Annotated in this window: 50 protein-coding genes (2 of these 50 cut by a window edge); 42 read left to right on the top strand and 8 right to left on the bottom strand. The window is 37.5% G+C overall.

Features of this window, described 5'->3' with window-relative positions; translation table 11 throughout:
* On the bottom strand, window positions 1–1,723 hold the 5' portion of the coding sequence (rne, locus tag H5092_RS07580; protein WP_182733245.1) for a ribonuclease E. The gene continues 1,457 nt to the left of window position 1, outside the view; the window shows 1,723 of its 3,180 coding nt (coding positions 1–1,723); the start codon lies at window positions 1,721–1,723; the stop codon falls past the left edge of the window.
* Window positions 1,724–2,495: 772 nt separating this feature from the next.
* On the opposite strand from rne, the gene rluC reads away from it, so the two are divergent.
* Together rluC and H5092_RS07570 are read left to right on the top strand one after the other, a co-directional pair.
* Window positions 2,496–3,455: a 23S rRNA pseudouridine(955/2504/2580) synthase RluC gene (gene rluC / locus H5092_RS07575; protein ID WP_024596136.1), complete on the top strand. Its 960-nt coding sequence runs from the start codon at window positions 2,496–2,498 to the stop codon at window positions 3,453–3,455.
* Window positions 3,452–4,114, top strand: coding sequence for an HAD-IA family hydrolase (locus H5092_RS07570; RefSeq protein WP_182733244.1), 663 nt, complete (start codon window positions 3,452–3,454; stop codon window positions 4,112–4,114). The genes rluC and H5092_RS07570 overlap by 4 nt, the downstream gene beginning before the upstream one ends.
* A gap of 9 nt (window positions 4,115–4,123) precedes the next feature.
* Here the strand turns inward: H5092_RS07570 and H5092_RS07565 are convergent, their stop codons facing one another.
* Complete coding sequence (locus tag H5092_RS07565; protein ID WP_182733243.1) at window positions 4,124–4,723, bottom strand: nucleoside triphosphate pyrophosphatase; 600 nt, start codon at window positions 4,721–4,723, stop codon at window positions 4,124–4,126.
* Window positions 4,724–4,854: 131 nt separating this feature from the next.
* Here H5092_RS07565 and yceD point away from each other — a divergent pair, with 131 nt between their 5' ends.
* The 14 genes from yceD to H5092_RS07495 all read left to right on the top strand — a co-directional run bounded on the left by yceD (window position 4,855) and on the right by H5092_RS07495 (window position 16,791).
* A complete protein-coding gene (gene yceD / locus H5092_RS07560; RefSeq protein ID WP_007375269.1) occupies window positions 4,855–5,379 on the top strand; it encodes a 23S rRNA accumulation protein YceD in 525 nt (174 codons plus the stop codon).
* A gap of 9 nt (window positions 5,380–5,388) precedes the next feature.
* The gene (gene rpmF, locus H5092_RS07555) at window positions 5,389–5,559 is read left to right on the top strand and encodes a 50S ribosomal protein L32 (protein WP_002962381.1); all 171 of its coding nucleotides are present in this window, start codon (window positions 5,389–5,391) and stop codon (window positions 5,557–5,559) included.
* Between the two features lie 12 nt (window positions 5,560–5,571).
* Entirely contained in the window at window positions 5,572–6,612 is a 1,041-nt protein-coding gene (plsX, locus tag H5092_RS07550) for a phosphate acyltransferase PlsX (protein WP_002962380.1), read from the top strand.
* A gap of 52 nt (window positions 6,613–6,664) precedes the next feature.
* Complete coding sequence (fabD, locus tag H5092_RS07545) at window positions 6,665–7,591, top strand: ACP S-malonyltransferase (protein ID WP_039490050.1); 927 nt, start codon at window positions 6,665–6,667, stop codon at window positions 7,589–7,591.
* 11 nt (window positions 7,592–7,602) lie between these two features.
* On the top strand, window positions 7,603–8,349 hold the full coding sequence (gene fabG / locus H5092_RS07540; RefSeq protein WP_002962378.1) for a 3-oxoacyl-ACP reductase FabG: 747 nt from the start codon (window positions 7,603–7,605) through the stop codon (window positions 8,347–8,349).
* 250 nt (window positions 8,350–8,599) lie between these two features.
* Complete coding sequence (acpP, locus tag H5092_RS07535; protein WP_002962377.1) at window positions 8,600–8,836, top strand: acyl carrier protein; 237 nt, start codon at window positions 8,600–8,602, stop codon at window positions 8,834–8,836.
* Between the two features lie 215 nt (window positions 8,837–9,051).
* Window positions 9,052–10,290 (top strand): beta-ketoacyl-ACP synthase II, encoded by a 1,239-nt coding sequence (gene fabF / locus H5092_RS07530; protein ID WP_002962376.1) that lies wholly within the window; start codon window positions 9,052–9,054, stop codon window positions 10,288–10,290.
* A gap of 59 nt (window positions 10,291–10,349) precedes the next feature.
* On the top strand, window positions 10,350–11,165 hold the full coding sequence (pabC, locus tag H5092_RS07525; protein WP_182733242.1) for an aminodeoxychorismate lyase: 816 nt from the start codon (window positions 10,350–10,352) through the stop codon (window positions 11,163–11,165).
* Window positions 11,159–12,145: an endolytic transglycosylase MltG gene (mltG, locus tag H5092_RS07520; RefSeq protein ID WP_182711383.1), complete on the top strand. Its 987-nt coding sequence runs from the start codon at window positions 11,159–11,161 to the stop codon at window positions 12,143–12,145. Before pabC ends, mltG begins: the two co-directional genes overlap by 7 nt.
* A 6-nt stretch (window positions 12,146–12,151) precedes the next feature.
* Complete coding sequence (gene tmk / locus H5092_RS07515; RefSeq protein ID WP_007585737.1) at window positions 12,152–12,778, top strand: dTMP kinase; 627 nt, start codon at window positions 12,152–12,154, stop codon at window positions 12,776–12,778.
* A gap of 1 nt (window position 12,779) precedes the next feature.
* Window positions 12,780–13,694 carry a DNA polymerase III subunit delta' gene (locus tag H5092_RS07510; RefSeq protein ID WP_182733241.1) on the top strand — a complete coding sequence of 305 codons (915 nt, stop codon included), beginning with the start codon at window positions 12,780–12,782 and terminating at the stop codon, window positions 13,692–13,694.
* 11 nt (window positions 13,695–13,705) lie between these two features.
* Window positions 13,706–14,032, top strand: a complete 327-nt coding sequence (locus tag H5092_RS07505) for a PilZ domain-containing protein (protein ID WP_002962367.1) — start codon at window positions 13,706–13,708, stop codon at window positions 14,030–14,032.
* Window positions 14,033–14,147: 115 nt separating this feature from the next.
* Window positions 14,148–14,927: a TatD family hydrolase gene (locus tag H5092_RS07500; protein WP_024594691.1), complete on the top strand. Its 780-nt coding sequence runs from the start codon at window positions 14,148–14,150 to the stop codon at window positions 14,925–14,927.
* Between the two features lie 4 nt (window positions 14,928–14,931).
* Window positions 14,932–16,791 carry an alkaline phosphatase D family protein gene (locus H5092_RS07495; protein WP_182733240.1) on the top strand — a complete coding sequence of 620 codons (1,860 nt, stop codon included), beginning with the start codon at window positions 14,932–14,934 and terminating at the stop codon, window positions 16,789–16,791.
* Between the two features lie 788 nt (window positions 16,792–17,579).
* Here the strand turns inward: H5092_RS07495 and H5092_RS07490 are convergent.
* The 5 genes from H5092_RS07490 to H5092_RS07470 all read right to left on the bottom strand — a co-directional run bounded on the left by H5092_RS07490 (window position 17,580) and on the right by H5092_RS07470 (window position 24,196).
* Window positions 17,580–17,951: a GxxExxY protein gene (locus H5092_RS07490; protein ID WP_182715280.1), complete on the bottom strand. Its 372-nt coding sequence runs from the start codon at window positions 17,949–17,951 to the stop codon at window positions 17,580–17,582.
* A 1,598-nt stretch (window positions 17,952–19,549) separates the two neighbouring features.
* Complete coding sequence (locus tag H5092_RS07485; protein ID WP_182733239.1) at window positions 19,550–20,866, bottom strand: O-antigen ligase; 1,317 nt, start codon at window positions 20,864–20,866, stop codon at window positions 19,550–19,552.
* Between the two features lie 63 nt (window positions 20,867–20,929).
* Entirely contained in the window at window positions 20,930–21,481 is a 552-nt protein-coding gene (locus tag H5092_RS07480; RefSeq protein WP_182733238.1) for a hypothetical protein, read from the bottom strand.
* 23 nt (window positions 21,482–21,504) lie between these two features.
* The gene (locus H5092_RS07475; RefSeq protein WP_182733237.1) at window positions 21,505–23,514 is read right to left on the bottom strand and encodes an EAL domain-containing protein; all 2,010 of its coding nucleotides are present in this window, start codon (window positions 23,512–23,514) and stop codon (window positions 21,505–21,507) included.
* Window positions 23,498–24,196 (bottom strand): transglutaminase-like cysteine peptidase, encoded by a 699-nt coding sequence (locus H5092_RS07470; protein WP_154903339.1) that lies wholly within the window; start codon window positions 24,194–24,196, stop codon window positions 23,498–23,500. The genes H5092_RS07475 and H5092_RS07470 overlap by 17 nt, the downstream gene beginning before the upstream one ends.
* 293 nt (window positions 24,197–24,489) lie before the next feature.
* Between H5092_RS07470 and galU the strand changes: the two genes are divergently transcribed.
* The 19 genes from galU to H5092_RS07375 all read left to right on the top strand — a co-directional run bounded on the left by galU (window position 24,490) and on the right by H5092_RS07375 (window position 44,451).
* Window positions 24,490–25,380, top strand: a complete 891-nt coding sequence (gene galU, locus H5092_RS07465; RefSeq protein WP_182733236.1) for a UTP--glucose-1-phosphate uridylyltransferase GalU — start codon at window positions 24,490–24,492, stop codon at window positions 25,378–25,380.
* 118 nt (window positions 25,381–25,498) lie between these two features.
* The gene (locus tag H5092_RS07460; protein ID WP_182733235.1) at window positions 25,499–26,503 is read left to right on the top strand and encodes an NAD-dependent epimerase; all 1,005 of its coding nucleotides are present in this window, start codon (window positions 25,499–25,501) and stop codon (window positions 26,501–26,503) included.
* A gap of 2 nt (window positions 26,504–26,505) precedes the next feature.
* Window positions 26,506–27,420, top strand: coding sequence for a glycosyltransferase family 2 protein (locus H5092_RS07455; protein WP_182733234.1), 915 nt, complete (start codon window positions 26,506–26,508; stop codon window positions 27,418–27,420).
* Entirely contained in the window at window positions 27,413–28,870 is a 1,458-nt protein-coding gene (locus H5092_RS07450; protein ID WP_182733233.1) for an oligosaccharide flippase family protein, read from the top strand. The genes H5092_RS07455 and H5092_RS07450 overlap by 8 nt, the downstream gene beginning before the upstream one ends.
* A gap of 161 nt (window positions 28,871–29,031) precedes the next feature.
* Window positions 29,032–30,063, top strand: a complete 1,032-nt coding sequence (locus tag H5092_RS07445) for an acyltransferase (RefSeq protein WP_182733275.1) — start codon at window positions 29,032–29,034, stop codon at window positions 30,061–30,063.
* Window positions 30,060–31,211 (top strand): glycosyltransferase family 4 protein, encoded by a 1,152-nt coding sequence (locus H5092_RS07440; protein WP_182733232.1) that lies wholly within the window; start codon window positions 30,060–30,062, stop codon window positions 31,209–31,211. Before H5092_RS07445 ends, H5092_RS07440 begins: the two co-directional genes overlap by 4 nt.
* On the top strand, window positions 31,212–32,321 hold the full coding sequence (locus tag H5092_RS07435; protein ID WP_182733231.1) for a glycosyltransferase family 4 protein: 1,110 nt from the start codon (window positions 31,212–31,214) through the stop codon (window positions 32,319–32,321).
* Window position 32,322: 1 nt separating this feature from the next.
* Entirely contained in the window at window positions 32,323–33,261 is a 939-nt protein-coding gene (locus tag H5092_RS07430) for a glycosyltransferase family 2 protein (RefSeq protein ID WP_182733230.1), read from the top strand.
* Window positions 33,261–33,830 (top strand): serine acetyltransferase, encoded by a 570-nt coding sequence (locus H5092_RS07425; protein WP_182733229.1) that lies wholly within the window; start codon window positions 33,261–33,263, stop codon window positions 33,828–33,830. Before H5092_RS07430 ends, H5092_RS07425 begins: the two co-directional genes overlap by 1 nt.
* Before the next feature lie 2 nt (window positions 33,831–33,832).
* On the top strand, window positions 33,833–34,870 hold the full coding sequence (locus H5092_RS07420) for a glycosyltransferase (protein ID WP_182733228.1): 1,038 nt from the start codon (window positions 33,833–33,835) through the stop codon (window positions 34,868–34,870).
* Window positions 34,870–36,036, top strand: a complete 1,167-nt coding sequence (locus H5092_RS07415) for an O-antigen ligase (protein ID WP_182733227.1) — start codon at window positions 34,870–34,872, stop codon at window positions 36,034–36,036. Before H5092_RS07420 ends, H5092_RS07415 begins: the two co-directional genes overlap by 1 nt.
* The gene (locus tag H5092_RS07410; RefSeq protein ID WP_182733226.1) at window positions 36,029–36,997 is read left to right on the top strand and encodes an acyltransferase; all 969 of its coding nucleotides are present in this window, start codon (window positions 36,029–36,031) and stop codon (window positions 36,995–36,997) included. The genes H5092_RS07415 and H5092_RS07410 overlap by 8 nt, the downstream gene beginning before the upstream one ends.
* Before the next feature lie 55 nt (window positions 36,998–37,052).
* Window positions 37,053–37,439: a 3-phosphoshikimate 1-carboxyvinyltransferase gene (locus H5092_RS07405; RefSeq protein WP_182733225.1), complete on the top strand. Its 387-nt coding sequence runs from the start codon at window positions 37,053–37,055 to the stop codon at window positions 37,437–37,439.
* 193 nt (window positions 37,440–37,632) lie between these two features.
* Window positions 37,633–39,036: an undecaprenyl-phosphate glucose phosphotransferase gene (locus tag H5092_RS07400; RefSeq protein WP_182733224.1), complete on the top strand. Its 1,404-nt coding sequence runs from the start codon at window positions 37,633–37,635 to the stop codon at window positions 39,034–39,036.
* Window positions 39,020–40,240: an outer membrane beta-barrel protein gene (locus tag H5092_RS07395; protein WP_182733223.1), complete on the top strand. Its 1,221-nt coding sequence runs from the start codon at window positions 39,020–39,022 to the stop codon at window positions 40,238–40,240. The genes H5092_RS07400 and H5092_RS07395 overlap by 17 nt, the downstream gene beginning before the upstream one ends.
* Window positions 40,240–40,764 carry a polysaccharide biosynthesis/export family protein gene (locus H5092_RS07390; protein ID WP_182733222.1) on the top strand — a complete coding sequence of 175 codons (525 nt, stop codon included), beginning with the start codon at window positions 40,240–40,242 and terminating at the stop codon, window positions 40,762–40,764. Before H5092_RS07395 ends, H5092_RS07390 begins: the two co-directional genes overlap by 1 nt.
* Window positions 40,765–40,785: 21 nt before the next feature.
* Complete coding sequence (locus tag H5092_RS07385; protein WP_154903309.1) at window positions 40,786–42,990, top strand: polysaccharide biosynthesis tyrosine autokinase; 2,205 nt, start codon at window positions 40,786–40,788, stop codon at window positions 42,988–42,990.
* 14 nt (window positions 42,991–43,004) lie between these two features.
* The gene (locus H5092_RS07380; RefSeq protein WP_154903307.1) at window positions 43,005–43,733 is read left to right on the top strand and encodes a tyrosine-protein phosphatase; all 729 of its coding nucleotides are present in this window, start codon (window positions 43,005–43,007) and stop codon (window positions 43,731–43,733) included.
* Window positions 43,726–44,451 carry a VpsP family polysaccharide biosynthesis protein gene (locus H5092_RS07375; RefSeq protein ID WP_182733221.1) on the top strand — a complete coding sequence of 242 codons (726 nt, stop codon included), beginning with the start codon at window positions 43,726–43,728 and terminating at the stop codon, window positions 44,449–44,451. Before H5092_RS07380 ends, H5092_RS07375 begins: the two co-directional genes overlap by 8 nt.
* Window positions 44,452–44,662: 211 nt before the next feature.
* Here the strand turns inward: H5092_RS07375 and rsmF are convergent, their stop codons facing one another.
* Window positions 44,663–46,114, bottom strand: coding sequence for a 16S rRNA (cytosine(1407)-C(5))-methyltransferase RsmF (gene rsmF / locus H5092_RS07370; protein ID WP_182733220.1), 1,452 nt, complete (start codon window positions 46,112–46,114; stop codon window positions 44,663–44,665).
* A gap of 265 nt (window positions 46,115–46,379) precedes the next feature.
* Between rsmF and H5092_RS07365 the strand changes: the two genes are divergently transcribed.
* The 7 genes from H5092_RS07365 to H5092_RS07335 form a co-directional block, all read left to right on the top strand.
* The gene (locus H5092_RS07365; RefSeq protein WP_002962362.1) at window positions 46,380–47,072 is read left to right on the top strand and encodes a GntR family transcriptional regulator; all 693 of its coding nucleotides are present in this window, start codon (window positions 46,380–46,382) and stop codon (window positions 47,070–47,072) included.
* A gap of 111 nt (window positions 47,073–47,183) precedes the next feature.
* Entirely contained in the window at window positions 47,184–48,062 is an 879-nt protein-coding gene (prpB, locus tag H5092_RS07360) for a methylisocitrate lyase (RefSeq protein WP_138488929.1), read from the top strand.
* A 305-nt stretch (window positions 48,063–48,367) separates the two neighbouring features.
* Window positions 48,368–49,492, top strand: coding sequence for a 2-methylcitrate synthase (prpC, locus tag H5092_RS07355; protein WP_182733219.1), 1,125 nt, complete (start codon window positions 48,368–48,370; stop codon window positions 49,490–49,492).
* Between the two features lie 130 nt (window positions 49,493–49,622).
* Entirely contained in the window at window positions 49,623–52,232 is a 2,610-nt protein-coding gene (gene acnD, locus H5092_RS07350; protein WP_182733218.1) for a Fe/S-dependent 2-methylisocitrate dehydratase AcnD, read from the top strand.
* Window positions 52,233–52,243: 11 nt separating this feature from the next.
* A complete protein-coding gene (gene prpF / locus H5092_RS07345; protein WP_182733217.1) occupies window positions 52,244–53,410 on the top strand; it encodes a 2-methylaconitate cis-trans isomerase PrpF in 1,167 nt (388 codons plus the stop codon).
* Window positions 53,411–53,911: 501 nt separating this feature from the next.
* A complete protein-coding gene (locus tag H5092_RS07340; RefSeq protein ID WP_182715306.1) occupies window positions 53,912–56,947 on the top strand; it encodes a hypothetical protein in 3,036 nt (1,011 codons plus the stop codon).
* 62 nt (window positions 56,948–57,009) lie between these two features.
* A protein-coding gene (locus tag H5092_RS07335) for a hypothetical protein (protein WP_182733216.1) crosses the window boundary here: on the top strand, window positions 57,010–57,671 show its 5' portion. Its footprint extends 430 nt past the window's final position; 662 of the gene's 1,092 nt are visible here — the first part of the coding sequence; the start codon lies at window positions 57,010–57,012; its stop codon lies beyond the right edge, outside the window.

Raw genomic sequence — 57,671 nt, 5'->3', positions numbered from 1 at the left:
CAGATTCACTTGCAAATAACGACTTAAACCAATTACCAATAGCAGCTAGTAAGCCACCTTCAGTTTTAGTTTGTGCTACCGCAGCAGGCTCTACGGCTTTAGCTGGCGCTGCTTGTGGAGCAGGAGTAGAAGGCATTACCACGCCTTTTAGCATCGGCTCTTCACGGACTGGCGTACTTGGAGATTTTGACATCTCGAATACTTCAGGCTCCGGTGCAACAACTTGTCCGTAACTTACAGTTTCAAGTGTTTCGTCTTTACGTAAGCGCATAACTTCATAATGTGGTGTTTCCATATGTTGATTTGGAATGATCACTACGTCACATTTATGATGTTTTTCAATGCGATGAACACTACGACGTTGCTCATTTAATAAATAAGCGGCAACAGCAACAGGCACTTGTGCATTTACTTGTGCTGTATTGTCTTTAATTGCTTCTTCTTCAATTAAGCGAAGAATTGAAAGTGCTATTGATTCGTTTGAACGAATAGTACCTTGGCCACTACAACGTGGACATGGGCCTTGGCTTGCTTCACCTAATGAAGGACGCAAACGCTGGCGCGACATTTCAAGTAAACCAAAGCGTGAGATTTTACCAATTTGAACGCGAGCACGGTCTGGGCGCGCTGCATCTTTTAAACGATTCTCTACTTCACGTTGATGGCGTGGAGGAGTCATATCAATAAAGTCGATTACAATTAAACCACCTAGGTCACGAAGACGTAATTGACGTGCAATTTCATCGGCCGCTTCTAAGTTTGTATTAAGTGCTGTCTCTTCAATATCGCCGCCTTTAGTTGCCTTAGACGAGTTGATATCTATAGATGTCAGTGCTTCAGTAGGGTCAATTACGATTGAACCACCAGAAGGAAGACGTACTTCACGCTGGAATGCAGACTCAATTTGGCTTTCAATTTGATAATGTGTAAATAAAGGCGTGTCACCTTGATAAAGCTTAACACGGCTCATAAAGTCAGGACGAAAACGCTCAATGTGCGCTTTAGCTTCTTCAAAAACACGTGGTTTATCAATTAAAATTTCGCCAATGTCACGACGTAAATAGTCGCGTATTGCGCGGAAAATCACGTTGCTTTCTTGGTGAATCAAAAACGGTGCTTTAGCACTATCGGCTGCTTGTTTAATTGCATCCCAATGTACTAATAGTGCTTTTAAATCGTAGTTAAGTTCTTCAAATGACTTGCCAACACCCGCTGTACGAACAATTAAGCCCATGCCTTTAGGTAGTTCTAAACGGCCTAAAGCTTCTTTAAGTTCAGTACGCTCATCACCTTCAATACGACGAGAAATACCGCCAGCACGAGGGTTATTAGGCATAAGAACTAAATAGCTACCAGCAACGCTGATAAAAGTAGTTAACGCTGCGCCTTTTTGGCCGCGTTCTTCTTTATCAACTTGTACTATTACTTCTTGACCTTCTTTTATTACGTCGCGAATGTTAGGGCGACCATGAAAAGTGTAACCTGCAGGGAAGTAAGTACGTGCAATTTCTTTTAAAGGAAGGAAACCATGGCGGTCAGCACCGTAATCAACAAATGCTGCTTCAAGAGATGGTTCAATGCGAGTGATTTTGCCTTTATAAATATTGGCTTTTTTCTGTTCGTGACCTGGGCTTTCGATATCTAAATCATAAAGGCGCTGGCCATCAACCAGTGCTACGCGCATTTCTTCTTGCTGCGTTGCATTGATTAGCATACGTTTCATATTGTTACTCTACTTATTTATGTCGCTGACATGACGATGTTTTTCTCGCCTGTTCAGTTGTCCCTATTTTTAGAATGTGCAGCCTCACGACTGGGTCTTTAACGGAACGGCTCTGTATCTCGTATGCAGTATTTTAAATGCTGGCAAACAATAGCGATTATTACCGCTATTAAATTCTTAATGGTGCTAAAACTGTCGGCTTTTCAGCTACGTTTACAAGTTTTACCCAGAAGTCGGCCTGTCATATTAATCTTACTAAATATCATTCATATTAGGCGCGTAGGGCTCATTAAGTTGGTGAGCAATACATACTGATGTATCGCTAATATCCGTTTTAAGAGCAAAAATCGCTGCCGATGTTAATGAACGCTTATTTATTAGATTTTTTTAATTCTAAATAAGCTGCTGTACGGTACTACAATAATTGAGCTAGTGCTGAACGACGTTTTTTACGTCGTCACTATCAGACAAATTATCTGTTCATTGCTTTCTCTAGCACATTAAAAATCGCTTCATGTTCAAACTTAACCAGCAATATATTACGCGCATTGCCGTTAATTGATCGCACGTGTTAACTGAGGAGGCATAAAAGCTTTGGAAAACTTAACTCGGATCTGTATGATCGGCTACCCAGAATGTGCATCACGAATGTTTTAATGTGTTAAAAAGCACCGTTGTTATTTGCAAATACTAAATATTTGCGCTGCTGATTATCCCACTATTATTACAGTGTTAGCAACTAAATTATTTTACTTAAATTAGTGATTAGGCAATGTCAGAAAAAAACGACTTACAAGTAACTTATGTCACGATCAATGAAGACCATTTAGGTCAGCGTATTGATAACTTTCTTATTACCCATTTAAAAGGGGTGCCTAAAAGCGCTATTTATAAACTTTTGCGCAAAGGTGAGGTACGCGTTAATAAAAAGCGTATTAAGCCTGTATATAAACTACAGCTTGACGATGTACTGCGTATTGCACCTATCAGAGTTGCTGAGCGTGAAGAGTTTGTACCATCAAAATTAGACAAAGTAACTCGCCTAGAAAACGATATTTTATTTGAAGATAAATACCTTATCGTCATAAATAAACCTTCAGGTATGGCTGTTCATGGTGGCAGTGGTTTAAGTTATGGTTTAATTGAAGCGCTGCGCGCGCTTCGCCCAGAAGAGCGCAATCTTGAGCTAGTTCACAGGCTTGACCGTGATACATCGGGCTGTTTACTTATTGCAAAGCGCCGTTCGGTGTTAACAGCATTGCATGAACAGCTTCGTGAAAAAACCATGGAAAAAAATTACTGGGCACTTGTAGAAGGGCAGTGGGACTCTAAAACTAAAAACGTTACCGAAGGGCTGCGTAAAAATACACTTAAATCGGGTGAACGCGTAGTACGTGTAGATAACACTGAGGGGAAGCCTTCGCATACGCGTTTTAAAGTACTTGAACGTTTTAACGATTGCTCACTTGTACAAGCATCTCCTGTTACAGGACGTACGCACCAAATTCGTGTTCATACGCAATGTAAAGGTCATCCTATCGCGTGCGATGATAAATACGGTGACCAGGGATTTGATGAATCTATGCGTAAAGTTGGGTTAAACCGTTTATTCTTACATGCACACGATTTAAGTTTTTATCATCCTAAAAACGAAACAACGATGCGTATTGAAGCGCCCCTTGATAAAACGCTTAAAAATACATTACTAAAATTACGAGACGCAAAACAGTGATTGCAGTGACGCCGATTAAAAAATATAAGCTCGTCATTTTTGATTGGGATGGCACCGTTATGGATTCAGTAACTAAAATAGTTAACTGTATTCGTAGTAGTGCTGAGTCACTTAATTTAGTGTCACCAAGTGATTTAGCAATTAAAAATATTATTGGTATGTCGCTTGAAAAAGCAATTGATGTTTTATTTCCCGATAATGTCGCGCAGCATCAAGCGCTAATTAAAGGGTATAAACACCAATATAGTGTTGATACCACGCCAACTCCTGTATTTGATAATGTTGTCAGCGTTTTAGGTGCCTTAAAAGAGCAAGGCATTGTTTTAGCGGTTGCAACAGGTAAAGGTCGAGATGGATTAGAGCGTTTGCTTGATCAAAGCCAACTTAGACATTTTTTTAGTGCAACACGTACAAGCGACGACGCACTGTCTAAGCCCTCTCCAAATATGCTGTATCAATTACTTGAAGAACTTGGCATAAGTGCTCAAGACGCTGTAATGATTGGTGATACCCAAATAGACATGACAATGGCAAAAGCTGCAGGCATGGATAGAATTGGCGTAACAATGGGTGTACATAACGCACAGCAGCTAAATAAGCTTAGCCCTGTTGCAACAGTAGATAATTATCTGCAATTGCAACAGGTTTTGCTTGGCTAATTTATTTAATTAGAACTTGTTTTGAGCGGTAAGCACATCAATACCAAACTCAGCCAGTAATTGGCTGAGTTTAATTAATGGTAATCCAATTAAGCTATTAGGATCGTCTCCGCTTAGTTTTTCAAATAAACAGATACCCAACCCTTCACTTTTAAAGCTGCCAGCACAGTTATAAGGCTGCTCTGCGTCGCAATAAGCACTAATTTGTGCATCACTTAGGGTTTTAAACGTCACATTAAAAGGTTCTACGCAGGTTTTTTTTGTTCCAGTTACAATATCGTAAACACAAAGCCCAGTTAAAAATGTTACAGTATTACCGCTAAATAAATTTAGTTGTTTTAGAGCATTTTGTTTATTGTGCGGTTTACCTAAAATTTGATTATTAAACACAGCGACTTGGTCTGATCCAATTGCTATCCCTTTTTTAAAGTGTTTATTAGCTGCTGAGGCTTTTAACTCACTTAAACGCTTAACCAGTTCAGTAGGTGTTTCGCATTCAAGTGCTGATTCGTCAACGTCGGGTGAAAACGTATCAAAGGGTAAATTAAATTTTTGTAATAAAGACTGCCTAAAAGGCGAGCTTGACGCTAAAATGAGTGGAAGCTTCATGGACTGTTTTCCTACGATAATTCAGATTGAGTTAGGATAAATCAGATCCGAGAGTAAAACACGTTAAAAACCAAGTAAAAATGGTTTTTTACTTTGACTAACAAACTAACTATCTATATGATGCAGCCCCTATGCAAAAGGTGAAAATTCCCATCACTCTTCATCCAGGCAAAGCAGCGCAGCACCGTTTAAAGTATGACGGAATTGTACCGCTTGAAAAACTTACTCGTTTAGAGAAAGTTGTGCAGGAAGAAGTAGGTGAAATAGCGGTAAAAATACATTGCAAAAACGATGATCAAGGTTTCGCTGTGATTAGAGGCAATTTGTCCACACATGTTACTGTCATTTGTCAACGTTGTAATGGTGATTTAGGGTTGGATTTGGTTCAAGACTTTGCATATTCACCAGTAGGTGAAGATACAGAGTTAGATATTTTTCCTGAAGACTACGACGAAGTAGCACTTGATGAAAATGGTGAAGTTAACGTTTTTGATTTAATTGAAGACGAACTAATTTTAGCAATTCCATTAGTGGCTACCCACAACGAAGCTTCATGCAGTTATTCAGCAAAGCCTGCCAGCTTTGGTGTATTAAAGGCGGAAGATGATAAACCTAATCCATTTGATATTTTGAAACAACTTAAGAAAGATTCTTAGGAGAAGACTATGGCTGTACAAAAAAGCAAAAAGTCTCGTGCAAGACGCGGCATGCGCCGTTCACACGATGCGATCAGTGGTCCAACTTTAACTGTAGATCAAACATCTGGTGAGACTCATCGTCGTCACCATGTGACTGCAGATGGTTACTACAAAGGCGTTCAAGTAATTTCTAAATAAGAGATTACTTATATGCTGAAAGATCTAACCATAGCGTTAGATATGATGGGGGGCGATTACGGCCCCCGTTCATCTATTCCTGCTGCCGTTCATGCGGTGAACGCTCATGCCAATTTAAGTCTCATTTTATGTGGCAATGAAGACGTTATATCTAAAGAACTCGAATCCCTCGATTCTTTATCTCATCCAAGACTCATAATTCGTCACTGTAGTGAAATAGTCACTAACGCCTGCGAACCTGCAATTGCTGTACGTTCAAAAAAAGATTCATCTATGCGTGTTGCCCTTGATTTAGTTAAATCGGGCGAAGCACAAGCGTGTGTTAGCTCAGGTAATACCGGCGCTTTATTTTTTATGGCTCACTACGTATTAAAAATGCTGCCAGGTGTTAAACGTGCCGCACTCATTTCATCTGTTCCTACAGAAAGCCAAAACCCAGTATATTTACTCGACTTAGGTGCTAATGTGCATTGCGATGCGCAAATGCTCTATCAGTTTGGCATTATGGGCTCTGTAGTTGCTGGTCAAGCACTTGGCTGCGATAACCCTCGCGTTAGCTTATTAAATATTGGCGCTGAGGACATTAAAGGCCACGACGACATTAAACAAGCTGCACAATTGATGCAGCAAAGCCCACATATTAATTACATTGGTTATAGCGAAGGAAGTGATATTTTTTCTGGCAAAGCTGATGTTATTGTATGCGAAGGGTTTGTGGGTAACGTGGCGCTTAAAACATGCGAAGGCATTGCCAAGCTTATTATGAATAAGTTTACAGCTGCGCTCGAAAAGCACCTTTTGTATAAATGTATGGCGTTTATATTGCGTCCAATAATAAAAAAACTCTATAAAAGGGTGAACCCCGACCAGTATAACGGTGCTTCTCTGGTAGGATTGCGCGGTATTGTCGTTAAAAGTCATGGAAATGCGTCAGCTAAAGCATTTCAAGCAGCAATTGATGAAGCGGTAAAAGAGGTTGAACGTCAACTTCCTGATAAAATAGCCGCTATTTTCGAAAAAACACATTCTAAAGACACGGCGGTTAATCAATAATTGATGTGCCGTGTATTTCATTATTTATTTGTTTAATTAAAAAGAGCAAAGTATGGCACAAAAAATTGCACTTCTATTCCCAGGTCAAGGCTCGCAAAGCGTTGGTATGTTACAAGAGCTACTAGAGAGTTCTGACATTGTTAAAGCAACATTTGCAGAAGCATCAGATGCACTGGGTTACGACTTAGCAGAGCTAGTTCTTAATGGCCCAGAAGAAAAATTAAATCAAACTCATCGTACACAACCTGCATTATTAACTGCAAGTGTTGCTATTTACCGTGATTGGCTTGCAGCAAACCCAGATGCAGACGTTGTTATGGCGGGGCACAGCTTAGGTGAATATTCAGCACTAGTATGTAGCGACGTACTAAGCTTGAGTGAAGCTGTTAAGCTTGTTGAAAACCGTGGTTTATACATGCAAGAAGCTGTACCTGCAGGCGTAGGTTCAATGGCTGCGATTATTGGCTTAGGCGATGAAGAAATAAAAGCGGCATGTGCTGCCTCAGCGCAAGGTGAGGTTGTATCTCCAGTTAACTACAATTCTCCTGGTCAAGTTGTTATTGCAGGGCATAAAGCGGCAGTAGATAGAGCATCACAAGCATGTAAAGATGCTGGTGCTAAACGCGCATTACCACTTTCGGTTAGCGTACCTTCACATTGTGAACTAATGAAGCCAGCTGCTGATAAGCTAGCGGTAGACTTGGCCGCTTTAACATTTAATACACCTAAGTGTGATGTAATTAATAACGTTGATGTAAAAGCTGAATCGACCGCTGATGCAATTAAAGATGCACTAGTACGTCAACTATACAGCCCAGTTCGCTGGACAGAAACAGTACAAGCCTTGGTTGCACAAGATGTAACGCAAAGCTACGAATTTGGTCCTGGTAAAGTATTAACAGGGCTTGCGAAACGAATTGATAAAGCAATGGTTTGTGGCTCAGTAAACGATGCCGCTTCAATCGCTGCAGCTAAATAAGAGTATATAAAATGTCTAATTTATTTTCTTTAGAGGGCAAAATTGTCCTAATTACTGGCGCTAGCCGTGGTATTGGTAAAGCAATTGCAACAACATTAGTTGCGCAAGGTGCAAAAGTTGCAGGCACTGCTACAAGCGAGTCAGGCGCTGCTAAAATCAGCGAGTACTTAGGTGACAATGGTAAAGGTTATGCATTAAACGTAACTGATCCTGCATCTATTGAAGCGACACTTGCCGCAATAAAAGCAGATTTTGGCGATATTGACGTACTTGTAAACAACGCAGGTATCACACGTGACAACCTATTAATGCGTATGAAAGAGACTGAGTGGGACGATATAATCGACACTAACTTAAGCTCGATTTTCCGTTTATCTAAAGCGGTACTTCGTCCAATGATGAAGAAAAAGAAAGGTCGTATTATCAATATTGGCTCAGTAGTGGGCACTATGGGTAATGCAGGGCAAGCAAATTATGCAGCGGCTAAAGCAGGCGTAATTGGTTTTTCTAAGTCACTTGCACGCGAAGTGGCATCACGTGGTATTACAGTAAACGTAGTAGCACCTGGTTTTATTCAAACTGATATGACTGATGATTTAACTGACGAGCAAAAAGCAGCAACACTTGCAAATGTTCCAGCAGGGCGTTTAGGCCAACCAGACGAAATTGCAGCTGCGGTATGTTATTTAGCATCTGACGCTGCTGCGTACGTATCAGGTGAAACTTTGCATGTAAATGGCGCGATGTACATGGTTTAATAACCATTGTACCCACATTGTTACCTAATAAAGTTAAGTAAGTTACCTCAAAAACATTGAATTATTTGTGAACTTGCTTTAAACATACTTGAAATCGCTGCGAAAATAAGCGATAAAAGACAAAACACACACTCAGAGGTTTGACCAGACAATTATTTATGGTCAAATCATTGAATCAGAGAATTATGCCGCGTAAACTACGCGGCAATCTGAAAATAACGCATCGGCGTTTTTAATAAAGGAAAGAAGAATGAGCGATATCCAAGAACGCGTAAAGAAAATTATCATTGAACAACTAGGTGTTAAAGAAGAAGAAGTTAAAAATGAATCTTCTTTCGTAGATGACCTAGGTGCAGATTCTCTTGATACTGTTGAACTAGTAATGGCTCTTGAAGAAGAGTTTGATACTGAGATCCCAGATGAAGAAGCTGAGAAGATCACTACAGTACAAACTGCTATCGATTACGTAACAGCACACGCTGAGTAATTAATCGCACGTTAAAGGCAGCATCCGCTGCCTTTAATTTTTTATATCCAAACCACCTCAAAGTTCGTGATTCAAAACTTAAGCCTCAATGCTCAATTTTAGCTAAAAATTAATTTTGATTGTGTTATGCGTTTTTAATCTATTTTGGGACTAGCACTTTGAGGTAGCTTGGGTATGATCATCCCCTTGTAAATATCCCTTATTGGAGGCAAACCGTGGCTAAACGTCGAGTCGTCGTAACTGGCTTAGGAATGTTGACGCCGCTAGGTAATGATGTTCAATCAACCTGGCAAGGCTTATTAGATGGCAAAAGTGGCATTCAAACAATAACCCACTTTGATACATCAAAATTTGGTACTAAATTCGCTGGTTTAATAAATGACTTTGATGCAACTGCATACATGTCAGCGAAAGATACTAAAAAAATGGACTTGTTTATTCAGTACGGCATTGCAGCGGGTGTTCAAGCCTTTAAAGATTCAGGCCTTGAAATTACTGAGCAAAACGCAACACGTATAGGTGTAGCTGTAGGCTCTGGTATTGGTGGCTTAACGCTTATCGAAGAAAACCACATTAAGCTATTAAATAGTGGTCCGCGCAAGTTATCGCCATTTTATGTGCCGTCTACCATTATTAATATGATCTCAGGTCACTTATCAATGATGCATGGACTTCGTGGTCCAAATATTTCAATTGTAACTGCCTGTACTACTGGTTTGCATAATATTGGCCATGCCGCGCGCATGATTGCCTACGGTGATGCAGATGCAATGGTTGCTGGCGGTGCAGAAAAAGCCTGTACCCCAATTGGTATGGGTGGCTTTAATGCTGCACGTGCACTTTCAACCCGCAATGACGATCCACAAGCGGCTTCTCGCCCTTGGGATAAAGACCGCGATGGCTTTGTGCTTTCTGATGGTGCAGGTGTTGTTGTAGTTGAAGAGTACGAACATGCTAAAGCGCGTGGCGCTAAAATTTATGCTGAGCTTGTAGGCTTTGGTATGAGCGGCGATGCGTACCACATGACATCACCACCAGAAGATGGAGCGGGTGCTGCCCTTGCAATGCAAAACGCACTAAATGATGCGCAAGTAAACGCTGAGCAAATTGGTTACATTAACGCACACGGTACATCTACAAATGCAGGCGATAAAGCAGAAACTGCCGCTGTTAAGTCTATTTTTGGTAATGCAGCTAAAGATGTAATGGTAGGCTCGTCTAAATCGATGATGGGTCACTTGTTAGGTGCTGCAGGCTCGGTTGAATCGATTATTTCGATTTTATCACTGACAGATCAAAAAGTGTCGCCAACTATCAACCTTGATAACCCAGACGAAGGGTGTGACTTAGATTATATTGCTCACACTGCACGTGATGCAAAGTTAGACTTTGCACTGTGTAACTCGTTCGGTTTTGGTGGTACTAATGGCTCGTTGCTATTTAAAAAGGTATAATCTTTTTTAACAACGAATCAAATTATAAGAGCTCAGTTGTTTAACTGGGCTTTTTTTATATGCCAAATAAAATGCAAACAATAATAGCAGTAGATCAAAACAGCACTTTAAGCACGCGTGACAGAGGCTTAAATTACGGTGACGGCTTTTTTACAACGGCTAAAGTTGTTAATGGGCAAGTACAGTATTGGGCTCATCATAAAGCGCGTTTGATTGAATGCGCACAGCGCCTAGGTTTTCCTGAGCTAGATTTTAATAGCCTTGAAAATCAAATTGCTTTGCATATAAAAGCTGCACCACTCAACGTGCTTAAAATACTTGTAACGCGAGGCGAAGGCGGGCGTGGTTATGGGCTGCCAAGTGAGTGTAATATTACTATTTTATTGAGCATATTAGATTACCCTAGTAATTACGAAGCGCTTGTTAAAAAGGGTGTAAATCTAGAAATAAGCCCAATCAAATTAGCAGCACAGCCTTATTTAGCGGGTCTTAAAACACTAAACCGGCTTGAGCAAGTACTAGTTAAAAAAGCAATGCAAACGCAAAACTGCGACGATGTGTTAGTGCTTGATTATAATAATAATGTAATTGAAGCTTCAGCAGCTAATATTTTTGCGATTAAAAATAAGCGTTTGTTTACGCCATTGCTTGATGAGTGCGGAATTAAGGGCGTTTATCTACAATCGTTATGTGATAAATTGCCTGTTGAATTTAAACGCGTGAAAGTAGAAGACTTAACCCAAGCAGACGCCGTATTTGTGTGTAATAGCTTAATGGGAGCAGTACCTGTAAAACGTATTGAGCAACAGGTATTTAATACAGACGACAGCCACGCATTACTAACTAAATTATTAGCCAAGGAGGCTGAGTGTTAAAAGTTATTTTATCGGTACTTTTTTTAGCTGTTATAACCACTGCTGTTGGTTACCAGCAATTACAAGCAACAATAAATAGCTCGTTAAAGGTAGCACAAAACACACAATTTGAAGTTAAGCATGGCACTGGCTTTAATAAGTTATGCCAACAATGGCAAGCTAAAAACTGGGTAGAAAGTTGTTGGCGTTATCAGGTAATTGCCAAATTAGATCCCACACTTACCGACTTAAAAGCGGGGCTTTACGAGCTAACAGCCGATAGCGTTATTAACAACGTAAAAAAAATTAACCAAGGTCAGCAAATTAGTTTTAGTTTTACCATAATTGAAGGGCAAAACTTACGTGAAGTACTAAGTGCTATTAAAAAAGCTGATAATTTACAAAACGATTTAAAAATTGACGAACTAAGTACTCAAATACTGGGTAATGACACGCACTTAGAAGGCTGGTTATTCCCCGACACTTACCATTATCATAATAACGATACTGCAAGCAGTGTATTAAAACGTGCAGCACAAAAAATGCAGCAAACATTAGATGATGCTTGGCAGCAGCGCGCCGCTAATTTACCCTATAAAACAGCATACGAAGCACTAATAATGGCTTCAATCATTGAAAAAGAAACAGGCCTTGCCAGCGAGCGTCCGTTAATTGCATCAGCGTTTGTTAACCGATTAAACACCAATATGCGCCTACAAACCGATCCTACCGTAATATACGGGCTAGGCGCTGACTTTGATGGTGATATTAAACGTAAAGATTTGCGCGATTATACGCCTTACAATACGTATCGTATTAATGGCTTACCGCCAACACCGATTGCTATGCCATCTAAAGCCGCTATTTTAGCTGCAGTTAATCCGCCGCAAAGTGAATACGTTTACTTTGTATCAAAAGGCGATGGTAGCCACCAATTTTCAACCACGTTAAAGCAGCATAACGCGGCAGTTAAAACGTATATATTAAATAAAAAGAATTAAGTTTTTATGAAATCAAAATTTATAGTAATAGAAGGGCTAGAAGGCGCGGGTAAATCAACCGCTATTTCGTTATGCCAAGACTTTTTAAACAAACAAAAAATAGACTTTATTAATGTCCGCGAACCTGGCGGCACGCCACTGGCTGAATCGCTTCGTACGCTTGTAAAAGCAGAGCATGAAGAAGAAATCGCCTTTGAAACCGAGTTGCTTATTATGTACGCAGCACGCTCGCAGCTAATGCACAATGTTATTACTCCAGCGCTTGATAAAGGCCAATGGGTACTTGCCGATCGTCATGATTTATCGTCACAGGCGTATCAAGGTGGTGGGCGTGGTATTAGCTCAAATACATTAGCTTCGCTTTCTTCAATGGTATTAAAGGGCTTAAAGCCTGATTTAACTATTTACCTTGATATTGACCCAGTGATAGGCCTTGAACGTGCAAAAGGACGTGGCGAGCTAGACCGAATTGAACAAGAAGCCATTGAGTTTTTTCAGCGTACACGTATGCGTTATGTTGAACTTGCTAACGACGACAACACCATTAAAACGGTCGATGCAAACCAAAGTATTGATAAAGTACATCGCGATATTACCAATGTACTGCATTCATTTTTTGAAGGCCTAAAATAATATGCCATTGCCTTGGCTACATGATACTCAAGCACGTTTAGCGAAAAGTTATCGCGCAGAGCGTTTTCATCATGCGCAATTATTTTGTGGGCCTGTTGGCGTAGGTAAGTTTGAGTTAAGTGATGAGCTTGGGAATGCTTTGCTATGCCAAAATATAGCTACGCAGGTAGCTGCGCAAAACAGTATGCTAAAACCTTGCGGACAGTGTAAAAGTTGTTTACTTAACCAGGCTGGCACTCACCCCGACAAGCGTTTAACGCAAGTTGATGGGCAAAGTATTGGTGTAGATGATATTCGTGGTATTAGTGATTTTATGAATCACTCTGCAGCGCAAAATGGCAATAAAGTCGCGATAATCGAAAATTGCGAAAAAATGACCACAGCAGCAGCTAACGCATTATTAAAAACACTTGAAGAGCCAACTAATAGCCGCTTTTTAATATTAACCACAAGCCAACCAGAACAGCTCCCTGCAACTATTTTAAGTCGATGCGCTAAAAGTGACGTAAAAATAACTAATACAGCACTTGCTCAGCAATGGCTAGAGACATTAGATATTCCTAACTATAGTTGGTTAGCACTTTTTTATAACCAACCGCTGCAAGTAAAGCATTGGCAACAGCAAGACCAGCTAAAAAATATTGATACACTGTATAAGTTTGCAACTGAGTTTAAACAAAGTCATAATTTTAAAGCGTTAGTCGATATAATAAATAAACAGCCTGAACTTGTTCGTATATTTACTTTGTTTTTAAGCGTGCAACTAAAGCAGCAATTACTGCAAGGCATGAGTTTTGACGCTTATCAAAGTGCGCAAAATGCATTAGGCGAGTTTTTACAAAATAACACACAAGTACTTGGCCTTAATTTACCGCTTGCTGTATCACGATTAGCATACACATTGCGAAATTCTTAAAAGGATTAATCATGCAAGAACTACTAGTAGACATAGACGATTTAGACGAGTTATACCGCTGTTATATGCCTTACTTAAAAAAAGGTGGCTTATTTGTACGTACTAATATGCGTTACGAAGCAGGGCATTCATTAGCGCTTAGAGTCACTTTGCCCGATGCCTTAGAAGATGACGTAGTGACAGGTAAAGTGTCGTGGATCACGCCACAAGGTGCACAAAGCTCTAATCCTCCAGGTATTGGTATTAGTTTTTTAGATGATAAAACAAACCTAAACGCTAAAATCGAAAAGCTGCTTGGGACTATGTTAAACTCAGGCGATCAAACATATACCATGTAGTTATAGGGTCGTTTTTTCATTGAGATTAACGCCGCCCTATATTGGGTTCTTTTAATTGTTAACATAATAAATTAAACGAACAAATTTAAACCCTGAACATAATACAGGCCTTATAGTGATTGTAGATTCTCATTGCCATTTAGACCGTCTTGATTTTGATAAACTAGACTTAAACCTTGACCAAGTTCTTGATAAAGCGCGTGCAAAGCAAATAGAGCACTTTTTATGTGTAAGCGTAACGCTTGATCAGTTTCCAAGCATGCTTGATAAAATTAAGCATTACGACGATGTTTCAGCCTCATGTGGTGTACATCCACTTGATCAAAAAGACGCCCTTAATAAACAGCAACTAATCGACTTAGCTTCACACGACAAAGTCGTTGCTATTGGTGAAACGGGTCTTGATTACTACTATTCAAAAGATACCCACGCAGTGCAGCAAGCAAGCTTTGTTGGGCATATTGAAGTGGCTAACGAATTACAAAAGCCGTTAATTATTCATACTCGTGATGCCCGCAGCGATACCATTAATTTAATGCGTGAGCACAAGGCCGAAAACTGCGGTGGTGTATTACATTGCTTTACCGAAGATTGGGATATGGCAAAAAAAGCCATAGATATGGGTTTTTATATTTCTATTTCGGGCATTGTTACCTTTAAAAATGCTATTGAGCTAAAAGAAGTAGTAAAGCAAATACCGCTAGATAGATTACTAATAGAAACCGACTCGCCTTATTTAGCACCGGTACCGTATCGTGGGCAAACAAATCAGCCAGCGTACGTAGAAGATGTTGCTTATTACATTAGCGAACTTAAAGGCATTAGCTTTAATGAACTTGCTAAAGCGACTACCGAAAACTTTTATTCTTTATTTAAATTAGCAGCTAAAGGCTAAATACATGATTACTCACACGGCAAACCTTCCTATTTTACTAATGGGGCCAATGGTGCGCCGTGCAGAGCAAACTGGAGTTTGTATTCAGTTTGCTACCTCCAAGCCTGCAAACTGTCAAATAAACTTATTAAATGTTGAGTGTTATAGCGATCAACATACTGTTTCTTTGGGCGAACATTTATACCTGCATTTCGTTATTATAAAGCCAATAGACAACAAACTCCCTCTAGATAGCTTATTAAGCTATGAGCTTGTAATTGACGACACAGCAATCGATTTATCGCCTTGGTGCTATAGCAATCAAACAACGCCTGCATTTGTAATCCCCGATAAACTGAGTGATATTTTGCATGGCTCATGCCGTAATGCACATCACCCAGCAAAAGACAGCTTAGTGTCTGCAAGTCACTGGCAAAATACTCAGCGCGGTAATAATAATCAAGGCGCACAATTGCTATTACTGAGCGGTGACCAAGTTTATGCCGATGACGTAGCAGGCCCCATGTTATTAGCTATTCATCAGTTAATTAAAGCGTTAGGTATCTATAAAGAGCAACCACTTGCCATTGAGCTACCGGATGATATAAATGAGCAACTTTATAATCGCCATTTGTTTTTACCAAAAACGCCTTGGCAAAAACGCTCAAAGTTAGGTGTTGGTTACTGGCTAAAAAAAGACGAACCTCACTTTTCAAGTGTAAAAGCCTACAATCACCTTATCCATTTTGAAGAATACATTGCACTTTATTTATTAAATTTTAGTGCTGCTGCTTGGCAATGCGTTGATATACAAAACACAACGTATTCAGGTCAAAACAAGCAAAACAAAACTATTTTTGACGCTGAAAAAACAGCACTGATTGATTATGCAAAAGGCTTAAGTGAAGTAGAGCGATTGTTTGCCAATGTATCTACATTAATGATGTTTGACGATCATGATGTAACTGATGATTGGAACCTCACCGCTGGGTGGGAGCAAGCTATAAATGAAAATCCAAGTAGTAAACGAATCATTAATAACGGCTTAATTAGTTATTGGCTTTTTCAAGGAATGGGGAACGATGCACTAAATAAAACAGGCGAGTTACTAACACCTTTTAAGCAAAGCCGTACTGCTAATAATTTATGGCAGTTTAAAGCATTTGATAAACCACTAAACGATTTTAGTTTTTGGCATTATGAGTTAACTACAACCCCAAAAGTAGTGGTGCTAGATACACGTACGCACCGTTGGCGAAATGAGCAAAACTTTAATGAGCCTTCAGGCCTACTTGATTGGGAGCGTTTAACAGAGCTTGAAGAAAGCCTATTAAGCCACGATCAGGTTATTATTGTATCGCCAGCCCCTGTATTTGGTGTTAAATCAATAGAAGCCATTCAAGCCATGTTTAACATATGTGGCCAACCGCTCATGGTTGACGTAGAAAACTGGATGGCGCACGAAGGATCAGCCAAAAAGCTACTCGATACCTTTAGACGAACCGACACCCCAAACGAAACGCTTATTTTATCGGGAGACGTACATTACTCCTTTTGTTTTTCGGTACAAAAGCGTTTTGGCGATCACCCCAATCGAATTTGGCAACTTACCGCCAGTGGTATTAAAAACGAGTTCCCGCGTAAGTTAATAAACATACTCGATAAGCTCGACTCAATTTTATACGGCCCAAAAAGCCCATTGAACTTTTTTACCAAACGCTGGCACATGGAAGTAGATAAACACCAAACCATTGGTGAAGGGCAAAAATACTTAGTAAGCGACTCCGCTATTAGTTTAATAACACTAGAGCAAGGGAATTTAGCCCGATATCAACTTATACACGGTGAAGGGCATTTAACTGAGTTCGATTTAGAAGAACAGTAATTCTTAATCAATAATTAAATAAATTAAAGATCTATTTGCACAAAGAGAAACGAAAGAGGAGTAAATGAGAAAACATAATGCCAATCAGGATATATTATCGGTTTTATTTCTTCTCTAAAAGCGCAGCGTCTCTTAGCCTCTTAGTGAATAAATTACTTATACGGAGTAAGGTTGTTAAGAAAGCAACGCTTAATTTATTTAATCTATTTACCAATAAATCAATTAAAGATCTATTTGCACAAAGAGAAGCGAAAGAGAAGTAAATGAGAAAACAGAATACCAATCAGAATACAGTTTCTGCTTTATTACTACCTCTAAAAGCGTAGCGCCTCTTAACCTCTTAGGAAAAAATCACTAATTACATGCGCTGCTGTTACAGTAAAAACCAGCTAAAGATCTATTTGCACAAAGAGAAATGAAAGAGAAGTAAATGAGAAAACAGAATGCCAATCAGGATATAGTTTCTGCTTTATTACTTCCTCTAAAAGCGTAGCGCCTCTTAACCTCTTAGTGAAAAAATCACTAATTACAGGCGCTGCTGTTACAAAGCAATGCTTAAAATTATTCAATTTATTTATAAAAATCAGCTAAAGATCTATTTGCACAAAGAGAAGCGAAAGAGGAGTAAATGAGAAAAAATAATGCTATTCAGGATATGTTTTCGGTTTTATTTTCTTCTCTAAAAGCGCAGCGCCGCATAACTTCTTTGTGAATAAATCGCTTAAAAATTTAATGTACAGTTACTTATAGCCCTTTGGATAACGACTTAAAACCTAAGTAAATAATTTTTATGAATTAAAGCGCTTTATGCCATCGACTAGCTTTAGAACATTGAAGTTTATTAGTAAACCAGTACTTATTTCTGCAAGTTTCATATAAGTTATTAATTGTGCAGAGTGAATTGGAAGAAGCTTATCAACCGCCTTCAGTTCAATTATTAATTTATTAGGTAATAAAATATCTAACCGGTAACCTGTATGTATATATTGATCTTTATAATATATCGGCAGCTCAACTTGGTTTTTAGCAGATAAGCCAATTTTACTTAATTCATATATTAAGCAAGTTTCGTAACTTGATTCTAATAACCCTGGGCCTAAATTCCTGTGTACTTCTATAGCGCAACCTATTACTGTTTTTGTTAATGTATCAGTATCCATAGGTATCCTTTTGCTTAATTTACAAGCATTTAATCAACTAAGAAAGAGTTCTAAAATAAGACTTAAGTGTAGTACAAATAAAATAATAAAATTGAATACTTGTAGGCTATATGAAGCTATTTACTAAGTTGTCACTCGTTTGTTGAGCTATTTACTAATAAAATCAATTAAAGAACTATTTGCACAAAGAGAAGCGAAAGAGGAGTAAATGAGAAGACACAATACCAATCAGAATACAGTTTCGGTGTTTATTTCCTTCTCTAAAAGCGCAGCGCCTCTTAACCTCTTAGTGAAAAAATCACTTATAACGGGTACGATTGTTACGAAAGCCACGCTTAAATTATTTAGTCTATTCACCAATAAATCAATTAAAGAACTATTTGCACAAAGAGAAACGAAAGAGGAGTAAATGAGAAAACACAATACCAATCAGGATATAGTTTCTGCTTTATTACTTCCTCTAAAAGCGTAGCGCCTCTTAACCTCTTTGTGAAAAAATCACTTATAACGGGTACGATTGTTACGAAAGCCATGCTTAAATTATTTAGTCTATTCACCAATAAATCAATTAAAGATCTATTTTCACAAAGAGAAGCGAAAGAGGAGTAAATGAGGAAACAGAATACCAATCAGAATACAGTTTCGGTGTTTATTTCCTTCTTTAAAAGCGCAGCGCCTCTTAACCTCTTAGTGAAAAAGTCACTAATTACATGCGCTGCTGTTACAGTAAAAACCAGCTAAAGATCTATTTGCACAAAGAGAAGCGAAAGAGGAGTAAATGAGAAAGCAGAATGCTATTCAGAGTATAGTTTCTGCTTTATTACTTCCTCTAAAAGCGTAGCGCCTCTTAGCCTCTTTGTGAAAAAATCACTTATAACAGGTACGATTGTTACGAAAGCCACGCTTAAATTATTTAATCTATTCACCAATAAATCAATTAAAGATCTATTTTCACAAAGAGAAACAAAAGAGGAGTAAATGAGAAAACAGAATGCCAATCAGGATATAGTTTCGGTTTTATTACTTCCTCTAAAAGCGTAGCGCCTCTTAACCTCTTTGTGAAAAAATCACTTATAACAGGTACGATTGTTACGAAAGCCACGCTTAAATTATTTAATCCATTCACCAATAAATCAATTAAAAATCTATTTGCACAAAGAGAAACGAAAGAGGTGTAAAGGAGAAGACATAATGTTAATCAAAACTGTGTTTTATGTTCATTCCCTTCTCTAAAAGCGCAGCGCCTCATAACCTCTTAGTGAATAAATTACTTATAACGGAGTAAGGTTGTTAAGAAAGCAGCGCTTAATTTATTTAAAAATAAGCTAAAGATCTATTTTCACAAAGAGAAGCTAAAGAGGAGTAAATGAGAAGGCATAATACCAATAAAAAACGTGTTTGGTGTTTGTTTTCTTCTCTAAAAGCGCAGCGCCTCATAACCTCTTAGTGCATAAATTACTAATTACAGGCTTTGCTTGTCACGCCAAAAAGCGGAGTTTTTCAAGTTAACCGTGAATTGTTGGCGTAGACGCTGAGCTTGCTCGCGTGAGAAGCCCAGCTTGTAATCACTCTATATTGGTAATTACTTGGCTTTGTATTTAACTATGCTCTTTTCGGCTTCGTTTAGACGCAGGTAACTTACTACTCAATATTGCCAAGCATAAAATAGTCATAAACAACATCGAGTTTGCTCCAGCTTGCAAAGAGTAATCTACCAACGAATGCAGCAACATATCTATAATTGCAATGGCACAACCAAAGGCAACACCCTGAAACAGCGCTGTTTTACGCTTTTGCATAGTCGCTATACATAACCATAAACAATAAAGTATAAGTGAGCCCAGTGCGGCTGTAGTGGGTATACCCAGCTCTACTGCAAACTGTATGTAATCGCTATGGGCATTATCGTAGTAACCAGAATACGGCTCAGACTGATACGCAGGAAACGCAGTATAAAATGTCCCACCACCAGAGCCCAACAAAGGCTTATCTAAAATGAGTGGTATTGAATCACGTACAACTTCGTCGCGGGTTTCTGATGAAATACTGGTTTCGCTAATACGCTGTTTAACTTTTTCTACATCAAATATAGCGCCAATAATAATTAAATCTATTATAAAAAAACTAACTATAAGTAGTTTAAACGCTTTAGGTTTTTGCCTGTAAATAAAAAACGCGAGTAAGCTAACAACCATTAATGCAATAAAAAATGCAGAGTTACCCATACGGCTTCGGGTTAAAATTAACGCAACAATAATAATAATTAACGAAATACGTAAAATTATTTTTGAGCTTAAAAGTATCTCAGTCCACGCACGAAGCGTTTGTTTTAATGTTTGTTTATAATCGCTAGTAGAGCGCTTTAATTCGCTAACTAAAACACCAATACCCAAACATAAACATAAAGCTAAAAAGTTAGCCAAAAAATTAGAGTAAGTAAACGTACCAATAGCACGGTCGGTATGCTTATAACCAAATAGTGGGCTAATAATATCGGGCGACAAATTTAAATAAGTGGCATACAAAGCTTGAAAAACGCCTGCACTTATAATTGCATATATTAAATTTTTAATACGCTTTTCAGTATTACAATAAATAAATAATAGCCAACAAAATAAAACCATAAAACTTGTTTTAATAAGCATTTGTTTAGTTTGAAAAGGGTCAAGGCTAATGCTAAATATTTGTATAAAGCAAATTAAAACAACAACACCAAGAGCAACAAATAAAGGCCAGGAGTATAAAGGAGGGTAGAGGGGCTGCTTATTGTTTATAGCGCTATTAATTAAATGAATTAAAAAAGTAACACCAATCAACAAACCTATTGCCAAAATAGCCCAAGGGCGATAGCTACCTAAAGGAATAGGCAGCAAAAAAAGTATTGCACATAGCAAAATAAATATAAAACGGTTCAATTTAAACTCATAAAGTAAAAACGCAGCCAAAGGCTGCGTTTGTATTATATTTGAGAAGAGTGCTTAGTTACCAACTTCTGATATACCAGCATCACCACCAGTACCACCAGTACCTTGAGGTACAGTAGTTGTTGGTAAAACAACAACAGGAGGAGCTGCAGTTGGGATATCATCAGTAGGACCCGCAGCAGTAGCTTCAGATGCAACTGTGGCATCTATACCAGCAGTAATTGCAGCAATAGTTACCGCATCACTATCAGAACCAGCAGTTACTAAGGCTGCTAAAAAGTCAGAAATTAACGCATTATCGGCACCTAAAGAAGCAACAACTGCGTTAATTAATATATCAAGTTGTTCAGCGCTACACGAACCGTTTGCAATAGGAGAATCGAGGTCAATAGGACCCATATTTTGGCAAAATTGCTCAATAGCAGCAACTAACTCATTTTGTAGTTCCTCAGACGAAATATCATCCGGAGCATTATTTAAAATATTAAGTAAATTAGTAAGGCTGTCAGATTGTACTACAACATCAGAATCTGCTTGTGAGTAAACAGGTGAAACGGTAAAAGCCATTGCACCTATTAATAAACTCTTTAAAAAAATCGATTTCATCTTGTGTCCCTTTAAGTGAGTATCTAATTACAGAATTTTAGCGTGTCTGCGCAAAAAGTAAACTCTTTATTAACGTTATCACGGTTCTTGCCTGTAAGTACTTTAGAAGGCTCCATAATTAAATTACCTTGTACACCATCACAGCCTAAATTTTCAAGCATTTTTAATGTTTCGGGCTTTTCAATTAAGCATGCCAACACTTTAATACCAAAACCATGACAAATATTATTAACGGTTTGAATAAAAAACTGGCTTTGAGAATTATCTAACAAGTCTTGAATATAACTGCCATCAATTTTTACATATTCAATATCAAGGCCTTGTAAATACCTAAACGACGTTAAGCTCGTTCCAAAGTGTTCTATACACACATTAATACCAATATCTTTAATTGCATCTATATGTTTTGAGGCTATGTGTACATTATAAAGTAAACTAATTTCATGTAACTCAAATATAAGATTAGTTTTAATAACAGGTTTAGTGTGGGCATAAAGGGTAAGCCATTGTATAAAATCAGCAGAATATAAAGACGCCTTACTTACGTTTAAAGCAAATACGTCATCAGGGTATTGTTCTTTAACGTTTACAAAGTTACGAATTATTTTTTTGTCTAACTCTTCGGTTAAATTAAGCTTTTCGGCCATAGCAAATAAATGGCCATTATTTACCTTTTCACCTTCATGGGTAAAGTGGGCAAAGGCCTCAAAGTAACACTGCTTGTTTTGAGAGTTAGCCCGTTTAACCGGCTGCACCGAAAAGCTAACCTCACCAGAGTCAATAATCGATTGAATAAGTGTACGCCATTGATTAACACTAAATAGCGTATCTTTATCTATTTTGTTAGTGTCTATTGTATCGCCAATAGTACTACCTGTATCTAAAGCTGATAATACACTACCAATAGACGAGCCTTTATTAACTTCCAATATTGCAAAATTAGCAAACCCATTAACGTGTAAGCTATTTTTTTGTTTACTAAAAGCATCGGTAATTTCTAAACGGGTTCTGTTTAAAAACTGCGTATCGTAAGGAATCAGCGCAATAAAAGTACTACCGTTTAACCTAAATATTTTAGAGTTAGTAAGGTTACCAATAATTTTAGTAAGAATAACACTTACATCTTTTACGTGGGCGTCACCATCTTGATAGCTAACACTTTGGTTTATATTTGTAAGTGAAGGTAGAGTAATCATCATTGCGGTAAGTGGAGCATCAGTGGTTATTGTGTCTACAACCGAGCTAAAGTGATTTTCAAACAACTTTCGATTACCTAAACCAGTTAAAGAATCAATATAAACTTCTTCAGTTAAGGCTTGTGTTTGTTTAGTTAAAGAATCAAAAGTACTTTGTAAGTTAATAACCATATTGTTTATAGCTTTAGTTACAGTGCGTAGCTCTCGTGCAATAGGTATTTCTTCGTTTAATGTAAAGCGTTTACGAGTAACAAGGTGAGCTTGATGCTCAACTGCTTTTAAAGGCTTAAATACTTCACGTAATATTAAAAAGGCAACTGCAAGCGAGGCAATTAGTATTAAAAAAGAACCATAAAAACTGCGTTTTGTATGCTCCCACAACGTTACATAAGACTGTCCAGTATGGCTTGTAACCTCAAGTATACCCGCCATAATCCAACCATTATTTAGTTCCGACTGCATAGTGGGTGCTTTTAAACTACTTAAAGCAATAAACCAATTAGGCACAGACTCAACACGCTTAGGATTTTCCAGATCAAATACAACTTGGCTTTGTGAATTTGTAAATTTAATTTCTTTGTAGTAACCAGAATCAAAAATAGCGGTAGCCATTGTTTCTGCTATTACTAGGTTTTCTGGCTCTAAATAAGGCGAAATAGAAAGCCCTAAGCTAGTAGCAGTGTCTTGGGCATGGCTTCCCATTTGGGTTTGTAAGTAATCGCGGGTGGTTTCAACATCTGTAACTACCCTAACCACAAATGAAACAACCGAAATAACGATTATTAAACCGTAAACTTGGGTTTTAAGACTCAATCCATTTTTAAAAAGTCGAGACATAACTGGTAGTTCCTTTAATGTTACTTTTAATAGGAGCAAGCTCACCTTGTTCAATTCGCTCTAGCATAGTATTCCAAGCCGACACACCACGGCTATTTTTTACCTTATTGCCTAACCCTTTCGATTTTGCTAACCAAAGCCCTTGACCATTAAAACTGTAAATAGGCGTTAAATCTGGGCGTTTATTAGCAGGCAGCAGTTTAGTATTAAAGTTACCTAAAACAAAGGGAATTCTGTTTGGATCTTCTATATATATAAGTACCATGTGGGGCTGGTTTACTGTGCGCTGTCGGACATACATTAAACGAATTTTATCCTCAGGAACACCTAGCGCTATTAACGTAAAGTATTTAGCAATAACGTAGTCTTCGCAATCGCCCATACCAACACCTAAACTCTCTAGTGGGGTAGCCCAGTAATCTTTTTGCTGCCAAAGATCTTCATCGCTTTTGTATTTAATGTTTTTATTAAAAAAATCGTTAACAAGGTGAATTTTTTTCCATTCGCTTTCATCAGCCGAGTCATCAATAAAGTTAAGCCAATCTTTAATTCGTTTATGACCTTCGTTGCCATACTGTTGCTGTGCACGGGTAATAATATCGCTATTACGCAAATACAAAAGCATATCTTGTGCGCATACAAAAAACGAGACAATAAATAAAATGCAAAGCCCTAAGCGCACAAATGTTCCTTAAGTTGGTAATCCCTAATAAACGACATTAATCAGTATAGTATTATTACTTTTAAAAAGGTAGATCATCATAAAGAATGAGATGCCCCAATATGACTCAACCCGACCAGTTTGGTGCAACATAAAGTTAACAAAAAAACAACCTAAAAGGATGTTTTATTTATTGAGTCAAATAGTATGGCGTGTATAATAATCCTAACACAAGGTATGTGAAGCACGTTATATGGAAGTAAACTTTAGTTTCTTCTTTATATATTTACAAAATAATAATGAAAGGAATTAAAGTGAAAGTTTTAAAAGCCGTATTACCTGTAGCTGGCCTTGGAACACGTATGTTACCAGCCACAAAAGCCATTCCAAAAGAAATGCTGCCTCTAGTAGACAAACCACTTATTCAATACGTAGTTAATGAAGCCGTACAAGCAGGTATTAAAGAAATAATACTTGTTACTCACGCTTCAAAAAACTCAATCGAAAACCATTTTGATACTAGCTTTGAGCTAGAAGCCACACTAGAAGCACGTGTAAAGCGTAGCCTGCTAGAAGAAGTGCGCTCAATAGTACCAAAAGACGTAACTGTAATTTCGGTTCGTCAATCTGCTCCACTTGGTTTAGGCCATGCTGTTTTAGCGGCGCGCCCAATAGTAGGCAACAACCCATTTGCAGTAATGTTACCAGACGTAATTATTGATAAATATAAATCAAATCCTAAAACCGATAATTTAAGCCAAATGATCGACCGTTTCGACAAAACAGGCCACAACCAAGTAATGGTAGAGCCAGTACCAAAAGAGCAAGTACACCAATATGGTGTGGTTGACCTAGCCGGTATAAAAATTAACGCGGGCGAAAACGCAACAATTAAAAACATGGTAGAAAAACCAGATACCGATGAAGCGCCAAGCAACCTAGCTATTACAGGCCGTTATGTTGTATCGCCTACTATTTGGGATTTACTAGAGTACACCCCACCAGGTGCAGGTGGCGAAATACAACTTACCGATGCCTTATTACAATTACGCCACTTAGAAACACTTGAAGCGTACCATCTAAAAGGCCAGTCACACGATTGTGGTTCTAAATTAGGCTATATGCTTGCCAACGTAGAATATGCAATGCAATCAAGCCATATGGGTGAAGAGTTTACCAAAGCAGTTAAAAAACTAGTTTCGTAACTTATTTGTATAAACCATAACCAAATTTAATTTGTATTTAACGGTAGTATTTAAAAGCCAAAATAGCAGTGCCTGAAATTAAATAAATAAATAAAGAAAATTTAAAGGATTCTTACAAATGAAATATCTTGTAACTGGTGCCGCAGGGTTTATCGGTAACTTTGTAGCTGAACGCTTATGTAACGATGGCCACGAAGTAGTAGGGCTAGATAACCTAAACGACTATTACGATCCGGCATTAAAACATGCAAGACTTGAGCGTATTAAACACCTTACTCAATTTCGTTTTGTAAAAATGGATTTAGCAGACAGAGACGGCATAGCAAACTTATTTAAAGATGAAAAGTTTGACCGCGTAATACACCTAGCAGCGCAAGCTGGTGTGCGTTACTCGATAGAAAATCCAATGGCATACATTGACTCTAATTTAGTGGGCACAGCTACTATATTAGAAGGGTGTCGCCACAATAAAGTACAGCATTTAGTATATGCATCATCAAGCTCTGTTTATGGTATGAACGAAAAAATGCCATTTTCGACAGACGATGCGGTAGATCACCCAGTATCACTGTATGCAGCAACTAAAAAATCAAATGAGTTGATGGCGCATAGCTATAGCCACCTATACGACCTGCCAACAACAGGGCTGCGCTTTTTTACAGTGTATGGCCCTTGGGGTCGCCCAGATATGGCCCCTTACTTATTTACTGATGCAATATTAAATAATCGTGAAATTAAAGTATTTAATAACGGAAAAATGAAACGCGACTTTACCTACATAGACGATATTGTAGAGGGCATTATTCGCATTCAAGACGTAGTTCCAAAAAGAGACCAGTCAAATAGCAATACCTCGCCAGAGTCCAGTAAAGCACCATACCGTGTATTCAATATTGGTAATAACGAACCTATCGCACTTATGACTTTTATTGAGTCAATTGAAAAAGCAGCAGGTAAAGTAGCCGACAAAAATTATATGCCAATGCAAGCAGGAGATGTTCCAGCAACTTTTGCAGATATAGATAGCCTACAAAAAGAAGTTGGCTTTAAACCTAATACAAACATTGAATATGGTATGCAGCAGTTTGTTGATTGGTATAAAGAATATAGTAAGAAGGGTTAACTGTGAACTTAACAATAGGTATAACTTGCTGGAATGCTGAAGACACAATATCACGAGCACTCGATAGTGTTTGCAGTTTAACTGATATTGATTTCGAATATGAGGTAATTATTGTTGATGATGCATCAAGTGACGATACAGCTAAACTGGTGGAGCAATATATTACAAATAACAATCTGAGTAATTTTTCGTTTTTTAAATTACCAGTAAATAAAGGTGTAGCTGGTGCTCGAAATGAAATTCTAAAAAATGCAAATGGCGAGTATCTAGCTTTTCTAGATGATGATGATGAATGGTTACCTTCAAGATACTATGAGCAGAAAAAAACCTTATTAATTGCAGAGCAAAAATATGAATTTGTTCTATGTTATGGGGGAAGAATACAGAAACACTTCGACGGTTCTGTCGAGCACAAAAATCCTTTAGGATATCCTGAAATAGTTGGAGGTAAAATATTAAAAAACTTTTTTATTTCAGGGGATAAATTTAATAACAGTAGTTTGAATCCAGCTGGAACGTGTGTTTTATTTTCACGATTATCTACACTTCATAGGCTAAGTGGCTTTGACGAGTCATTTCGTAGAATGGAGGATGTAGATTTAGTTATCCGTCACTCAGATGCTGGCGGTGTTTGTGTCGGCACTGATGTCGAAGTTATCAAACAAAACCTAACATTGTCGGAAGATAAAGGTTTCGACAAAGAAATTTTCTATCATAAAAAACTTATACAAAAACATATTTCAGCATTTAGTATCCGATACATATACTCAATAATAAAAATGCATAAATCTGTAGCTTATAAAAGTGGAAAAGTTATTCAGTCAAAAGTATATCTGTTTTTTTCTTTCTTTCTCTCAATAGAAAATTGCAAATATAATTTAAAAAAAATGTTATTAAAATTTACAAATAATGAATAAAACGATAAATAGTAGTAAATGGGCTTTTTTAAATAGTAGCTCACAGCAAATAATAGGTTTTTTATTTTTTGGTGGCATGACATATTTACTATCTCCAGAATTCTTTGGTGTATACGCTATAGGCCTGATTTTTTCTGAGATACTTTGTCAATTAGTTCGCTTAGGACTATCAGCTAATTTAATTAATAGAAAGAAGAATGTAAGTGTTGCATTAAATAATGCTTTTTATAGTACATTATTAATCGGTATTTTAGTAAGTGTTGCATTTTACTACTCAGCCTGTCTTCTTACATCCTACTTTGAAATATCTAAATATCTGCTAGTTATTCAAATAATGTCTATCATACCTTTAATTTTTTCATTAGGTAGCGTTCCTGATGCTCAATTGCAAAGAAAATTTTTGTATAAAAAAATCGCTTTTGCCACATTTTTAGCAAGTTTAGTATCTTGTTTGATTGCAGTGGTTGTTGCATTTACAGAGCTTTCGGAGCTTGCTTTTGCATTTCAAAAAGTTATCTACGAGTTTATTATGTTAATCATTATTTGGAATTCAATTAAATGGCGACCAAGTTTTTTGATTAATACCTCTATTTTAAAAGAGCAACTTAGAGTCGGTATTCCATTACTGGTTGCAGGGTTGACTAACGTAGCAGTAAATAAATTAAAAGATATATTTATTGCATCTGTACTAGGTCCAGCTGCGTTAGGCCTCTATAGGCTTGCAATTAAGTTACAAGATTTTGTTGTTAAACTAACATTAGGCCCAATTACAGCTATTGCTATTCCTAGCTTAGCTAGAGTAAAAAAGAGCGAGTTTAAAGGAACTTTATCTTCATTTATTAAATGGATGGCTATTTTGTCATTTCCTATTTTTGGTGGCTTGGCAATAACTTCTACTGATTTGTTGAGTGTTTTATTTAAAGATGAATGGAAAGATTCTGCTTTGGCTTTGCAAATGTTATGCATACTAGGTGCTTTATCAATTTATATTCATATGTTTAAGCCTATTTTTAGTGTTTTAGAGAGAGGGGGGATTCTTGTAAAATTAAGGGTAATGCACTTTTTCATACTGTTCGCATTACTATATACCACATCTAAGTACGGGGTTTTTTATATCGTACTTTCAGAAATAATTGTAACCATAATTTTAACTTCTTTAGGTTTACTTTTATTATCAAAGGCATTAAATGAAAATTACTTTAGTTTAATTCTAAGTATGAGAACAGCAGTTGTGTCTGTTAGCTTAATGCTATTTTCTTTATTTTTGGTTGATCTTTTCGTGGGTAATTATTTAACGTACAACCCATTTATATCATTGGTTTTATTTTCATTATTCGGTTTGTTTACATATGCTCTATCAATGAAATTTCTCTTTCATGAAGACTATGTTGTAATTCTAGACTATATTAGGGCCAGTAAATTGGTGCTAATGTTGAAGAAGCAGTTTTAATAGATTGGAGAATAGCTTTATTCTATAATTTCATTTATAAATTATTAATAATGTACTGATTTTAAATGCTAATAATTGTTAGCAAATTCGCTAGTTATTTTATATAGCCGGATTTAAAACTGTTCGAAATAGATTTCTAGGGGAAGTTTACGAAATTATTAATACTTCAATTTCTAAGAGGCTGGGCCTCAATAATCGTAGTTATTTACCATGGACATGGTGTAGTTATTAAACGGCATGTTGAGCTAGGTGCAGAACATTATTTTTGGTTAGCAGAAAATCAATTTGTAAAATTAGGTGCAATAGGAGTAGATGTTTTTTTTATATTGTCTGGCTTTATTATTTTTTATACAACAACAAATACAAATGATATAGGTTTATATCTTAAAAAAAGAATTATCAGAATATATCCTATTTGGTTTGTCGCTATATTTTTTATGAGTGTATTAGCTTTATTGCCTGGATCTTCTGCTGTGTTTGACGGGCTGCATGTGTTTTATTCATTATTATTGATTCCACATGTCTACGAAGGGGCGATTGTTCCTTTTCTGAAAGTTGGTTGGACTTTAAACTATGAAATTATATTTTATATGTTATTTGCTCCCACATTATTGCTTGCTGCGTCAAAAAGGTTAGAAGTAATTACTGTTTTTATAATGATACTTTCTATATTTGCACATTTAACTGATTTAAATTTAGCTATTATAACCTTATTAAAAAATCCAGTCTTATTTGAGTTTGTAATAGGTGGTTGGCTTGCGAAGCTATACTTGTCGGGTTATAGGATATCGAAAACTATTATGCTTGTAGTGGTTATATTTGGGTGTTTATGGTTATTTATGTACTTTACAACCCCCTGTTTATGGGGGTACACGTCTTTAATATCAAGAGCACCTATAGCATTATCTGTTTTTATTGTTGCAGTACTTTATACACCAATAAAAGATATGAAAATTCATAAGTCATTTGTTTACTTAGGTGATGCTTCTTACTCAATATATTTATTTCATATGTTTCCTATTATGATTATAAGTGGCATTTTGGGGCGAAATTTAATCCCTCAAATACAACATATACCAATAGTAATTACTTGGTTTGGTATTAATTTAATTAGTGTGCTATTTGGCTGTTTTATTTATAATATTATCGAAAAAAACATCAACATTAGATTAAGGGAATATATATCTAAATGAAAATTTTAATGCTTACATGCCAATACATGCCGGATGTATTTGGTGGTGCTGAAAAGCAATGCGGGCGAGTCTCTAAAGGAATTCAAACTGAAGGTGTTAGTGTACATATATTAACATCACGCCAAAAGTTTAAAGGTAAAGCAAATGAGGTGATGAACGATGTGCCTGTAACGCGTTTATATTCGCCAATAGCACCTGACTTACTTGGTCGCTGGTTGCCATTTTCGGTATATTGGTTAATGCGTGTATTAATTTGGGGTATGTTTAATAATAAAAGCTTTGATGTAATACATTGTCATCAAGGTAAATTTGGTGCCTTTGTAGGGTGTTGCTTGGCACGTATATTTAAAAAGCCAATATTAATTAAGGTAGGTAACTCTAACCAGTTCATGGATTTCAAAGCATTAAAAGCTAAAAAAGTAATTGGGCCAATAATGGCTAATTTTGTATTAAAAACTGAGCCTACTGTAGTCGCGATATCTGGCGTGATCGCACTAAACTGTAAAGAGTTTGGCTTTAAAAATATTATTAATATACCTAACAGTATTGATAAAAGCTTAATTAATACTGATAGCCCAGTTTTAAATGATAAAAATGATTCTGTAATAAATCTTTTTTATCATGGCAGATTAGAGCAAATTAAAAAAGTAGATGTATTAATGGAGACGTTTGCATTGCTTATTAAAAAGCATGATCAAGTGCATTTTCATTTAATAGGTAGTGGTAGTGTACTACCTGCAGCAAAAAAATATATTGAAGCAAATAACCTGCAACACAAAATAACATTTTATGGTGAGGTTGACGACCCGGTAAACTTTATTAAGCAATTTGATATTTTTGTTAATGCCTCTGAGGCTGAAGGATTTTCGAACTCATTACTTGAGGCTTTATTAGCTGGAAAGGTATTAGTGTCTACACCTGTAAGTGGGGCTAGTGATGCTATTTTCACAGATAAAAACGGTTATATTGCTACAGGTTTTAGTGCAGTTGAAATTGCTAAAAGCACAGAAGATGGCATTGCATTACATTATAAAAATAATGGCGAAGTGCAAGCTTTTTCTGAGCAGTTGATTACATCTAACTTTACAGTAGATGTAATAGCAAAAGAATACGTAAAGCTTTATAAAAAATTACTTGGAGCTTCATAGATGAAGGTTTTAATAGGGATGACGCGTTCGGATACTATTGTATCTGGTTCATTTAAACATATTTGCCAAATTGGCGAAAAGTTTAGAGACGAAGGTGCAGAGGTTGTATATGCACTAGGTGGCGACGGTGATGCGATAACTAAATTGCGAGCAGCTGGTTTTAAAGTGCATGCTTTAACTAATTTAAAAAGAGACTTAAGCCCGCTAAGCGATATTTGGTCATTGTTAAAATTAATATGGCTTATTATATCGGAAAATCCGCAAGTTTGTTCTTGGCATACGGCTAAAATAGGTGCGCTTGGGCGTATAGCTACAATGCTTACTTTTAAGCGCTCTTATTATGTACCTCATGGTGTGCCTTTTGTTAATACACCCGAAAATAAAGGCTTTAAAAAATATGAGCGACTTGAAAAGTTGCTATCATATTTACCTTCAAAAATTATAGGCGTTTGCGAGTTTGATAAAAACGAGTATTTACGAATAGGCGTGCCCGACAAAAAGTTGTTAGTGATACGTAACGGTATGCTTGGTAAATTTAACGATACGTGGGAGCTAACCGACAAGCCCGTTAATTTTATTACCGCAGCTCGTTTTGAAGATCAAAAAGACTACACTACGCTCGCTCAAGCGTGTAGCTCTTTATTAAGCCAAGGTAAACCCTTTACTTTAAGTATATACGGCGATGGCCAGTACGAAGCTAAAGTAAAGCAGTTGTTTGCTCACTTTCCCGAAGGGGTAATAAAGTTTTGTGGTGTGGTTGATAACTTTGCCGAAAAACTAACTCAAGCTGATGTATTTATACTCTCTAGCTTTTGGGAAGGCTTACCACGAAGTATTATTGAAGCAATGGCTTGTAAAAAAGCGGTAATTGCTTCTGATGTTGGTGGCTGCTCTGAGCTAATAATTGAAGGCGAATCTGGCTATTTAATCCCTATTCGTGATGCATCTACAATGGCTATTGCTATGAGTGAATACATTAATAATAAGGCTAAAACAGTGTCACATGGTGATGCTGCTTATGAACTGTATAAACAAAAATACTCGCTACCTGTAATGCTGGAAAGCTACGCAAAAGAATATGGTGTAATGAAAAGTGGTGTAACCAATTAATATGCCTATTAAATTATCACTTATATGCCCTGTTTATAAAGTGGCTGAATTTATACCTGATTTAATGAAAAGCTTGCTGCAAGGTGTTAATAGCGAGCAGGTAGAAGTTATTTTTGTTGACGACTGCTGCCCTGAAAATTCAATAAGCCTGTGCGAAAGTTTTATTTTAGAGCATAAATCAGTCATAAAATTTAATTCAACAATAATTAAGCAACCGATTAATAAAGGCCAAGCTGCTGCTCGCAATGCCGCTTTGCTCATTGCAAAAGGTGAGTACATTGGTTTTATAGATTCTGACGATGCAATTGCCTCCAATTATTGGGACGTACTCTCATCTTATGTAGCAGATGGAGCAAAGGATATAATTGAATTCGCTTTTGAAGAGTTTAGCTCTGCTTTACCGTTAAGTGCTAGTAATGCAGTTATTGAGAGTGAATCCACGAATACAGCGTTATTTGATACCGGCTTTTTTGTTTGGACACGGTTATATAAAAAAGAAATGCTCAAAGGTCTTAAATTTCCTGAGGATGTAATTTATGAAGATATTTATTACAATATTTATGCATTTTCTATGGCTGAATCAATTTTGAGGCTTTCTAATACTCTTGTTTATTATCGAAAAAGATCAGGTTCTACTACAAGTAGTAGAACATCATCGTACTCTAATTTATTACTTAATATGACGAACGCAGTTAAAGCAACATTAAATAGCTTTGATGATAAAGAAGAGGTTGTTGCTCAAGTTGCAAGATACTCTCTGCTAGTGAGTTTAAAAGGATATACGATTAAAGACCGCCTAGATCGAAAATTGTTTTTTAAACACTGTAAACACATAAACGGAGCTTTTAAAGATACTTTTAACAAATACAATAATTCGCTGGTAGCAAAGCTTAAATTTACAGCTTCTAGTTCTATTTGTTATGTGGGAAGGTTTCTTTAATGAATTTATCGCAAATAAAATTTTTAGTTAAGTCTGACTTATACAGATATACTAAAAAAACAAACAAAAAAACATTTATTAAATTTTTACTAAGTAACAGTTATTTTAGATTTCAAGTTTATTTAAGGATGTCTAAATCAAATAATTTTTTATTATCGTTTATATTTAGATTATTTAAAGCAGGCTTGGGGAAAAAAGTTAATATACAGCTAAATTATAATGTAGCTATAGGCTACGGTTTGTACATACCCCACGGTAATATTGTTGTTAACTCTCAAGCAACAATAGGAAACAACTGCAGTTTGCTACAGTTTGTATCTATTGGTGCAATACATAATGGTAAGTCTGCAACAATTGGTAATAACGTTTATGTAGGACCTAATGTAAATTTAGTTGGAGATATTTGCGTTGGAGATAATTCTGTTTTGGGTGCAGGCGCTGTAGCAGTAAAAAGCATCGACAGTAATAAAGTTGTTGTTGGTGCACCTTGTGAGGTTATTAAAGATGTAATTGATATAAACATGTACTGCGATAATTTATGTGATGATACTTGGGCAAGGAAGCTATAAAAATGCAAAAAATAGTACACATTACCAATGACTTACAGCGTTTAGGCGGTGTGCAGCGCTTGCTTGTTGATTTAATGACGCTACAAAACAGTGACTTTAAGTTTGAAGTGATTTTAACACGTGGTAAAAACGAATACGTTGATGAGTTAAAAGCTTTAGGGGTAGAGGTATTTCATAAGCGTGACTTAGGCTTTTTAGGCGTTATAAAACGCTTGAATGCTGCAGATTTAGTGCACACCCATTTGTACCCGTCAATTTATATTGCGTATTTTACGAATACTCCAACAATAGTTACAGAGCATAACCCACATTATAGGCGCCGCGATATACCTTTTATAAAAACGCTTGAAAGTATTATTTATAGAAAATTTAAAAAAATAATTTGTATATCGGAAGGCGTTAAAACTAAATTTTTAGAAAGCATTAAAGCAAGCAACTCAAAAGCTTATGTTATAAATAATGGCGTTAATTTAGAGCGGTTTTCTCAAATGCCTAAAACACTAAGTGCTGACGCTAAAGTAATTAACATAGGTATGGTTGGTCGTTTTGCTCCGCAAAAAGATATTAAAACCTTATTAGAATTAATGACTCTGCTAGATGATCGGTTTGTACTTAATTTAGCTGGCGATGGCGAACTAAGGTCTGAGTATGAAGCTTACGCTTTAAGCTTAGGTGTAAGTAATAAAGTTAAATTTTTAGGCCAAGTTAACGACATACCCACTTTTTTAGATTCACTAGATGTATATGTACAATCTTCCCACTGGGAAGGGTTTGGCATTGCAGTAGTCGAAGCTATGGCAGCAGGATTACCTACATTTGCTACTAATGTTGAAGGTTTAAATCACGTTGTTGATCAGAACTCATTATTTGACGTAGGAGATAAAAAGGGCCTTGCATCTAAAATTGAAGGCTTGGTAAATGACGCTGAGCTATTTAGTCATATTTCTCAGTTGTCTATAGTACGTGCTAAAAAGTTTTCGATTCAACAAACCGCTATAGAGCATTCAAAAGTGTACGCTAGTTTAATGGAACTAAACTAATGCAGCTTTTTAACTTCAAGTATTCTAGAACAGAAATGATTAGTTTTATAATTGTTTGTTCAATTTTCCCATTATACTTATCCATGTTTAGATACGGGGTTTTTGGCGCTCTAGTACGCCTTTCTGACTTGCTGTTATTAACATTAGTTGCAATTAAATTATTAACTACACCAAAAGTTTTTTATAATTTTGCTCAGGTAAAAATTATACCAGTATGGTTATATATTGGCTATATTTTAACTAATGGGGTGTATAATGAAAATCTGTCGTCTTCAATAAAGGAGTGTATACAGCTTTTATGGATAATGACGTATTTTATAATTGCTTCATCATATGCAAAGAAAAATAGTCGACTATTTCTTGAGTTAACAATTGTTTTTTTAATTATATCTGCAACATATACCATGCTTTACCATTTTTCTGAAGGAAATTTAACGCGTTATAAATCAGCTAATGATGGAAAATATGCATTTGGCTTGCTCTCTTTACTTTTATTATTAAAATCGAGTATGTTTTCTGACCGCCAAGCTTTTAAAGTGTTTTTAATAAGCCTGATACCTCTTTTTATGTCTATGGAGCGTAAAGGAATATTTGGCGTAATTTTAATTTTTATTTTATTAGGTGTTATAAAATTAATAAAAGTTAAACCTAGTCTAGGAGAAATGAAACTATTGCTGTTGAGTGGTTTTTTAATTGCTGGAAGTATGCTGTATCTTTTTGATATTTCTGCTTATATTGATTATAAAATTTATCAAAGTAACTTTTTAGATGAAGGGATCGCACTTTACACTTCCAATGTTCACCGAGAAAACTTACTTGTTAATGCATATCAAATAATTAGCGAACATCCACTATTGGGAGTAGGTTCTGACCAAATTACTTACTATATGTTTGACTATTATTGGGACGAACGTTTAATAAATGGTGCGCATAATTTTTACCTTGATATGCTTGTTCAATATGGAGCAATAGGATTGTTATTTTTATTGACCTGGTCTTTTTATACTATGTATTCATGTTACAAAAGTGGTCGATATTACAAGGAGTTATTTTTATTTTATGCTTACTGTATATTTGTTGTAACTTTTATGGCGGTAGGCCAAGCTGTTATGTTGGTTTTTTTTATGCCTTTCCTAAATCCTAATATGTTTTTAAATCATGATTAATTCAATTCAATACTTAAGAGGAATTGCTGCTATTTTAGTTGTTTACTATCATTCAACTATAAAATCAGTACAAAATAACTTACCAGATGCTGAAGTTTTTAGTTTTGGGCAAGCTGGAGTTGATCTTTTTTTCATTATTTCAGGATTTATAATATGCTTTTCAACAGACAAGCATAGTTTTTCTGCAGTTAAATTTTTAAAATCTCGTATTTTGAGAATAATCCCACTTTATTGGTTTTTTACCTTATTAGCATTGGTCATTTTTATAGTTTTACCAGATCTGGTTAATAGTAGTGGTGGTGAAACCGTGGTCTTTAAATCATTTTTTTTGCTGCCTACAGAGGATAAATATTTAGTACGAAATGGGTGGACATTGAGCTATGAGTTTTATTTTTATTTTATATTTGCTTTGTTTTCACTCTTTTTTATAAAACGAAATCTCGTATTTATCCCATTAATTCTCTTACCTATGCTAGGAATGATTTTAGATGCAAATTTTTACTTTGATAGTTACTTGCTTGAATTTGCTATGGGAGTTATATCTTATAATATTTTTAAAAATAACTTATCGATCAAATATGATTTTTTGTTACTTCTATTCATATTGATAGTTTTTTTTACTTGTTCTCTCGAATCAAAAGCTTGTGTATATGGTTTGCCAATGTGGTTTTTATTTCATGGCTCTCTTGTTTTGGATCGGATTATAAATTCTAAAGATTTATTAAAAAGAACGAAAAAGCTACTTTTCAAGCTCGGTGACTCTTCTTATTCATTGTATCTATCACATGCTTTCTCATTGGTAATTCTTAACAAGCTGGTTATGTACTTTTTTCCTACAGCAAATAAAGAAGTGTACTTATTTATACTTACATCTGTGTCTATTATTATTGGCCACTTTGTGTACATTTTTGTTGAGCTGAATATTAACTTATATTTTAAACGTCTATTTAATAAAAAATAACATTCTTACTAGAGACAACTGATTTCAAAACTAATAGTAATATTAAGGGCAACGCTTGAGTAATATTAAACATGATCCATCAATACGAAATTTACTTAATAGGATGCCTGAAGAGGTTCAGCAAAGTTTTACTGAAGAACAATTATCTCACCTAAAAATAGCCATTGGCGCTAGGCAGTGGGGGACTCATGCCGTAGATTGCAGAGGTGTTGTTAGATTATTTAAGTACAGATATTACTTTGTATTATTAGCGGGTCGAAATAGGCGGCAATTAAGTGCTACCGAAAAAAAAGCCTCTGCCATAGCCCAAGCCACTGTAGTGACTTTAGGTTTTTTTATAGTGTTATTATTTATTTATTTATTAAAATCGGCTTTAGGTATAAACCTGTTTGAAGGTTTTTCATTAGGTATATGGACTTATGTTAAAAGTTTGTTTTTGTAGTTTAAATATAAACAAAATTTAAATGTTTATATTTGTTTATATTTTATTAATCGTAGGTTAATTTGGTTGCGGACTGTTACACTAATTTAAGTTTTTAAAAGCGGCATTATTGAATACAGATAAGTAATACGTTAATATTAATTTATATCTATGTGGAAATTTATTCACTGTACTTTACTTAGGGACTAAAAGTATGAAGTCGTCAAGGACGTTTAAGCCTAATAGCTCATCCGATGCTAGTTTTTATCGTTTATTCGATATATTTGCTTTATTTTTAGCCTTTCAATGCTCTGCACTTTTTTATAGTTTTGAACTGACAGCTCATTATATGGTGGCGGTTTTAACCGTTGCTCTAAGCTTTTTATACTGCGCCGAAATATTTTCTGCTTATCGCTCTTGGCGTGCTGGTAAATTTAAAACCATGGTTTTATGTGCTTGGGGCTCTTTATTTGTTGCCTTCAGTATTCTATTCGTCATATCTTTTATGTTTAAGTTTACTGAATCGCTTTCGCGTATTGGCTTAGGTTTGTGGTTTTTACTTAGTGTGGTTTATTTATATATATGGCGCTTTGGAGTGCAATTATATAAACGGAATCGCCGTAGTTTAGGAATGAACTTACGCAACGTTGCTATAGTAGGAGCTACAGAGTCCGCGGTTTACTTGTATGACGAGATAGAAAAAAACGATGAGCTTGGTTTTAAGTTTTTGGGTTTTTTTGACGACCGTAAACCAGAGCGTTTATTTAATAATGTAAAAACGTACGAAATATCCGGAACTATTCAAAATGCTATATGCGCTGCCCGCGAAGGCAAAATTGACATACTCTATATAGCACTCCCAATGAAGGCCGATAAGCGTATAGCCGATTTGTTACTGCAACTTGGCGACACCACGGTAGACGTACACTTTATACCTGATTTTTTACTCTCAAACTTAATACATGCCCGTGTTGAACACGTTGGCGATGTAGACACGCTAAGTGTTTTTGAATCTCCTTTTATTGGTGCTCGTGAGTTTATTAAACGCACCGAAGACATAATAGTATCGTCAATTATTTTACTGCTTATATCTCCTATGCTTATTGCTATAGCGTTTGCTGTTAAGTTTACTTCTAAAGGGCCTGTAATTTTTAAGCAAGACCGATATGGGCTTGATGGGCGTAAAATTAAAGTATGGAAGTTCCGTTCAATGTCGGTAACCGAAAATAGTGCAGTGGTCACTCAAGCCACCAAAAACGATTCCCGTATTACAAAGTTGGGTGGTTTTTTGCGCCGTACTAGCCTTGATGAATTACCGCAATTTATAAACGTGTTAAAAGGCGATATGTCAATAGTAGGGCCACGCCCACACGCCGTTGCTCACAACGAAGAGTATCGTAAAAAAGTTGAATTTTACATGTTTAGGCATAAAGCTAAACCAGGCATAACCGGTTGGGCACAAATTAATGGCTGGCGCGGCGAAACCGATACGCTTGATAAAATGGAAAAACGTGTTGAATACGATTTACATTACATAAAGCATTGGTCTTTATGGTTAGATGTTAAAATTATTTTTATGACAATTTTTAAGGGATTTAAAAATGCAAATGCATACTAAAAAATCAGTTATACCTTGTGCTGTAGTTTTACTGTCGGCAACGTTGTCTGCTCCAGCATCGGCCGAATTTACGCCAGGCAGCTTTATGACCAAAGATGGTGCCGAAATTACCCCAGTTTTGCAAACGGGATTAAGCGTTAACGACAATGTTTTTAATACACCAACCGACGAAGAGTCGCGTGTAATTTGGACTATTTCACCAGGTGTTGCAGCGGTAATAGACGATGGCCCCGATAGCTACAAATTAAACGTTGGTACCAGTAGCTCTTTATATAATAAAGATTCTGTTGATAACTTTACTCAAGTTAACTTGGGTGCCGGTGTGCATAAAGAGCTTACCAGCCGACACGTTTTTGATATTAACGGTACTGCTGATTGGCTGTATGAGCCACGAGGTACTGGTTTAACGCAGGGCTTGGGTGATATTGTTGATGAGCTAATAAAGTATCAACAACAAGATATTACTGGTACTTATCAGTTTGGTTCGCAAACATCTAAGGCACAATTAGAGTTGGTTTCTGGTTTTTACAGTAAAAAATATCAAAATTTTAGAGCTACATCACAATATCGTGATTACGATAAAACTTTAGTTGGTGCAAAAGGGTATTACAACACGCAAGCTGCAACACGTATGTTTGTTGAAGTAACCCGCGATGACTTCCGATACGACGTTTTAGAGTCTAGTGGTGTTTCACGTAATTCTGACGATATTAAAGTGCTTTTTGGTATGGAGTGGGAAGCAACGTCGCTTACCTCTGGCACATTTAAACTTGGTTATCAAAACAAAGACTTTGACGATAATCAGCGTGAGAGCTTTAGTGGCTTAAGCTGGGAGGCTGGCATTACTTGGCAACCTTTAACTTACTCTACATTTGATTTTACAACCAGTAGAGCGGCAACAGATCCACTGCTTGAAGGCGATTACATTAAAGAAAGCACCTATGGTGTTAAATGGAAACACGATTGGAGCGACTATTTAGCTTCTGTAGCAAGTGTGAGCTACATAGATGAGCAATACACTGGCGATATTGGCCGTAACGATAAAACAAAAAGCGCTCGGCTTGGCTTAAATTACCAAGCTAATAACTTTGGTTTAATTTCGACCTATGTTGACTTTATTGATAAAAATTCGAATCAGCCATTAATTGAGTTTGATCGAGTAATAGTGGGTGTTAACTTTACGTTTGCTTTAAAGGCTAATTAATGAATTGTAAACTTTTTTTTAGTGCTGCTTGCTTATTTTTAAGCGCAACTTGTTTTGCACAAACGGCGCAAGACTATGTGTTGGGCCCAGGTGACAAAGTAGAAATAAAAGTATTTGGCGAGCCCGATTTAGAGGTAACTGCATTGCTAGGTAATAGTGGTGAGGTTAATTATCCATTTTTAGGGGCACTTAAACTTGCCGGGCTAACTACCTTTGAGGTCGAAAAGTCCATTGCTAATGGCTTACAGCCTGATTATTTAAAAACCCCAAGTGTATATGTTCAGGTTGTTGAGTATAGGCCCTTTTATATTCATGGGGAGGTTAAATCTCCTGGTGCTTACCCTTACCAGCCAGCTATGACAGTTAACCAAGCCGTTGCATTAGCGGGTGGTTTAACTGAGCGAGCATCAACTGATAAAATTTATATTTTTAAAGAGCAAACTAAGCAGCAGCAACAAAAAGGCACCCTTAATAGCCAAATTGCAGCAGGCGATACAATAAAAATAGAGCAACGCTTGTTTTAAGCAGTTTATAGGCACTAAAAAATGAATAAAGCACCGGAAAAATTTAGTAACGAAGAAATTATTGATTTGAGAACATACCTTAAAGTTATCGCACGTACTAAATGGAAAGTTTTAAGTTTTGCTATAGTTATTACACTCCTTAGTATAATGATTTCTTTAACTCTAATTCCTAAATATACTGCAACAGCTACATTATTAATTGAAGCTGAAGCTGCTAAAGCTGTAAGTTTTGAAGAAATTTACGGCCTAGATACTAATCAAAAAGAGTACTATTTAACCCAGTTTGAGGTAATGAAGTCAGACAGCGTTGCTAGGGAAGTCATAAAAAAACTTCATTTAGATTCATATGATGATTTTATTGGTAAACCTAGCGTGATGGGTGAGGCAAAATCTTACATAAAAAATGTATTTCCTTTTTTGAATAAAAACGAAGAAAGATATTTATCAGCGGAAGAAATAGCTGAGCGCGATATGTTGATTTTACTGTCAGTATTTAAATCTAAACTATCAATATCACCTATTCGTAAAACTCAGTTAGTAAATATAAGCTTTGAGTCAAGTAATCCGAAATTAGCAGCTTTAGTTGCTAATACTGTAGGTGAGGTTTACATTGATAACCAAATGCGTGCGAAAATGGGGATAACTCAACAAGCTTCTAATTGGCTGAATTCTCGTTTGTCGCAATTACGTATTCAGTTAGATGGCTCAGAAGAGCGCTTACAAGACTTTAGAGAAGATCAGCACCTTATCGATATTGAAGGTATCGCAGGGCTAGTAACACAAGAGCTTGAGCAAATATCAGCGCAGTTAATTGAAGCGCGCAACGAAAAAAACAAGTTAGAGAGTATAAACCGCGTTATAACTGAATACGGTAACAACAACCTTGAGTTATTAGGTAGTATGCCTGAAATAACATCGCATAATGTTATTCAAAACGTAAAACGTGATGTAGTTACCGTTGAGCGTAAGTTAAGCGAGTTAAGTGAAGTTTATGGCCCTAAACACCCTAAAATAATATCGGCAAGTGCAGAGCTTGTTACAGTAAAAAATAATCTTAATAAACAAATTAAAGATCTAATTACGGGTATTGAAAAAGAGCTCAATAGGGTCACAAGAACCGTGAATGCACTCGAAAATGATTTAAGTAATATTAGAGCGCGTTACCAAGATATTACCCGCAAAGAAACTCAATATAACCAGCTAAAACGTGAAGTAGAAACTAACCGTAATATATTTAACACGTTTTTATCACGCTCTAAAGAAACCGAAGTAACAAGCGATTTTACCTCTGCTGCAGCACGCTTTACCGACCGAGCTTATGCGCCGAGCATCCCAAGTAAACCTAATAAAAAGCTTATTGTAATACTTACGTTTGTAGCGAGCTTTATTTTTGCAATAGTTATGAGCTTTATTTTTGATGCCCTTAACGATACCGTTAAAACTAAACCAGATGTTGAAAGCAAATTAGCTCAGCGTATGCTAGGGCTAATCCCGCAAGTAAAAATACCTAAAAAAAGTGTACTGCCTATGCATGCATATCTTGACGAAACGTATAGGCGCTTTGCAGAATCAGTACGAACATTTCGTACCAGTTTACTTTTAACTCAGCTTGATAAACAGCATAAAATAATTGCAGTTACCTCTACAGCACCAGGTGAAGGTAAAACAACAACATCTTCTAACTTAGCCATATCGTTAGCCCAAATGGGTAAGGTACTGCTAATTGATGGTGACTTACGTAAGCCAACTATTGCTAAGCGATTTGAAATACCTGTTTATCACCCTGGTTTAACAAATTTAATAGTGGGTACAGAAGAGCTAAGTGAATGTGTTCATATTGATGAAAAATCAGGTGTAGTAATAATGCCAAGCGGGCAAATACCAAGCAACCCACTTGAGTTATTATCAAACATTAAGTTTGCACAGTTAATAGAACACCTTAAAAGTCAGTACGACCATATAATTATTGATACACCACCAACACAAGCTGTGAGTGATGCATTAGTAATAGCTCAAAGTGCCGATTCGGTAATATATGTTGTAAAATCAGACGTTACACGTATAAAACCAATTAAAGCAGGCCTTGAACGGTTATTTGAGGTAAAAGCACATGTAGCGGGTGTGGTGCTTAATCAGGTGGATATGAATAAGTCTAACGATGAACACAGCTATGGTTACTACGACTACCACGATTACTCTAAAAAACCTGAACCAGAAAATACTTAAATGGCCTATAAATTGTGATTGATATACATTCACACATTTTGCCAGGTATTGATGATGGCGCTAAAGATTTAAACGAGTCTTTAGCGCTTTTAAAAATGGCGCAAAGCGACGGTATAACGCATATTGTTGCTACCCCACATATTCATTTAGGTCGGTATAATAATTCGGCTCCCCAACTTTTAAACGATTTAACCCAATTAAAAGCAGCTTGCTTAGCCCAAAATATTAATATAAATATTGCAGTAGCCGCTGAGGCTCGCCTTGATGTTGAGTTAATGCCGCTTGTATTAACTAATAAACTACCATTTATTGGCAAAAAAAATGGTTTTAATTATTTATTGTTAGAACTACCTCATTCACATGTGCCTCAGGGGTACGATAAATTTATTTCTTGGCTCGCTAAACAAAATATAAAAGTGGTTATTCCACACCCAGAGCGAAATCGTGATATTCAGTCAAACTTATTTTACATCGAAAAACTTACACAGTTAGGATGTGAGTTTCAGTTAACAGCGTCAAGTATTGAAGGCCTTTGGGGAGAAAAAGCTCAATATATTAGTGAGCATATGCTTAAAGCCGATTTAGTCAGTTATATTGCATCTGACGCTCATTCGGTAAAGCGCAGGCCACCTATTTTAAGTAAGGCAAAAAAACGAGTAACCGACATGCTAGGTGAGAGTAAGGCGCATACATTATTTATAACAAATCCTAAGTGTTTAACTGAGGTGTTGTTCAATGGTTGATCCGCTGTTTATTAAACGATTACAACTTGCTCTGTTGGCAATAGTTACACTCATTATTTGTTATTTTAGTTTACAAAGTATGCGCGCTAATGCTTGGTATTTTAGCTCACTAAATACAGTACAAGAGCTCAGTAACACCTCACCCATTGATGCACCTGAGGTTTATAGTAATGAGCTCAACAAAGCGCAAAATGCTATTAAGTTAGCTATAGAGCTTGAACCTGAACATGCCCATTATTTACATTTTTTGTCATATATTAAGCTTCTAGCTTTAGCTAATACCGATCAAACTGAGCAAAGTAAGCTAGATACTGAATATAAAGAGATACAATCGCTTTTACTTCATTCTACTCATATTAGGAGCTCATGGGCTGAAACTTGGATTGAGCTTGCTAAAGTTACTAGCTACCAACAAGGACCTAGTAAACAAGTTTTAAAGTATATTGATCAGGCTAAAAAAGTAGGTCCATACAAGCTTGATGTGCATTTGGGTATTATAGAAATTTCGTTAACAAATTGGCAGCACCTACCTCCAGAGTATAAAGCACTGTACGTAAACTCTTTAAGCATGGCTGCCCAATATGGTTATCGATTTAACCGTATTTACACTATTGCTAAACAATTAAATCAACTACCTACCTTGTGTATGTCGCTACAATTTGGCGCTGCATATAAAAAACTTAAACAGCGTTATATTTACAAACAAACCTGCAAATAAAAATGCCCAGAGGTTTATAAAAACCTCTGGGCTATAAAGTGACTCTAAATTGAGCCTAGCGTTAACTAAAACACTTTCTTGGTTCGTTAGGGAGAAGAAGAAAGTACTTAAAACTATAGTAAAGCTCCTCAATAAAGCATAACTAATTTCGCCACCTGGTTACATTTGATAACAAAGTATTAGATTAATTATGCGTAATTTGTACTTTGGTTTAAACCCAGATTATTAACTGAGTATTTTGCACTAGATCTCGTGGTAATGAATTTTTGATCTTATTTTTTTGCCATTTACCCAGCCCAATAGGGCAGCCACAAAGCGTTAATACCACTTCGCCTATAGTTTGAGTTGCCTCAGTTAAGCGTATATCTTTACCTTGAAAATAATCATTTGCTTGCTCGTAATTTAAAGCAAATACATTAGTTTTACACTTATTGCCAAATACGGTTGCAAACTCATGTGTTAGCCTTACACCATTTTTATGAATAATGCCAATTTGAATACCTAAGCGTGCGTACTTAATTTTATTTTGCACAGCTTCAAATCCTTGTGGAAATAACCACAACTCTTTATCGCGCTGCATTAAGCTGCCAGGTAGGTTAGTTAACCCAAAGTGCTTTTTAAGCGATTGCATAAACGCGGCACTTTGTTTTTTATCAAACTCGTTAAACGGGAATGCACCTTTTTTAACTGTTTGATTTGGGTTGTTGCAACTAGTGTGCTTTTTAAATTTAGCGATAAAAAAGCCTTCGCTATCGAAGGTTTGCGGCCATACATGTAAATAGCCTTCACTTGTTGTTGCTTTACTTGCACCTTCAAATAAATCACTTAGGGACTCAGGCGTTATATAGTCGCCAAATTCACTCAGTAAATAATCGCACACTTGTTGGTTTTCGAGCGGGGTAAGTGTACAAGTTGAGTACACTAAGGTGCCACCTGGCTTTAATGCGTAAAAAGCGCTTTTAATTAAGTCTTTTTGTACTTGGGCTATTTGTATGTTTGATTCTATTGACCAATTTTTAAGAGCGTCGGCATCTTTACGTACAGTCCCTTCACCAGAGCAGGGCGCGTCTAGCAATATGCTATCAAAGCATTCAAACATGTAGTTGCCAAATATAACGCCATCAAAGTGCGAGAGCGCACAGTTGCCAACCCCCATACGTTTTAATGTAGCGCTCAGTACCTTTAAGCGAGATGACGAAAGCTCATTTGCAACAAGCACACCTTGGTTATTCATAAGCGCTGCTAGTTGCGAGGTTTTCGAACCCGGCGCTGATGCCATATCAAGCACGGTGTTATTTTGAGAGTCTGCGAGTTCAATACTTTGCTTTAATGCGATAGGGGGCAGCATTGAACTTGCTTCTTGTACGTACATAGCACCGCTTAGGTGTAAGTCGGTATTACCAAGGGCTAGGTTTTGTTCTTCATCGTTTGGGCGCTCTAACCAAAAGCCTTCACTGCACCAAGGGATTGGGGTTAGCAGCCAATTTTTTTCAGTTGCACGTTTTACAAATTCTTCAATGCTAATTTTTAATGTATTAACGCGGATAGATTTTCTGAGGGGCCTACGACACGCATTTAAAAAGTCATCTAAGTTTAGATGCGCTGGTAAATAGGTTTTTACGTCATCAATAAAGTGCTCAGGAATAAAAGTGTTGGCGTTCACGCGTTAGCTCATACTATAAAAATAAAGCGCGATAATAGCATTTATGCGAGGTGTTTTCAGCGCTAAAAAGCGTAACATCTAATTTATTACGCTGTCGACACTTCACTGTATTAGTCCATTGTAAAACCATTTTTATACGACTTTAGATTAATAGTGTCGACAATGGGTGTGTTTTTTAACCATTTTGATAGGTTTAAGGGTTGACATGATTTTTTAATAAGCCCATAGTAATCACATTAATTGTCGACAATCTAAAAAATAACTTATGACACATACATTTTTAAACGAAGCGCCTATAACTACCGCATCAGATCAAGTATTTGTTGATATGCGCCGTGAGATTGTTGAAGGCAGTATAGTTCAAGGCAGTAAAATATCAGAGCCTGAACTTGCAAAACGTTATGGTGTAAGCCGTGCAACGCTTAGAGAGGCATTGAATCGCCTAGAAAGTTGCTACCTTGTTGAGCGTAAAGCTAACGTAGGTTGCCGAGTAGTTGCCCTTACCGCTGAACGCTTGATTGAAGTTTACCAAGTTCGCAGCTCACTTGAAGGTTTGGCATGTAGGCTTGCTGCCGACAATATGGAACCCGAAGAAGTAAAAGGCTTAAAGCAATTACTTAATCAGCACCTACAAACACAACGTGTTAAAGAGGGCGAATCTTATTACCAAGAAGCCGGCGATTTAGATTTTCATTACCGTATTATTCAAGGCAGTAAAAACGCGCATTTAATTCATTTACTGTGTAATGAGCTTTATCAATTAATACGCATGTATCGTGTACAAATGGGCATGGTGGGGCCGCGTGTATCAAAAGCATTTGATGAGCATTTAGCGATTATTAACGCCATTGAAAACCACGACGGTGAACTGGCCGAAATGCTCATGAAGCGCCATATCAGTGCATCGCAAGCAAATATTCAAACCAAATTTGATTTATTAGCTAAGCAGAAAGCATAAGCTGCTAAAAGCTAAAAGCTAAAAGCTAGCAAGAGCAGTTAAACAGTCACAATTACATATTAAAACTATAAGTTACTCCACGTAGCAACCGTTCAAAGTGAGGAGAAAGTAATGTCAGCAGGATTAAAATTTAAACACGCTATTGCCAATAACCGTCCGTTACAAGTGGTAGGTACTATTAACGCCTACACAGCGATGATGGCTGAAAAAATGGGTCACCAAGCTATTTATCTTTCAGGTGCCGGTGTTGCAAACGCCTCGTTTGGTATGCCTGATTTGGGTATGACAAGCCTTGATAACGTGCTTGAAGATATTCGCCGTATTACAGGTGCTAGCGATTTACCACTACTTGTTGATGCTGATACCGGTTGGGGTGGGGCGTTTAACATTGCACGCACAGTAAAAGAAATGACTAAAGCGGGTGCGGCGGGTTTTCATATAGAAGATCAAGTAGCGCAAAAGCGCTGTGGTCATCGCCCTAATAAAGAAATTGTAAGCCAAGGTGAAATGGTTGACCGCATTAAAGCGGCGGTTGATGCAAAAACCGATAGCGATTTTTATATTATGGCTCGTACCGATGCATTTCAAAAAGAAGGTTTAAACGCCGCGATAGACCGTGCAGCTGCCTGTGTTGAAGCTGGTGCAGACGCTATTTTTGCAGAAGCCGTACACGACCTTGCTGATTACCAAGCATTTGCAAAAGCGATTAACGTTCCAATTTTGGCAAACATTACTGAGTTTGGCCAAACACCTATTTACACAAAAGAGCAGTTAAGCGATGTAGGTGTTGAAATGGTGCTTTACCCACTCAGTGCATTTAGAGCCATGAACAAAGCAGCATTAAACGTGTATTCAGCAATTTTAAATGAAGGCTCGCAACAAAGCCAAATTGAAAATATGCAAACGCGTTCTGAGCTTTACGACTTTTTAGATTACCACACGTACGAGAACACACTCGATAACCTTTTTTCATCAAAATCTGACAAATAATAATTTGGGCGTATTAATCTTTAATGGTTGAATTTGCAGCAGTGTGTTTGGTTTTTAGGCAAGGCAGAGCCTATGAAGTGTGGTTATTCCACATAAATAGGCGATAACGCAGCATAAATACCAAACATGCGCTGCCCCTTAGGTTCTTTCTAGGGACGATTATCTCTTTGTTGCTCGGTTTTTACTTAGTCCACTAGGTTACAAACTTCGCGCCGCGATTTAATCGCCCCTAGATTGAACAAATTTCAATCTATAAAGTTCAATGCGCCCAACAATCACACACAAATTTAAGATAGGAGAAGATCATGGTAGATAAAGCATTAGGCGGCGCGGGTTTACGCGGACAAGTGGCTGGTCAAACAGCATTGTGTACTGTTGGACAAAGTGGTTCTGGTTTAACGTATTGTGGTTACGATATTAGCGAACTTGCCGAAAAAGCGCAGTTTGAAGAAGTGTCTTTTTTACTTTCACGTGGTGAGTTACCAACCACAAGCGAATTGGCTGAGTATAAAGCAAAACTAAAAAGTTTACGCGGCTTACCTGATGCGCTTAAAACCGTGCTTGAAAATATTCCTAAAAACGCGCACCCAATGGATGTAATGCGCACGGGCTGCTCAATGTTGGGTAACCTTGAAATGGAAAATGATTTTAGCCAAGCCAATGATGCAATCGACCGTATGGTTGCTGTGTTCCCAAGTATTATTTGTTACTGGTACCGCTTTACACACGATGGCGTACGCATTGAAACACAAACTGATGACGACTCTGTTGGCGCACACTTTTTAAATTTATTACACGACAAAGCACCTAGTGAATTGTTTGCACAGGTAATGAATGTATCACTAATTTTATACGCAGAGCACGAGTTTAACGCCTCTACTTTTACAGGGCGTGTGTGTGCATCAACGCTTTCTGATATTCATTCTTGCGTAACTGGTGCGATTGGTACGCTGCGTGGTCCATTACATGGTGGTGCTAACGAAGCGGCAATGGATATGATTCAAGGTTTTACAAGCGCTGAACATGCTGAGAAAGAAATTATGGGCATGCTCGAACGTAAAGACAAAATAATGGGCTTTGGTCATGCTATTTATCGCGAGTCTGATCCGCGTAATGTAATTATTAAAAAGTGGTCTGAAAAACTAGCGGCAGAGGTGGGCGATACCGTGCTTTACCCTGTGTCTGTTCGTTGTGAAGAAATTATGTGGCGCGAGAAAAAACTGTTTTGTAATGCCGATTTTTTCCATGCGTCTGCTTATCACTTTATGGATATTCCAACTAAATTATTTACGCCAATATTTGTAATGAGCCGTGTTACGGGCTGGACAGCACATGTAAAAGAGCAGCGCGCTAACAACCGTATTATTCGCCCAAGTGCCGATTACACAGGGCCTGACGCACGCAGTTACACACCAATAGAGTCACGTTAAAAAAATGGGTGAGCACGCATGTGCTCACTTTTATATTGCACATAGCCATTAGCGAGTAGTTTTTCTCAAACTTTTTATTAAACACGCTAGCTGTGAGCAAACACCGTCACCAAATTAGCGAACCCTTACCATGACCATAATTAATAACACCCAATACCGTAAACCTTTACCTGGCTCAAACGTCGACTATTACGATACGCAAGAAGCCGTAGATGCAATTAAGCCAGGTGCATACGCCACGCTACCTTATACATCGCGTGTATTTGCCGAAAACCTAGTACGCCGATGCGACCCTGCCATGTTAACCGATGCACTTAATCAGCTGATTGAGCGAAAGCAAGACTTGGATTTTCCGTGGTATCCGGCGCGGGTAGTGTGCCACGATATTTTAGGGCAAACAGCGCTTGTTGATTTAGCAGGTTTGCGTGATGCAATTGCAGCTAAAGGCGGCGATCCGGCTAAAGTGAATCCTGTGGTACCCACGCAGTTAATAGTGGATCATTCGTTAGCTGTAGAGCATGCCGGTTTTGATCCTGATGCATTTGAAAAAAACCGCGCCATTGAAGATAGACGAAATGATGACCGTTTTCATTTTATAAACTGGACTAAAACTGCGTTTAAAAATATTGATGTTATTCCACCGGGTAACGGCATTATGCATCAAATTAATCTTGAAAAAATGTCGCCGGTTATTCAAAACCGAGATGGCATTGCATTCCCAGATACTTTAGTTGGCACCGACAGCCACACGCCACATGTTGATGCGCTAGGTGTTATTGCTGTGGGTGTAGGCGGGCTTGAAGCTGAAAGCGTTATGCTTGGCCGTGCTTCATATATTCGCTTGCCTGATATTGTTGGTGTTGAGCTAACAGGTAAGCGCCAACCAGGTATTACCGCTACCGATATTGTGTTGGCCATTACTGAATTTTTACGTAAGCAACGTGTTGTATCTACTTATTTAGAGTTTTACGGTGAAGGTGCCGATGCGCTTACACTTGGTGACAGAGCAACCATTTCGAACATGACACCTGAATTTGGCGCAACTGCAGCCATGTTTTATATCGATGATAAAACAATAGATTACTTGCGTTTAACAGGCCGTGAAGAAGAACAAATTGCCCTTGTAGAAAATTACGCAAAAACAGCAGGCCTTTGGAGCGATAGCTTAAAAACCGCAAAGTATGAGCGTGTGCTTAAGTTTGATTTATCAAGCGTGGGGCGCAATATTGCGGGTCCATCTAATCCGCACCGCCGTGTATCGACAAGCGATTTAGCTAAAGAAGGTATTTCGGGCGTTGTTGAAAATGAAGAAGGCTTAATGCCAGACGGCGCATGTATTATTGCCGCTATTACTAGTTGTACCAATACCAGTAATCCACGCAATGTAATTGCTGCAGCACTCCTTGCCCGTAATGCAAATGCTAAGGGTTTAATGCGCAAACCTTGGGTTAAAACTTCATTAGCACCAGGCTCAAAAGCAGTGCAATCATACCTTGAAGATGCAAACCTACTAACAGAGCTTGAGCAACTTGGCTTTGGCATTGTTGGTTTTGCGTGTACAACGTGCAACGGTATGAGCGGGGCGCTTGACCCTGAGATTCAAAAAGAAGTAATTGAACGTGATTTATACGCAACGGCTGTACTTTCAGGTAATCGTAACTTTGATGGGCGGATTCATCCTTATGCTAAGCAAGCATTTTTAGCGTCACCTCCTTTAGTTGTTGCGTACGCTATTGCAGGTACTATTCGCTTTGATATTGAAAAAGGGATACTAGGGCAAGATCAACAAGGCAACGATATTACGCTTAAAGATTTATGGCCATCAGATGAAGAGATTGATGCGGTTATTAAGCAAAGTGTTAAGCCTGAGCAATTTAGAAAAGTATACGAGCCGATGTTTAATTTAACCGTAGATTACGGTGAAGATAACGATCCTCTTTACGATTGGCGCCCAGAAAGCACCTACATTCGTCGCCCTCCTTATTGGGAAGGTGCACTTGCGGGTGAGCGCACTATGGCCGGTATGCGCGCGCTTGCAGTACTTGGCGATAACATTACAACGGATCATTTATCGCCATCAAACGCAATTATGGCAAGTAGTGCTGCTGGCGAATACCTGACCAAAATGAATGTGCCAGAGGAAGATTACAATTCGTACGCAACGCACCGGGGCGATCATTTAACAGCGCAGCGCGCAACCTTTGCAAACCCAAAACTACTTAATGAAATGGTGCTTGATGAAAACGGCGACGTTAAGCAAGGTTCTTACGCTCGCTTAGAGCCACAAGGCACTAATACCCGTATGTGGGAAGCAATCGAAGCCTACATGGAGCGTAAACAGCCGCTTATTATCGTAGCCGGTGCCGATTACGGTCAAGGTTCGTCGCGCGATTGGGCTGCAAAAGGCGTAAGACTTGCAGGCGTTGAAGTAATAGCAGCAGAGGGCTTTGAGCGTATTCACCGTACTAACTTAATTGGTATGGGGGTTTTACCGCTTGAGTTTAAAGCAGGCACAACGCGTAAAACTCTAAAGCTGGATGGCAGTGAAACGTACGATGTAACGGGTGATTTAAAACCTGGTGCCACCGTTAATTTAAGTATTACCCGTAAAGATGGTGAAGTGCTTACTGTGCCTATGAAGTGCCGTATCGATACCCAAGAAGAGCTTTCTATTTACGCGGCTGGTGGTGTGTTACAACGCTTTGCTCAAGACTTTTTAGAAGCAACGCAATCTGCATGAGGGCAAACACTATGTTTAAACCGCAAATTAAAGTGCCTGCAACCTATATGCGTGGCGGCACCAGTAAAGGTGTGTTTTTTAATTTAACTGATTTGCCAAAGCCTGCTCAAGTAGCAGGCGAGGCGCGCGATAATTTATTACTGCGTGTTATTGGCAGCCCCGATCCGTACGGCAAACAAACGGATGGAATGGGCGGCGCTACATCAAGCACCAGTAAAACCGTAATCCTAAGTAAAAGTGAGCAAGCAGACCACGATGTTGATTACTTGTTTGGTCAAGTGGCTATAGATAAACCTTTTGTAGATTGGAGCGGTAACTGCGGCAACTTAACGTCAGCAGTGGGGGCTTTTGCTATTAGTAATGGTTTGGTCGATAAAAGCAGAGTACCTAATAACGGTGTTGCTATTGTGCGTGTGTGGCAGGCTAATATTAATAAAAGCATATTAGTGCATGTCCCTATGACCAATGGCGAAGTACAGGAAACCGGCGACTTTGAGCTCGATGGCGTTACATTTGCTGCAGCTGAAGTAAAACTTGAATTTATAGACCCGGCTGATGGCGATGGCGCGTTATTCCCAACAGGTAACGTAGTTGATGACTTAGAAGTACCAGGTGTTGGTACTTTAAAAGCCACGATGATAAATGCAGGTATTCCTACTGTATTTATTAACGCCGCTGATATTGGTTATACCGGCACAGAGATGCAAGACGATATAAATAACGATGTTGCAGCGCTTAAAAAGCTTGAAACCATTCGCGCTTATGGCGCCGTTAAAATGGGCTTAATCACTGATATTAATGAAGCGCAAGCTCGCCAACATACACCAAAGGTTGCGTTTGTTGCAGCGCCTTTAGATTACACTGCATCTAGCGGTAAATTTATTGAGGCTGCCAACATTAACTTACTCGTGCGCGCAATGTCGATGGGTAAACTGCATCATGCCATGATGGGCACAGCCGCTGTAGCTATTGGCACTGCCGCAGCAATTGAAGGCACACTCGTAAATATAGCCGCTGGTGGCGGTGCATTGAGTGAAGTTAACTTTGGTCACCCGTCGGGCACCCTAAAAGTAGGTGCTGAGGCTAAAAATACTGCAGGTAACTGGCTAGTTACCAAAGCAAGTATGAGCCGAAGTGCACGTGTATTAATGGAAGGAGTTGTAAGAGTCCCTTACTAATCACTGTTGAAGTTAAGCGCAACTAAACATTTATTTTAGTTAAGCAAACAAATTTTATAAACGTTTGCTTAGCTAAAGTAAAACCTACTCACACTCGTTAGAAATAATCCTTTTTCATTAATTTTTCGAATTATCGTCTTTTTTCGCTCTCATCCACCGCATTTACTTGAAGAATATAATTAACAAACTAGATTATATGTAATATTCATTTAATAAAGTGAATATATTGTATCAATATGTGCTGGTTCTTTATGAGTGTCTATAGGTTACTGAATAATAGAGATGCTGATAAAGAAGTAGCTCATAGAATAAAGATAAATACTTCTATAAAACGTATAAATATGTAGCATAACTATATAGCTTAATGGTATTTTTAATGTTCTAGTAACAAAAGTTATGATTGTGTACTTTTTTGATGCTTTTTGAATATAAAAGCTTACATAAATCACTATCAACTAAACTAATTTCTGATACTCATTCCAGGCTATCAAGGAGAAATAAATGGTAAAGCGTACGATCAAATTTACACCTATTGCAGCTTCAGTTGCACTTACATTAGGCTTAACAGCATGTGGTTCTGATAACGACAGAAATATTCCTGTTACACCTGTAGAATCTTTCACTGCAACGGGCGATGCACAATTTAACATTGAAGTAACAGGTAAAGCAGTTAAAGGTTCAATGAAAAGTGCAGTAGTAACTGTAATGACTTTAGATGCATCTGGTCAAAGCGTTCCTGTTGCATTTCGCTCAGCTGCTTCAGCAGAGGCTGAGTCTTTTTCTGAAGAAGCACTATCACAAGATGCTGCAGATGCAGCGGTAGAAGCAAGTAAAATTGCCGCTAACCCTGAAGTGCTAACTGATGAAAACGGTCGTTACAGCATCTACCTAGATGATGATTTTACTGGACCTGTTTACATTACTGTTAAAACGTCTGAAGAAGGCGATGATAGCTTTTTACGTTGTGATGCTTACGTAGGTTGTGGCACTTACGATGAAGCGCCAGAAGTTGACGACGAAAATGATGGCGATACTGATATTGAGTTTGGCGAATGGTACAAAACTGACCTAGAGCTTTCAGTTGTTAAGTTTATTCCAGCTGTTGAAGCAGATACATCTGGAGCGAGCGGTGCAGCTGGCGACGATAATGTTATAGGTTCTTATAAAGCTAATGTTACTTTTTTAACATCGTTAGTGGCGGGTCTTCTTCTTGACTCAGGTTCAAGTGTAGATGAAGACGCTATTGCTACAGCTAGCTTAAACACTGTTGTACAAGTAATGGGTCAAGACGCAGCACTTTTACTTTCTGCTATTATTGGCGATTTATCTAACGGCGGCGCTGTAGATTTAAGTAATGTTGATGGCGAAGAAGAACTTACTGACGGTATTTTAGCAATTGCACAGCTTTCATCTTCAATTCAAGGTTTACCTTCAATTGGTGATGTAATGAGCAGCATTAAAGCTGGTATTAAATCAGGCCAGTTTAAAGGTAATACTGACGCTGGCATTGCTGCAATAGCTACAATGTTACAAACAGCAATTACAAATACTGCAAACATTTTTGTTGCTGTAGCAACGGGTGATGAAACTGCAATTGAAAATGCTTTAAAAGCGGCATTCTCTATTAACAACCCTAATGCAACACAAGCACAAATTGATGCGTTTGCCGCTAATTCAGTAGGTATTGCTAAAAAAGCAAAAGCAGCTAAAGACAAAGCTGTTAAAAATGGTGCAGCAACTGATGCCGGCCTTGCAGCCGCTGCAGTAAAAGTTAAAAAAGCACTAGAAGTAATTGGTTGTACTGGTGCAGAGTGTACAGTTGGAGATGATTTTTATACAGCTCTAGCAGCTGCTTTAACAGTAGAAGTTACAGCTTCACAGACTGCACTTACTGCATTAGAAATGGATATTGAAACAGCTCAAAGTTCACTTGCTGATGTTCAAGCAATGGGTGGCGATGCTCTTACGGCTGATAACGCAGCTGCATTTGTAAGCGCTGTAACATTACTGAAAAATGAAGCTGCTACTGCTGGTTTAACAGCTAAAGCGGGTTCTATTTTTGTTAAATCACAAGGTTATGTAACTGCTGCAAAAGCGTTAGTTACTCAAAGCTCTGATTACCAACAGATTCTTGATTCTGCAACGTCTTTACAAACAGATGCAGGTGTTGCTGTAACTGACACCGTTGCATACGACGCTGCATTAGCTGCACTAGTAGCGGAAGCAGAAGCAGCGATTGAAACGTTTGATATTGCTCTTGCTGCTGCAAAACTAGTTGCTGAAGACACTGCAGACGTTGCTGATGAGAAAAAATCAGCAGCAGACACAGCTGAAGCAGCTTCTACAAGCGCACTTGCTAACGCAGAAGGTGCAATGGTAGATACAGCCGCAAACGCAACTGAAGCTCTTGAGCTTGCAATGACTGCTGTTACTGCTGCGTCTGACTTTGCTGCTGCTGTTGATGCACTTGAAATTGCTATTGAGCAAGCACTTGTTGCTGCTAATGCTTACCTAGACCTTGAAGGCGAAGGCGCACAAGCAATGATTGATGCGCTTACAGCTATGCAAACAGCTGCTGAAGCTCAAGGTGAACTAGCTAGCGAGCAATTTGTAACAGCTTATAACCTACAACTTGTTGCTGAAGCGGCGGTTGCTAAACTTGAAGTACTAACTTCTGTTAAAGCTACATCAGAGTCATTATCGACTATGACTGTGCTTACTAACACTGGCGGTCAAGCGGTTATCGATGCAGCAGATGTTCTTGCTGACGTAATTGATGAATTAGCTGAAATGGGCAACTCAGGTGAAGGTACTTCTACTCGTCAACCTGATTGGTCATATAACTATGACTTAGATGCGCTAGTTTTAGAATTAGAGAACGAAACTACCGGTGAAATGATCAGTGCTTCAGCTTCTTACCAAGGCGAGCAATTAGTTGTTGCTTGGGGCGCTACATTAATGGGTGAAAATGACGCAACTGTGTCACTTGTTACTGCTGATACACAAGCACAAGCACTTGAAGATTGTGTTGATTTTGCTGCAGGCACAATTGATGCTACTCAAATTGATTCATGTTTAATATTCACATTTGACGGTGCAGTAAATGCTGACACAATTGATGATGCTGAAATTATCGATACGCAAGCTTGGAACCACGTTGAAATTATGGACGGTGATTCTGGTTTCACTGGTATGCTAAACCTTACTGCAACTGAAGAATCAGATTCTTCAAGTATTACACTTGAAGGTATGTCTGGCGACTTAGACTTTAAAGTAATGGGTATGGTTGACAGTAGTGGTGATGAAGATGAAAGTACATTAGAAGTTATGGTTAAAGGTGACGCAGCAATGGGTTACACATTATCTCTAACTGGTATGGAATCTACAGGTTACACTGGTGATGTTAAAGCTATGTACAATGGCGAAATGATGTCATTTGGTACTGCTTCTAAAGTTACTAACGGTGTATCTATCACTTACATCGATGGTGATGTAGTGCCTTACACTGATGTTGATTTAATTGATTCATCTAAGTAATATTTAAACTATAAAAGGGGAAAGCAGCGCTTTTCCCTTTTTTTATAGAAAGCGATTAAATTATGAAAAAAAAAATTCTCTTGTTAGGATTTTCAACAGCTTTTATTTCTCCTCTTGCTTCCGCAGATAACCAATTTCAAATATTTACTCATTTTGACGCAGAAATTTATACTGAAGCACAACCAGTACAAGCCTTTGTAGATGATTTTGATGCACCATTAAAATCGGGTGACAGTGCATTTACCTATAATATTTTTGAAGTGGGTGTTGGCTACGGTAATTTTAAAGTGGGTTTACAAAGTCGTTATGACTATGTTCTTAACTTTGATCCTGATACAGCTAAATATACTCATACCGAAAAGAATGACTTAGAGTTTGAAGATAGATTTTATACCTATTACCTCGATGCTAAACAAGCAACGTCTAATGGTGTATTCGTATCTTATGATTTTAAATTTTTAGATAAAAATGCATTAACAATAACACCTAAGCTTTCTGTTTTTGCCAGCTCACACTATCAAGATGCCACTGTAAATGGTGAAATTTATAGTGATGAAGTTGAAGGTGCTGTAACTGTCGATTACAACTTTTCAAAAGATATTTTATTTAAAGAATTTACACCTTCACAAAAGCCAGAAGGGCTAGGCTATAGCCTAGATATTTTTGCCGATTGGCAAGTAAATGATGAGCTTAAAGTTGGTTTTAGCGTAAAAGATTTGCTCTA

This window comes from Pseudoalteromonas sp. SR41-7, assembly GCF_014163935.1.
In the GTDB taxonomy this organism is placed as follows: Bacteria; Pseudomonadota; Gammaproteobacteria; order Enterobacterales; family Alteromonadaceae; genus Pseudoalteromonas; species Pseudoalteromonas distincta.
Note: the sequence above shows the minus strand (reverse complement) of the source record. Positions and strands in the feature narration are given on the sequence as shown.

What these genes read in the sequence shown, in the direction of transcription:
- rluC (WP_024596136.1), top strand. Translation starts at nt 2,496, where the DNA reads ATGTCAGAAAAAAACGACTTACAAGTAACTTATGTCACGATCAATGAA.
- H5092_RS07565 (WP_182733243.1), bottom strand. Translation starts at nt 4,723, where the DNA reads ATGAAGCTTCCACTCATTTTAGCGTCAAGCTCGCCTTTTAGGCAGTCT.
- yceD (WP_007375269.1), top strand. Translation starts at nt 4,855, where the DNA reads ATGCAAAAGGTGAAAATTCCCATCACTCTTCATCCAGGCAAAGCAGCG.
- rpmF (WP_002962381.1), top strand. Translation starts at nt 5,389, where the DNA reads ATGGCTGTACAAAAAAGCAAAAAGTCTCGTGCAAGACGCGGCATGCGC.
- plsX (WP_002962380.1), top strand. Translation starts at nt 5,572, where the DNA reads ATGCTGAAAGATCTAACCATAGCGTTAGATATGATGGGGGGCGATTAC.
- fabD (WP_039490050.1), top strand. Translation starts at nt 6,665, where the DNA reads ATGGCACAAAAAATTGCACTTCTATTCCCAGGTCAAGGCTCGCAAAGC.
- fabG (WP_002962378.1), top strand. Translation starts at nt 7,603, where the DNA reads ATGTCTAATTTATTTTCTTTAGAGGGCAAAATTGTCCTAATTACTGGC.
- acpP (WP_002962377.1), top strand. Translation starts at nt 8,600, where the DNA reads ATGAGCGATATCCAAGAACGCGTAAAGAAAATTATCATTGAACAACTA.
- pabC (WP_182733242.1), top strand. Translation starts at nt 10,350, where the DNA reads ATGCCAAATAAAATGCAAACAATAATAGCAGTAGATCAAAACAGCACT.
- tmk (WP_007585737.1), top strand. Translation starts at nt 12,152, where the DNA reads ATGAAATCAAAATTTATAGTAATAGAAGGGCTAGAAGGCGCGGGTAAA.
- H5092_RS07510 (WP_182733241.1), top strand. Translation starts at nt 12,780, where the DNA reads ATGCCATTGCCTTGGCTACATGATACTCAAGCACGTTTAGCGAAAAGT.
- H5092_RS07505 (WP_002962367.1), top strand. Translation starts at nt 13,706, where the DNA reads ATGCAAGAACTACTAGTAGACATAGACGATTTAGACGAGTTATACCGC.
- H5092_RS07495 (WP_182733240.1), top strand. Translation starts at nt 14,932, where the DNA reads ATGATTACTCACACGGCAAACCTTCCTATTTTACTAATGGGGCCAATG.
- H5092_RS07490 (WP_182715280.1), bottom strand. Translation starts at nt 17,951, where the DNA reads ATGGATACTGATACATTAACAAAAACAGTAATAGGTTGCGCTATAGAA.
- H5092_RS07480 (WP_182733238.1), bottom strand. Translation starts at nt 21,481, where the DNA reads ATGAAATCGATTTTTTTAAAGAGTTTATTAATAGGTGCAATGGCTTTT.
- H5092_RS07475 (WP_182733237.1), bottom strand. Translation starts at nt 23,514, where the DNA reads ATGTCTCGACTTTTTAAAAATGGATTGAGTCTTAAAACCCAAGTTTAC.
- H5092_RS07460 (WP_182733235.1), top strand. Translation starts at nt 25,499, where the DNA reads ATGAAATATCTTGTAACTGGTGCCGCAGGGTTTATCGGTAACTTTGTA.
- H5092_RS07450 (WP_182733233.1), top strand. Translation starts at nt 27,413, where the DNA reads ATGAATAAAACGATAAATAGTAGTAAATGGGCTTTTTTAAATAGTAGC.
- H5092_RS07440 (WP_182733232.1), top strand. Translation starts at nt 30,060, where the DNA reads ATGAAAATTTTAATGCTTACATGCCAATACATGCCGGATGTATTTGGT.
- H5092_RS07435 (WP_182733231.1), top strand. Translation starts at nt 31,212, where the DNA reads ATGAAGGTTTTAATAGGGATGACGCGTTCGGATACTATTGTATCTGGT.
- H5092_RS07430 (WP_182733230.1), top strand. Translation starts at nt 32,323, where the DNA reads ATGCCTATTAAATTATCACTTATATGCCCTGTTTATAAAGTGGCTGAA.
- H5092_RS07425 (WP_182733229.1), top strand. Translation starts at nt 33,261, where the DNA reads ATGAATTTATCGCAAATAAAATTTTTAGTTAAGTCTGACTTATACAGA.
- H5092_RS07420 (WP_182733228.1), top strand. Translation starts at nt 33,833, where the DNA reads ATGCAAAAAATAGTACACATTACCAATGACTTACAGCGTTTAGGCGGT.
- H5092_RS07415 (WP_182733227.1), top strand. Translation starts at nt 34,870, where the DNA reads ATGCAGCTTTTTAACTTCAAGTATTCTAGAACAGAAATGATTAGTTTT.
- H5092_RS07410 (WP_182733226.1), top strand. Translation starts at nt 36,029, where the DNA reads ATGATTAATTCAATTCAATACTTAAGAGGAATTGCTGCTATTTTAGTT.
- H5092_RS07400 (WP_182733224.1), top strand. Translation starts at nt 37,633, where the DNA reads ATGAAGTCGTCAAGGACGTTTAAGCCTAATAGCTCATCCGATGCTAGT.
- H5092_RS07395 (WP_182733223.1), top strand. Translation starts at nt 39,020, where the DNA reads ATGCAAATGCATACTAAAAAATCAGTTATACCTTGTGCTGTAGTTTTA.
- H5092_RS07390 (WP_182733222.1), top strand. Translation starts at nt 40,240, where the DNA reads ATGAATTGTAAACTTTTTTTTAGTGCTGCTTGCTTATTTTTAAGCGCA.
- H5092_RS07385 (WP_154903309.1), top strand. Translation starts at nt 40,786, where the DNA reads ATGAATAAAGCACCGGAAAAATTTAGTAACGAAGAAATTATTGATTTG.
- H5092_RS07375 (WP_182733221.1), top strand. Translation starts at nt 43,726, where the DNA reads ATGGTTGATCCGCTGTTTATTAAACGATTACAACTTGCTCTGTTGGCA.
- H5092_RS07365 (WP_002962362.1), top strand. Translation starts at nt 46,380, where the DNA reads ATGACACATACATTTTTAAACGAAGCGCCTATAACTACCGCATCAGAT.
- prpB (WP_138488929.1), top strand. Translation starts at nt 47,184, where the DNA reads ATGTCAGCAGGATTAAAATTTAAACACGCTATTGCCAATAACCGTCCG.
- prpC (WP_182733219.1), top strand. Translation starts at nt 48,368, where the DNA reads ATGGTAGATAAAGCATTAGGCGGCGCGGGTTTACGCGGACAAGTGGCT.
- acnD (WP_182733218.1), top strand. Translation starts at nt 49,623, where the DNA reads ATGACCATAATTAATAACACCCAATACCGTAAACCTTTACCTGGCTCA.
- prpF (WP_182733217.1), top strand. Translation starts at nt 52,244, where the DNA reads ATGTTTAAACCGCAAATTAAAGTGCCTGCAACCTATATGCGTGGCGGC.
- H5092_RS07340 (WP_182715306.1), top strand. Translation starts at nt 53,912, where the DNA reads ATGGTAAAGCGTACGATCAAATTTACACCTATTGCAGCTTCAGTTGCA.